47 protein-coding genes, 10 tRNA genes and 1 pseudogene (1 of these 58 cut by a window edge) are annotated in these 57,373 nt (G+C 63.8%); 10 read left to right on the forward strand and 48 right to left on the reverse strand.

Annotated features, from left to right (window positions below):
• From N430_RS18640 to N430_RS18690, 12 genes and pseudogenes are all read right to left on the reverse strand, one after another.
• Positions 1-110: pseudogene (locus tag N430_RS18640) on the reverse strand (IS110 family transposase); the annotation flags it as partial.
• 301 nt (positions 111-411) lie between these two features.
• On the reverse strand, positions 412-588 hold the full coding sequence (locus tag N430_RS29485; protein ID WP_165837364.1) for a hypothetical protein: 177 nt from the start codon (positions 586-588) through the stop codon (positions 412-414).
• Positions 589-711: 123 nt separating this feature from the next.
• On the reverse strand, positions 712-1,842 hold the full coding sequence (locus N430_RS18645) for a lactonase family protein (RefSeq protein ID WP_178083398.1): 1,131 nt from the start codon (positions 1,840-1,842) through the stop codon (positions 712-714).
• Positions 1,808-2,098: a DUF5629 family protein gene (locus N430_RS18650; protein WP_110638377.1), complete on the reverse strand. Its 291-nt coding sequence runs from the start codon at positions 2,096-2,098 to the stop codon at positions 1,808-1,810. The genes N430_RS18645 and N430_RS18650 overlap by 35 nt, the downstream gene beginning before the upstream one ends.
• A gap of 182 nt (positions 2,099-2,280) precedes the next feature.
• Positions 2,281-4,656, reverse strand: a complete 2,376-nt coding sequence (locus N430_RS18655; protein WP_110638386.1) for an RND family transporter — start codon at positions 4,654-4,656, stop codon at positions 2,281-2,283.
• Positions 4,657-4,676: 20 nt separating this feature from the next.
• Positions 4,677-5,717: a YCF48-related protein gene (locus tag N430_RS18660; protein WP_110638385.1), complete on the reverse strand. Its 1,041-nt coding sequence runs from the start codon at positions 5,715-5,717 to the stop codon at positions 4,677-4,679.
• A gap of 256 nt (positions 5,718-5,973) precedes the next feature.
• Complete coding sequence (gene pepN / locus N430_RS18665) at positions 5,974-8,631, reverse strand: aminopeptidase N (protein ID WP_110638376.1); 2,658 nt, start codon at positions 8,629-8,631, stop codon at positions 5,974-5,976.
• 13 nt (positions 8,632-8,644) lie between these two features.
• Positions 8,645-9,475 carry a DUF2797 domain-containing protein gene (locus N430_RS18670; protein ID WP_110638375.1) on the reverse strand — a complete coding sequence of 277 codons (831 nt, stop codon included), beginning with the start codon at positions 9,473-9,475 and terminating at the stop codon, positions 8,645-8,647.
• Positions 9,472-9,732 carry a YeaC family protein gene (locus tag N430_RS18675; protein ID WP_016485539.1) on the reverse strand — a complete coding sequence of 87 codons (261 nt, stop codon included), beginning with the start codon at positions 9,730-9,732 and terminating at the stop codon, positions 9,472-9,474. Before N430_RS18675 ends, N430_RS18670 begins: the two co-directional genes overlap by 4 nt.
• 13 nt (positions 9,733-9,745) lie before the next feature.
• Entirely contained in the window at positions 9,746-10,612 is an 867-nt protein-coding gene (locus N430_RS18680; protein ID WP_110638374.1) for a rhomboid family intramembrane serine protease, read from the reverse strand.
• Complete coding sequence (locus tag N430_RS18685) at positions 10,609-11,580, reverse strand: metallophosphoesterase (RefSeq protein ID WP_110638373.1); 972 nt, start codon at positions 11,578-11,580, stop codon at positions 10,609-10,611. The genes N430_RS18680 and N430_RS18685 overlap by 4 nt, the downstream gene beginning before the upstream one ends.
• Positions 11,580-12,470: an NAD(+) kinase gene (locus tag N430_RS18690; protein ID WP_103449750.1), complete on the reverse strand. Its 891-nt coding sequence runs from the start codon at positions 12,468-12,470 to the stop codon at positions 11,580-11,582. Before N430_RS18690 ends, N430_RS18685 begins: the two co-directional genes overlap by 1 nt.
• A 44-nt stretch (positions 12,471-12,514) precedes the next feature.
• On the opposite strand from N430_RS18690, the gene N430_RS18695 reads away from it, so the two are divergent.
• Positions 12,515-13,540, forward strand: a complete 1,026-nt coding sequence (locus N430_RS18695; RefSeq protein WP_110638372.1) for a DUF1853 family protein — start codon at positions 12,515-12,517, stop codon at positions 13,538-13,540.
• Positions 13,541-13,596: 56 nt separating this feature from the next.
• The gene (cybB, locus tag N430_RS18700) at positions 13,597-14,142 is read left to right on the forward strand and encodes a cytochrome b561 (RefSeq protein WP_110638371.1); all 546 of its coding nucleotides are present in this window, start codon (positions 13,597-13,599) and stop codon (positions 14,140-14,142) included.
• Here cybB and N430_RS18705 read toward each other — a convergent pair.
• Both N430_RS18705 and N430_RS18715 read right to left on the reverse strand, forming a co-directional pair.
• The gene (locus N430_RS18705) at positions 14,133-15,017 is read right to left on the reverse strand and encodes a 1-aminocyclopropane-1-carboxylate deaminase/D-cysteine desulfhydrase (RefSeq protein ID WP_110638370.1); all 885 of its coding nucleotides are present in this window, start codon (positions 15,015-15,017) and stop codon (positions 14,133-14,135) included. The two genes, cybB and N430_RS18705, sit on opposite strands and share 10 nt — an antisense overlap.
• 157 nt (positions 15,018-15,174) lie before the next feature.
• Positions 15,175-17,211, reverse strand: coding sequence for an NADPH-dependent 2,4-dienoyl-CoA reductase (locus tag N430_RS18715; protein WP_110638368.1), 2,037 nt, complete (start codon positions 17,209-17,211; stop codon positions 15,175-15,177).
• A 185-nt stretch (positions 17,212-17,396) separates the two neighbouring features.
• On the opposite strand from N430_RS18715, the gene N430_RS18720 reads away from it, so the two are divergent.
• Together N430_RS18720 and N430_RS18725 are read left to right on the forward strand one after the other, a co-directional pair.
• Positions 17,397-18,515 (forward strand): nitrilase-related carbon-nitrogen hydrolase, encoded by a 1,119-nt coding sequence (locus N430_RS18720; protein ID WP_110638367.1) that lies wholly within the window; start codon positions 17,397-17,399, stop codon positions 18,513-18,515.
• Positions 18,516-18,519: 4 nt separating this feature from the next.
• Positions 18,520-19,560, forward strand: a complete 1,041-nt coding sequence (locus N430_RS18725) for an AraC family transcriptional regulator (RefSeq protein WP_110638366.1) — start codon at positions 18,520-18,522, stop codon at positions 19,558-19,560.
• Between the two features lie 224 nt (positions 19,561-19,784).
• On the opposite strand, the gene N430_RS18730 is transcribed toward N430_RS18725, so the two are convergent.
• The 20 genes from N430_RS18730 to leuC form a co-directional block, all read right to left on the reverse strand.
• Positions 19,785-20,609, reverse strand: coding sequence for a DUF2242 domain-containing protein (locus N430_RS18730; protein WP_110638365.1), 825 nt, complete (start codon positions 20,607-20,609; stop codon positions 19,785-19,787).
• Between the two features lie 190 nt (positions 20,610-20,799).
• Positions 20,800-20,876: transfer RNA gene (locus tag N430_RS18735), tRNA-Asp, on the reverse strand.
• A 140-nt stretch (positions 20,877-21,016) separates the two neighbouring features.
• Positions 21,017-21,093, reverse strand: a tRNA-Asp gene (locus N430_RS18740).
• A 67-nt stretch (positions 21,094-21,160) separates the two neighbouring features.
• Positions 21,161-21,236: transfer RNA gene (locus N430_RS18745), tRNA-Val, on the reverse strand.
• Between the two features lie 148 nt (positions 21,237-21,384).
• Positions 21,385-22,155, reverse strand: coding sequence for an SDR family oxidoreductase (locus N430_RS18750; protein WP_165837365.1), 771 nt, complete (start codon positions 22,153-22,155; stop codon positions 21,385-21,387).
• Entirely contained in the window at positions 22,155-23,366 is a 1,212-nt protein-coding gene (locus N430_RS18755) for an O-succinylhomoserine sulfhydrylase (protein ID WP_110638364.1), read from the reverse strand. Before N430_RS18755 ends, N430_RS18750 begins: the two co-directional genes overlap by 1 nt.
• A gap of 15 nt (positions 23,367-23,381) precedes the next feature.
• Positions 23,382-24,887 (reverse strand): amidophosphoribosyltransferase, encoded by a 1,506-nt coding sequence (purF, locus tag N430_RS18760; protein WP_110638363.1) that lies wholly within the window; start codon positions 24,885-24,887, stop codon positions 23,382-23,384.
• Positions 24,888-24,929: 42 nt separating this feature from the next.
• On the reverse strand, positions 24,930-25,487 hold the full coding sequence (locus tag N430_RS18765; RefSeq protein WP_060508140.1) for a CvpA family protein: 558 nt from the start codon (positions 25,485-25,487) through the stop codon (positions 24,930-24,932).
• 133 nt (positions 25,488-25,620) lie between these two features.
• Entirely contained in the window at positions 25,621-26,283 is a 663-nt protein-coding gene (locus N430_RS18770) for an SPOR domain-containing protein (protein ID WP_103449738.1), read from the reverse strand.
• Positions 26,284-26,287: 4 nt separating this feature from the next.
• A complete protein-coding gene (gene folC / locus N430_RS18775; RefSeq protein ID WP_110638362.1) occupies positions 26,288-27,574 on the reverse strand; it encodes a bifunctional tetrahydrofolate synthase/dihydrofolate synthase in 1,287 nt (428 codons plus the stop codon).
• Positions 27,574-28,467, reverse strand: a complete 894-nt coding sequence (gene accD, locus N430_RS18780; RefSeq protein WP_110638361.1) for an acetyl-CoA carboxylase, carboxyltransferase subunit beta — start codon at positions 28,465-28,467, stop codon at positions 27,574-27,576. The genes folC and accD overlap by 1 nt, the downstream gene beginning before the upstream one ends.
• Positions 28,468-28,689: 222 nt before the next feature.
• Complete coding sequence (locus N430_RS18785) at positions 28,690-29,310, reverse strand: phosphoribosylanthranilate isomerase (protein WP_110638360.1); 621 nt, start codon at positions 29,308-29,310, stop codon at positions 28,690-28,692.
• Between the two features lie 60 nt (positions 29,311-29,370).
• Positions 29,371-30,225: a tRNA pseudouridine(38-40) synthase TruA gene (gene truA, locus N430_RS18790; RefSeq protein ID WP_027919148.1), complete on the reverse strand. Its 855-nt coding sequence runs from the start codon at positions 30,223-30,225 to the stop codon at positions 29,371-29,373.
• A 204-nt stretch (positions 30,226-30,429) separates the two neighbouring features.
• Complete coding sequence (locus tag N430_RS18795; RefSeq protein WP_110638359.1) at positions 30,430-33,147, reverse strand: FimV/HubP family polar landmark protein; 2,718 nt, start codon at positions 33,145-33,147, stop codon at positions 30,430-30,432.
• Positions 33,148-33,219: 72 nt separating this feature from the next.
• Positions 33,220-34,224, reverse strand: a complete 1,005-nt coding sequence (locus tag N430_RS18800; RefSeq protein ID WP_110638358.1) for an aspartate-semialdehyde dehydrogenase — start codon at positions 34,222-34,224, stop codon at positions 33,220-33,222.
• A gap of 223 nt (positions 34,225-34,447) precedes the next feature.
• Positions 34,448-35,560: an aspartate-semialdehyde dehydrogenase gene (asd, locus tag N430_RS18805; protein WP_110638357.1), complete on the reverse strand. Its 1,113-nt coding sequence runs from the start codon at positions 35,558-35,560 to the stop codon at positions 34,448-34,450.
• A 63-nt stretch (positions 35,561-35,623) separates the two neighbouring features.
• The gene (gene leuB / locus N430_RS18810; protein WP_110638356.1) at positions 35,624-36,706 is read right to left on the reverse strand and encodes a 3-isopropylmalate dehydrogenase; all 1,083 of its coding nucleotides are present in this window, start codon (positions 36,704-36,706) and stop codon (positions 35,624-35,626) included.
• Between the two features lie 54 nt (positions 36,707-36,760).
• Positions 36,761-37,525 (reverse strand): class I SAM-dependent methyltransferase, encoded by a 765-nt coding sequence (locus N430_RS18815; RefSeq protein WP_110638355.1) that lies wholly within the window; start codon positions 37,523-37,525, stop codon positions 36,761-36,763.
• A 145-nt stretch (positions 37,526-37,670) separates the two neighbouring features.
• A complete protein-coding gene (gene leuD, locus N430_RS18820; protein WP_110638354.1) occupies positions 37,671-38,315 on the reverse strand; it encodes a 3-isopropylmalate dehydratase small subunit in 645 nt (214 codons plus the stop codon).
• Positions 38,312-39,745 carry a 3-isopropylmalate dehydratase large subunit gene (gene leuC, locus N430_RS18825; protein WP_103449728.1) on the reverse strand — a complete coding sequence of 478 codons (1,434 nt, stop codon included), beginning with the start codon at positions 39,743-39,745 and terminating at the stop codon, positions 38,312-38,314. The genes leuD and leuC overlap by 4 nt, the downstream gene beginning before the upstream one ends.
• A gap of 131 nt (positions 39,746-39,876) precedes the next feature.
• On the opposite strand from leuC, the gene N430_RS18830 reads away from it, so the two are divergent.
• Both N430_RS18830 and N430_RS18835 read left to right on the forward strand, forming a co-directional pair.
• The gene (locus tag N430_RS18830) at positions 39,877-40,755 is read left to right on the forward strand and encodes a LysR family transcriptional regulator (protein ID WP_110638353.1); all 879 of its coding nucleotides are present in this window, start codon (positions 39,877-39,879) and stop codon (positions 40,753-40,755) included.
• Positions 40,756-40,816: 61 nt separating this feature from the next.
• Positions 40,817-44,113: a PAS domain S-box protein gene (locus N430_RS18835; RefSeq protein ID WP_110638352.1), complete on the forward strand. Its 3,297-nt coding sequence runs from the start codon at positions 40,817-40,819 to the stop codon at positions 44,111-44,113.
• A 49-nt stretch (positions 44,114-44,162) separates the two neighbouring features.
• Here N430_RS18835 and N430_RS18840 read toward each other — a convergent pair whose 3' ends face one another.
• From N430_RS18840 to gltX, 12 genes are all read right to left on the reverse strand, one after another.
• Positions 44,163-44,606, reverse strand: coding sequence for an Hsp20 family protein (locus tag N430_RS18840; protein WP_012313453.1), 444 nt, complete (start codon positions 44,604-44,606; stop codon positions 44,163-44,165).
• Positions 44,607-44,831: 225 nt separating this feature from the next.
• Positions 44,832-45,803 carry a tRNA-dihydrouridine synthase gene (locus tag N430_RS18850; RefSeq protein WP_110638350.1) on the reverse strand — a complete coding sequence of 324 codons (972 nt, stop codon included), beginning with the start codon at positions 45,801-45,803 and terminating at the stop codon, positions 44,832-44,834.
• A gap of 51 nt (positions 45,804-45,854) precedes the next feature.
• Positions 45,855-46,289, reverse strand: a complete 435-nt coding sequence (locus N430_RS18855; RefSeq protein ID WP_110638349.1) for a thioesterase family protein — start codon at positions 46,287-46,289, stop codon at positions 45,855-45,857.
• A gap of 43 nt (positions 46,290-46,332) precedes the next feature.
• Positions 46,333-47,160: an alpha/beta hydrolase gene (locus N430_RS18860; protein WP_110638348.1), complete on the reverse strand. Its 828-nt coding sequence runs from the start codon at positions 47,158-47,160 to the stop codon at positions 46,333-46,335.
• A gap of 24 nt (positions 47,161-47,184) precedes the next feature.
• The gene (locus tag N430_RS18865) at positions 47,185-47,724 is read right to left on the reverse strand and encodes a TetR/AcrR family transcriptional regulator (RefSeq protein WP_110638347.1); all 540 of its coding nucleotides are present in this window, start codon (positions 47,722-47,724) and stop codon (positions 47,185-47,187) included.
• A gap of 173 nt (positions 47,725-47,897) precedes the next feature.
• Positions 47,898-47,973 (reverse strand) — tRNA-Glu (locus tag N430_RS18870).
• 42 nt (positions 47,974-48,015) lie between these two features.
• A tRNA-Ala gene (locus tag N430_RS18875) sits at positions 48,016-48,091 on the reverse strand.
• A 62-nt stretch (positions 48,092-48,153) separates the two neighbouring features.
• A tRNA-Glu gene (locus N430_RS18880) sits at positions 48,154-48,229 on the reverse strand.
• Positions 48,230-48,272: 43 nt separating this feature from the next.
• Positions 48,273-48,348 (reverse strand) — tRNA-Ala (locus N430_RS18885).
• Positions 48,349-48,401: 53 nt separating this feature from the next.
• Positions 48,402-48,477, reverse strand: a tRNA-Glu gene (locus N430_RS18890).
• A 72-nt stretch (positions 48,478-48,549) separates the two neighbouring features.
• Positions 48,550-48,625: transfer RNA gene (locus tag N430_RS18895), tRNA-Ala, on the reverse strand.
• A 347-nt stretch (positions 48,626-48,972) separates the two neighbouring features.
• Positions 48,973-50,454, reverse strand: coding sequence for a glutamate--tRNA ligase (gene gltX, locus N430_RS18900; protein WP_110638346.1), 1,482 nt, complete (start codon positions 50,452-50,454; stop codon positions 48,973-48,975).
• Between the two features lie 142 nt (positions 50,455-50,596).
• On the opposite strand from gltX, the gene N430_RS18905 reads away from it, so the two are divergent.
• Entirely contained in the window at positions 50,597-51,652 is a 1,056-nt protein-coding gene (locus tag N430_RS18905) for an HlyD family secretion protein (protein ID WP_110638345.1), read from the forward strand.
• 49 nt (positions 51,653-51,701) lie between these two features.
• On the forward strand, positions 51,702-53,192 hold the full coding sequence (locus tag N430_RS18910) for an MDR family MFS transporter (protein WP_178083399.1): 1,491 nt from the start codon (positions 51,702-51,704) through the stop codon (positions 53,190-53,192).
• Between the two features lie 132 nt (positions 53,193-53,324).
• On the opposite strand, the gene uvrB is transcribed toward N430_RS18910, so the two are convergent.
• The gene (gene uvrB / locus N430_RS18915) at positions 53,325-55,340 is read right to left on the reverse strand and encodes an excinuclease ABC subunit UvrB (RefSeq protein ID WP_110638343.1); all 2,016 of its coding nucleotides are present in this window, start codon (positions 55,338-55,340) and stop codon (positions 53,325-53,327) included.
• A 287-nt stretch (positions 55,341-55,627) separates the two neighbouring features.
• Here uvrB and N430_RS18920 point away from each other — a divergent pair, with 287 nt between their 5' ends.
• Both N430_RS18920 and N430_RS18925 read left to right on the forward strand, forming a co-directional pair.
• Positions 55,628-56,824 (forward strand): amino acid aminotransferase, encoded by a 1,197-nt coding sequence (locus tag N430_RS18920; protein WP_110638342.1) that lies wholly within the window; start codon positions 55,628-55,630, stop codon positions 56,822-56,824.
• A 62-nt stretch (positions 56,825-56,886) separates the two neighbouring features.
• A tRNA-Asn gene (locus N430_RS18925) sits at positions 56,887-56,962 on the forward strand.
• Positions 56,963-57,085: 123 nt separating this feature from the next.
• On the opposite strand, the gene N430_RS18930 is transcribed toward N430_RS18925, so the two are convergent.
• A protein-coding gene (locus N430_RS18930; protein ID WP_110638341.1) for a cupin domain-containing protein crosses the window boundary here: on the reverse strand, positions 57,086-57,373 show its 3' portion. It continues 129 nt past the right edge of the window; only the last 288 of its 417 coding nucleotides appear in the window; the start codon falls outside the window, past its right edge; the stop codon is at positions 57,086-57,088.

The following is a 57,373-nucleotide window of genomic DNA, read 5'->3' on the forward strand; positions in this document are numbered from 1 at the left end:
TTCGAGGTGTTAGGGATGATGAAGGGTTTGGTATTCGGAGCGGCTTGAATCACCAATTCATCTTTGGCGGTGTCCACGCCAGCTTCGATTGGGGGTGCGGACGTTGCCATGAATAGCTGCTCCTTGTAGCGTAGTGTGACTTGAAGGGCACACCCTGGCGCAGGCTTGCTTCTATTGTCGCTTGCTCGCGAGGCATTCCTTATCGGCGCTTGGGTGCTGAAAGGAGGAGGGGTGATTTCTCCCACGGTCTGTACTGCGCGAACAGTCAGAAGCGAGTTATGACCCTCCTCCTCCCTTCAAGTCCTACCATACAAGCGGGTTTACCCGCGAAGAAGCCACCGCGGTGGATGGCACCGGCTTCGCCGGTGTTCGCGGGTAAACCCGCTCCCACAGGGTCCGAGTCAGGCCCGATCAGTGGCTGTGCTTGCCACTCAAGGCCGCATGAAAGTTGGCGCTCTGGCGCAGGTATTGCTCGGTGTAGCTGTGGGTGGCCGTGGCCTTGCTGCTGTCGGCATGGGCATGGGCCGGCAGCACGACGGAGGCGGAGATGGCGGATGCGGCAATCACGGGGAAGAGATTGAAGTTCATGGTGGCTGACCTCGACGTGTGTGGTTTGACGTTCAGCCGCTTGGGCCTTGGGTCAAACTTACGCCGCTGAGGTCGCCCGCAGAAATTCATTGCGCTGGTAAGGGTTATCACCGCTATCGATAGTCAATCGATGAACTTGAGATCCGAGGGCGCATCCTGCTTGAAGTTCTGCACCGTCTCGCCGAGCTTGCCGCTGCGCGGGTCGCGGCGCATGACCACGATCTGGTTGCTCTTCTGGTTGGCCACCAGCAGGAAGTTGTCGCTCGGGTCGAGGGCGAACTCCCGCGGGTGGTCGCCATCTACCGAGCGGCGCTGCAGGAAGGTCAGCTGGCCATCGTCCTTGCCCACGCTGAACACCACGATCTCGTTCGCCGTGCCGCGGTTGCTGACGTACAGGAAACGCCCGTCCGCCGACAGGTGCAGGCCACCCGAGGCCTTGGCGGCGGCATCCTGCTGCTCGGTCAGCGGCAGGCGCTGACGCTCCAGCAAGGCAGCGTCCTTGACGTCGAACATCACCACTTCACCGCTCATTTCCAGCGTCAGGTAGGCATGCCGGCCTTTGGCATCGAACAGCAGATGACGCGGCCCGCTGCCGGGCGGCAGGTCCACCGACGCGGGGATCGCCGGAGTCAGTGGGTGATCGGCGCTGGCACCGTCGTAGCGATAGATGAAGACCTTGTCGGCGCCCAGGTCGCAGGCATACACATGCAGGCCATCCGGTGACAGCACCAGCGAATGCACGTGGGCCCCGGCCTGGCGCTCGGGGTTGACGCCACTGGGCTTGTGCCGAAGCTGCTGCACCACGTCCTTGAGCTTGCCATCCTTCGCCACCGGGATCACCACCAGGCTGCCGCCCGGGTCGGGGGCGACGGCGTAGTTGGCGACGAACAGGTAGCGTTGGTCGCGGCTCAGGCTGGCATGGGTCGGCTCATCGCCACGGCTGGCCACCTGGTTCAGCGGCTTGATCTCGCCCTTGGCACTGACGCTGAAGCTGCTGACTTGGCCGTTCGGGGTTTCATTGACCGCGAACAACTGGCGCTGGTCGGCTGACAGCACCAGCCACGACGGGCTGACGCTCTTGACCACCTGTTGCGGCGTCGGGTCGATCTGCCCGGTCTTGCTGTCGAACGCGTAGCGGTAGATGCCCTGGCTCTGGCCATCGGTGTAGCTGCCCACCAGCAACGTGGCGGCGTGGGCGGTGATTGTCAGGCTCATCAGGCTAGCGGTCAGCAGGCTCGTCCAGATCCGGTTCATCGTCGTCTTCATCCGGGGCGCGAAAGGCACTCATACAGACTAGACGATGCTCGCCCTGGGCATCGGCGAGTTGCCATTCATCATTGGCACCGACGGCGGCAGCGATCTGCTCGGGGGTGAAGGACCAGCGACGTAGTTGGCGGCCGTCCATGCACTCGATGGTCAAGCCGGAATCGTCGCAGGTGAAATCGAAGGCGTGCAGGCCGTCGATCAGGAGCATGTCGCAGGATGCGAGGGCGGTGGCGAGGGGAGACATGGTAATACCGATCAAAAATGAGCCGGCAGTATAACCTTTGGGGCTGCTTTGCAGCCCTTTCGCGACACAAGGCCGCTCCCACAGGAGACCGCATGATTTCAAATGGATGCGATCCACTGTGGGAGCGGCCTTGCCGGGGCGCCGGACCGGTCGGAAAGGGCCGCAAGGCGGCCCCCTGCGATTCAATGGGCGAAAATGGAGCCCCCTTCCTTGCCCACCATCTTCTCCGGCTTGATCAGGAACCGTGCCAGCGCCGGCAGCAGCCACAGCGCGCCAAACATGTTCCATAGCAGCATGAAGGTCAGCATCAATCCCATGTCGGCCTGGAACTTGATCGCCGAGAAGATCCAGGTGCACACGCCGATCGCCAGGCACAGGCCGGTGAACAGCACCGCTTTACCGGTCGAGCGCAGGGTCTGGTAGTAAGCCTCCTGCAACGGCAGGCCGGCACGCAGGAAGCTTTCCAGGCGGCTGTAGATGTAGATGCCGTAGTCCACGCCGATGCCCACACCCAGGGCCACCACCGGCAAGGTGGCGACCTTGACGCCGATGCCCATGAACGCCATCAGCGCGTTGCCCAGCACCGAGGTCAGCACCAGCGGCAGAACGATGCACAGGGTCGCGGCGAACGAGCGGAAGGTGATCATGCACATCACGGCCACGCAGAGGTAGACCAGGATCAGGATGGTCAGCTCGGCCGACTTGATCACCTCGTTGGTGGCCGCCTCGATCCCGGCGTTGCCTGCCGCCAGCAGGAACTGCAGGCCCTCCTTGTCATGGCTGTCGGCAAACGCCTTGGCCACCGCGGTAACGCGCTCCAGGGTCTCGGCCTTGTGGTCGTTGAGGAACACCAGAACCGGCGCCAGCGAGCAGTCGGCGTTGTACAGGCCGTCGGCACGGGCGATGGAATTGTTGAGGATGTCCGGGTTGCGCGACAGCGTCTCCCACTTCAGGCTGCCCTCGTTCATGCCCTTGATCACCTGCTTGGACACGGTCACCAGGGAGATCGCCGACTGCACGCCGGGGGTGTTCTGCATGGTCCACATCAGCTCGTCGATCGGCGCCATGGTCGAGTGGATCGAGCAGCTTTCCGGCGGCGTCTTGACCATGATCACCAGCACGTCCGAACTGGTCGAGTAGTTGCTGATAATGAAGTTGTTGTCCTGGTTGTAGCGCGAGTCCGGGCGCAGTTCCGGCGCACCCTGGTCAAGGTCGCCGATCTTCAGGTTCTGGCTGTACCACAGTCCGCTGGCGAAGGCGATCAATGCCAGTGTGATCGACACTGGGGCCACCTTGGCGCTGGCGAAGTTCGACAGCAGGCGCCAGAACGGGTGCTCGCGGGTCGCGTCCTTCTTGCTGCGCTCGATGGCCTTCTTGCTGATGCCGACGTAGGAAATCGCCACCGGCAGCAGGATCAGGTTGGTGAACACGATCACCGCCACGCCGATGGACGCGCCGATGGCCAGCTCGCGGATCACGCCAATGTCGATGATCAACAGGGTGATGAAGCCCACGGCGTCGGCGAGGATGGCGATCATCCCCGGCAGGAACAGCTGGCGGAAGGTGCGCCGGGCGGCGGTCAAGGCATTGTCGGCGTCACTGGACTGCAAGGCGATGCCGTTGATCTTCTGCACGCCGTGGGAAATGCCGATGGCGAAGATCAGGAACGGTACCAGCATCGAGTACGGGTCCAGGCCGAAGCCCACTGCGTGAATCAGGCCCAGCTGCCAGACCACCGCCACAAGGGTGGTGATGAGCACGGCGATGGTGCTGCGGATGCACCAGGTGAACCAGTACAGCAGGACCCAGGTGATCACCAGGGCCACACCGAAGAACATCGCCACCATCACCAGGCCGTCGATCAGGTCGCCGACCTTCTTGGCGAAGCCGATGATGTGAATCTTCACGTTGGGGTTCTGCGCCTGGAACTTGTCGCGGATCTTCTCTTCCAGCTGGTGCGAGAACTGCTGGTAATCCAGCTTGACCTGCTTGCCGGGGTCCTGCGGGTCAGGGAAGCTTTCCAGCAGCGGAATGTCGACGATGCTGGACTTGAAGTTGTTGCCCACCAGGCGCCCGACCTGGCCGGACTTGAGCACGTTGTCGCGCAGGGTATCGAGGCTGTCCTGGGAGCCGTTGTAGGTGTTGGGGATGACCTCGCCACCGGAGAAGCCTTCCTCGGTGACCTCGCTCCAGCGCACGCTGGGGCTCCACAGCGACTTGAGGCCTGCTCGGTCGACCCCGGGGATGTAGAACACCTCGTCATGGATCTGCCGCAGCGTTTCCATGTAATCCTTGTCGAAGATGTCGCCATTGACCGCCTCGACCGAGATACGCACGGTATTGCCGAGGTTGGCCAGGTCGTTGCGGTGCTCCATCATCTGCTCGATGAACGGGTGCTGCAGCGGGATCATTTTCTCGAAGCTGGTCGAGGGGCGGATCTGCGTGGCCTGCCAGAACAGGAAGATGCTGACCAGCAGGCACAGGGCGATGACCACCGGCCGGTTATTGAAGATCAGGCGTTCGAGCAGCGTGGCCTTGTCCTGATGGTGCGGGTGCATGGTGATGCTCTCCCTGCTGGTCATGGACGCACCTCCTTGGCAGCCGGCTCTGCGCCTTCGGCGTTGGCCAGGTGCACGCCCCCCTGCCCCACCAGCAGCAGTCCGCCATTGGCCAGGCCACTGACACCGGCCAGGGCGATACGGTCGCTGCGGTTGTAGACGCTGAAGGTCTGGCCATCATCGGTGCTGCGCAGCACGCTGCCGCCATTGCCGACCAGCACCAGGCTGCCATCTTCGACAAGCGTAGCGCCTGCCAGGCCGAATTCGAGTTCGCCACGGGTGGCCTTGAGCTCGATTGGCTGCCAGCTGTCACCGAAGTCGCTGGAGCGGAACAGGTTGCCGCGCAGGCCGTAGGCCAGCAACGTATTCGCCTTGGCGGTACCGATCACGCCGAACAGCGAGCCCTCGTAGGGGCCCTGGACCTTGGCCCAGGTCTGGCCGTCGTCGCTGGAGCGGTACATGCCGCCCTGCTCGCCGACGATGAACAGCCCAGCGTCGCGCACCCGGGTGATGCCGTTGAGGTGGAGTTGGTCGGGGTTGTCCAGGCGTTCGGCGATGTCCTGCCAGTGCTGGCCGCCGTCGCGGGTTTCCAGCAGCGCGCCGTAGGCGCCCACGGCAAAACCGTGCTGGGCGTCGAGGAAGGTGACGTCCAGCAGCGGTGCTTCACGGGAAAGGTCTTCGAACTGCTTGCTCCAGGTGGCGCCACCGTCGCTGCTGGCGAGGATCTGCGCATCGTGGCCGACCGCCCAGCCACGTTTGTCGTCGAGGAAGAACACGGCGGTGAGCAGCTGCCGGGTCGGCACCCGGGCCTGGGTCCAGGTGCTGCCCTGGTCGTCGGAGAACAGAATGTGGCCACGATCCCCCACCACCACCAGGCGCTTGCCGGCATGGGCAGCGCCAATCAGCAGGCTCTGGCTGGCCTTGGCTGATTCGGTCGAGTATTCGTCGGCGGCAGCGGCCTGCGCGCTGTCGGCCCACATCCCCAGTGCCAGCGCCAGCATCGCGCCGGCCGCCAATGGCCAGGCACCACGCCTGGCCTGCGTCATCACCCGCTGCTTCATGACCATCCCCTGTTGTGTTCTTCTTGGTGGGTCTGTGCTGTGAAAAGCCTGTTTTAGAGGCTTGGGGGGATCGTATCGGGGAAGGTTGCGCGATTACAACGCGCGGGACGTTATGTTTTGTTAACCGCCAAAAAAGCTGGGGCCGCTTTGCGGCCCTTTCGCGACACAAGGCCGCTCCTACAAGGGAATGCGAGTCCCTGTAGGAGCGGCCTTGTGTCGCGAAAGGGCTGCACAGCAGCCCCAGGATCTACCAGGCTTACGCCAGGCTCTTGCTCACCACTTCATACACATCGCTGGACAGCGCGCCGGACGCGAGAATCCGCTCCAGCTCACCCTTCATCAGCACCTGCCGCGCATCGTCATACTTGCGCCAGCGGGTCAGCGGTGCCAGTTGGCGCGAAGCAATCTGCGGGTTCAGTGCATTCAGCTCGATCACCAGGTCCGCCAGGAAGCGATAGCCCGAACCGTCGGCGGCATGGAAGTTGACCAGGTTCTGCCCGGCAAAGGCACCGATCAGCGCACGCACCTTGTTCGGGTTCTTCAGGGTGAACGCCGGGTGCTGCATCAGCGCCTTGACCCGCGCCAGCCCGCCCGGCAGCGCGCTGGCGGCCTGCACGCTGAACCACTGGTCCATGACCAGCGGGTTGTCCTTGAAGTGCTCGGCGAAGGTCTCCAGGGCCTTGGCACGCTCGGCTTCGAACGGCGAGTTGACCAACACGGCCAGCGCGGTCAGGCGCTCGGTCATGTTGTCGCATTGCTCGAACTGCTCCAGGGTCGCTTCCAGCACCTGCGGCTTGCCGCTCTGCATCAGGTACGACAGGGCGATGTTCTGCAGGCTGCGGCGGGCGAAGTGTTCGGCGGCGGCCACGTAGGCGGTGTTGCGCGACACCTCGCGGTTGGCCTGGTAGCGCGCCCAAAGGGCGTCGAACAGCTGCTCGGCGATCTGCTGGCGGGCGAACTCGCGGGCGGCGTGGATGGCATCGACGTCGGCCACCTGGCTGATCTCGGTCAGGTAGGCCTCGCCTGGCAGCGAGAGCATCTCGGCGACCATGGCGGGGTCCAGCGACGCATTGCCCAGCACGGTACCGAGCGCGGTGATCAGGCGTTGGTCGAGTTTCAGCGCTTCGCCGCGCTGATGCTGGCCGATCAGCTCCTGCAGCACCTGCACCGACAGCTGCTGGCCGGCTTCCCAGCGGTTGAAGCCGTCGCTGTCATGCTGCATGAGGAACATCAGCTGGTCACGGTCGTACGGGAAGCTCAGCTTGACCGGGGCGCTGAAACCGCGCAGCAGCGACGGCAGCGGCTTGGCCGCGATGCACTGGAAGGTGAAGGTCTGCTCGGCCTCGGTCACCGACAGCACACGCGAGGTGCCCACGGCGGCAGCTTCGCCAGCCAGTTGCAGCGGCAGGTCGTTGCCTTCGGCATCGAGCAGGCCCAGTTCGACCGGGATCACGAACGGCAGCTTCTCGGCCTTGTCCGGGGTCTGCGGGCAGCTCTGGCGGAAGGTCAGGCTGTAGGTCTGCGCGGCGGCGTCATAGGCCTCGCTGACGTCCAGGCGCGGGGTGCCGGCCTGGCTGTACCAGCGCTTGAACTGCGTCAGTTCGACGCCGTTGGCGTCCTCCATGGCCTTGATGAAATCATCGGTGGTCACGGCCTGGCCATCGTGGCGTTCAAAGTACAGGTCGCTGCCCTTGCGGAAGCCGTCTGCACCCAGCAAGGTGTGCACCATGCGCACCACTTCGGCGCCCTTCTCGTACACGGTCAGGGTGTAGAAGTTGGAGATTTCGATGAAGCTGTCCGGGCGCACCGGGTGGGCCATCGGGCCGGCGTCTTCGGCGAACTGATGGGTGCGCAGGTAGGCGACGTCCTCGATGCGCTTGACCGTGCGCGAGTTCATGTCGGCGCTGAACTCGGCATCGCGGAACACCGTGAAGCCTTCTTTCAGCGACAGCTGGAACCAGTCGCGGCAGGTCACGCGGTTGCCCGACCAGTTGTGGAAATACTCGTGGGCGACCACACCCTCGACGCGCTGGTGGGCGGCATCGGTGGCGGTTTCGGCGCGGGCCAGCACACAGCTCGAGTTGAAGATATTCAGGCCCTTGTTTTCCATGGCGCCCATGTTGAAGTCGTTGACCGCGACAATCATGAAGATGTCCAGGTCGTACTCGCGGCCGTACACTTCTTCGTCCCAGCGCATGGACTTCTTCAGGCTGACCATGGCGTGGTCGCACTTGTCGATATTCTCGGGCTCGACGTAGATGCGCAGCGTCACATCGCGGCCAGACTGGCAGACGAATTTGTCTTCGACGCACCAGAGGTCACCGGCCACCAGCGCGAACAGGTACGCCGGTTTCTTGAACGGGTCTTCCCAGGTCGCCCAGTGGCGGCCATCTTCTGCCGGCCCGCTGCCGATCGGGTTGCCGTTGCTCAGCAGCACCGGATAGCGATGCTGCTCCGCGATCACCGTGGTGGTGAAGGTGCTCATCACGTCCGGGCGGTCGAGGTAGTAGGTGATCTTGCGGAAGCCCTCGGCCTCGCATTGGGTGCAGAACATCTTGCCGGACTTGTACAGGCCTTCCAGCGCGGTGTTGCTTTCCGGGTGGATCTTCACGCTGGTGTCGAGGGTGAAGCGCTCGGCCTTGGGATGGACCGTCAGGCTGTCGGCTTCGAGCTGGTAGTCGCTCGCCTGCAGTTCGACATCGTCCAGCGAGGCGCGCAGCAGCTCCAGCTGCTGGCCGTCCAGTTCCAGCGGCGGCAGGCCGGCACCGCGTGCCGGGTTGCGGCGCATGACCAGTTGCGCGTGGACCAGGGTGTGGTCCTCGAACAGTTCGAAGGTCAGGTGCGTCTCGTCGATCAGGTACTCGGGCGCCTGGTAATCCTTGAGGTAGATCACTTGCGGTTGTTCGGTACGCATGTGCAGGTCCTTTTTACTGGAGCACGGCCAACTGGTAGGCCGTGTACTTGCGAATATTGATCACGCCGGTGTCGAAGATCAGGTACTGGCCCTTGATGCCCAGCAGCGTGCCTTCGGCCACCGGGTCCTTGTCGAGGTTGAAGCTGACGATCTTTTTCGGGTACGCCTCGACCGGGTAGCGCATTTCCACCACTTCGGCGTCAGGCAGCGGCTGGATCGCCTGCAGGCCGAAGCGGCCCTGCAGCTCGCGCAGGCCGTCGGCGCAGGCGTCGAAAATCTGATCGCGGATGGCGGGCAGGTCGAGCACTTCGGCGTCGCCCTTGAGCAGCGTGCGCCAGTTGGTGCGGTCCGGTACCTGGCTGCGCAGGATGTCTTCGACCAGGCCCGATTGCTGGCGGGTGGCCACGCGCATGATCGGCAGCGCCTGGCTGGCACCCTGGTCGAGCCAGCGGGTGGGCAGCTGGGTGGCACGGGTGATGCCGACCTTGATCCCCGACGAGTTGGCCAGGTACACCACATGGTCGGTCATGCAGAACTGTTCGCCCCACGACGGTTCACGGCAGGTGCCGGCGTCGTAATGGCATTTCTCCGGGGCCATGATGCACACGTCGCACTGGGCCAGCTTGGTCATGCACGGGTAGCAGTAACCCTGGCTGAAGCTGGTCTTGGTGCGCTTGCCGCAATGGCTGCAGTGAATCGCGCCGAGGTATTCCAGGCGCAGGCGCTGGCCAATCAGCGGGTTTACTGGCACCTGGGTGTCATCCAGGCGGAAGCTGTATTGCACCACGGGTGCCTGCAGGCTTACCGCCATCTTGCTCAAAGAGCCACGAGCGAGTTCGATCAATGTACCGAGTCCGACTTGAACAGAATGTTGGCGATGGGTGCGGACTTCGACGCGCATTCCTGCGGGCCCATGTAGCCGGTGCGCTGTTCTTCGGGCAGGTTCTTCATCTCCCAGGCGATCACCGCCTGCAGCGACAGTTCTTTCTGCTCGGCGGTGAGCTTGCGCCCGTCCGACCATTTGCCGATTTCCACGGCCAGTTTCAGGCTCTCGTAGATTTCCGGGGTAATGTTTTCGATCATTTGCGCGAAAGTGGACATAGTGTCTCCTGATTCAAGCCGACAGTTTACGCCGGGCCAGCGCCCCGCCCAAGAGCCCGGTCAGGCATCCGATGAGCAGCCCGCCGACGTGGGCGGCATTGGCGATCTGGCCGAAGCCGAGCTGGCCGACCACGCCGGTCAGGCAGATCACCAGCCAGATCAGCATCATCACCAGCACGCCCTTGGGCAGGTTGAAGTGGGGGTTGGGTGCCAGCCACTGGTACAGCCAGACATGGCCGAGCAAACCGTAGAGCACGCCGGACAGGCCGCCGAACAGGCTCGGGCCACTGGTGTAGTGCTGGGCCAGGTTGGACACCAGGCTGAACAGCAGGGTCAGGCCCAGCAGCAGCCAGGGGCCCTGGCGCAGCTCGATGCGCTTGCCCAGCTCCCAGTACCACAGGCCGTTCATGGCCAGGTGCAGCACGCCAAAATGCAGCAGCATGGGCGATACCAGGCGCCACCACTGGCCTTCGGCCAGGCCCTGGGCCAGCGGGGTGAAATGCAGGTAATCACCCTGGACGCGGAAGTCGAGGAAAGTGAACCAGCTGATGGCGTTGAGGTTGTCGCCCAGGCTGGTAAGGCCGGCGACGATCAGGCACAGGACGAGGACGGTGGCGGTGACCTTGCAGGCTTTGGCCTGGTCGGCCAATGAGGGCTGTGTGGGGGCCATCGCGGATAAATCCGCTCCTACATCGGCGTTACCGTCGGGGAAGCGCTGGTACAGTTCGCGCACGTCGGCAACCAGGGTGTCGGGGGCCCAGAGCACTTGCTCCTCACCCTCCTCGCTGACCCGGTGCGGGACCTGCAGGCGCTGTAGCAGGTGGACGAAGCCGCTGAGGTCGACCGCCAGCGGCAGGCGCATCACTTCGATGATTTTCATTGGTTGGCCTGCAGGCGTTCGACGTCGACCCAGACGAACTTGTGCGGGTCGATGCGGGTTTCATCATCCAGCCGGTAGGCCGCCAGCTTGCCGTACAGCACCGCGCTGTAGTCCAGGCAGGCCAGGTTGGCGCGGATCGGCGCCGGGCGGCCGCTGCGCCAGTAGTGGCCGACGAACAGCAGCGGTTCGTCTTCGGCGTAGCGCAGCAGGGCATTCTTTTCGGTATGACTGAGTGGCGTGCGGGCAACCTCGTCGGGCAGCGCATCGGGCTGGAAGACGATGTCGCCGTAGGTCTGCGGGTCTTCTTCCCAGAACTTGGTGCGGAAGAAGGCACGGGTCAGGCCGTCGCCGCCGGTCAGGGTCAGGCCGTCCGGCAGACGCATGTCGGTGCCGCGCAGCAGGCGGTTGCACACGGTGGCGGCAAAGCTGCCGGACACCGCCGACGCCTGGATGAAGTGCTCATCGATGCGCCCGCCCGGGTACTGCTGGCGCAACGGTTCGATCAGCCGCGGGTCCCAGCAGGCATGCACCAGGCGGAAGCGCCCGGCGTCGACGAACAGTGGCATGTCGTAGAACCACTGCACGAAGTCGTGCCAGTCGCCGGGGTGGTGGGCGAACTGGGTCAGGGTTTCGTCGATCAGCCGGGCGTGGCGCGGGGTGTGTTCGCGCACGAACGACTTGCCGCTGCCAGGCAATGCCGGGGTGACCCAGCCCAGGGCGTTGTACTCGTGGTTGCCCATGATGCAGAACGCCTGGCCGGCCTCGACCATGTCATGCACGATGTGCAGCGCCTCGCGGATGCGCGGGCCACGGTCGACGATGTCGCCAAGGAACAGGGCCTGGCGCCGTGGGTGACGCCAGACGCCGCCGACCCGTTTGTAGCCGAGGGCGTCGAGCAGGCGTTCGAGGGTCAGTGCACAGCCGTGCACGTCACCGATGATGTCGAAACTGCGCGCCGGATCGAGCATCAGTCGTCCCTGCCTCCCAGGCGGCTGCCCCAGCCGAGTTTGGTGCGACACACCTCATAGTAGTTGTGGTCGAGCGGATGGATCAGGCGCAGCTTCTGCGGTTTCTTGCTCACCGTGATGGTGTCGCCCGGGGCGCAGGTGAAGTGGTTCTGGCCGTCGCAGGACACTTGCGGGTAGATCTGCAGGTCCTTGGACACAACGATCTTAAGCTCGCTGTTGCCGTCGACCACGATCGGCCGGCCCGACAGGGTATGCGGGTACATCGGCACGATGACGATGGCGTCGAGCTTGGGGTGCATGATCGGGCCGCCGGCCGACAGCGCGTAGGCGGTGGAGCCGGTCGGGGTGGCGACGATCAGGCCGTCGGCCTTCTGGCTGCAGACGAACTGGCCGTCGATGTAGATCTCGAACTCGATCATCCGCGTCGACTTGCCCGGGTGCAGGACCACATCGTTGAGCGCGTCGCCCTGGCCGATGGCTTCGTGATGGCGACGTACCTCGGCCTGCAGCAGGAAGCGGTTTTCCACCAGGTAGTGGCCGTCGAGCACCTCGGCGACTTTCTCCTCCAGTTCGTCCGGGCGGATGTCGGTCAGGAAGCCCAGGTTGCCGCGGTTGATGCCCAGCACGGGCACATTGTGCCGGGCCAGGGCGCGGGCGGCGCCAAGCAGGCTGCCGTCGCCACCGACCACGATGACCAGGTCGCAGACCTCCCCCAGCAGCTTGCGCGTCGAGGTTTGCAGACCGTGGCCGGGCAGCACTTCGGCGATGGTGTCCTCGAGGATCACGTGCAGGTGGCGCTCGAGGAGGAATTTTTTCAGTCGGCGAATGGTGTCGAGCACCTGCGAGCTGCCAAGGCGGCCGATGATACCGATATTGCGAAATTGCTCCATGGGGCTCCTGCGAGGCTCTGCGGCGGGGTGACGATATCGCGATTATGGGCGAAACGACCGGGCAGCGGCAAACCGGCTATGCTCGCAGCATGATGCCATTTGCCGAGCTCCATGAGCTGTCCCGCCGCTTGCGCCGCCCTGCCGTGCGCGACCTGGCCTGGACCCTGCTGTCGCCCGCGCTGCTGAGCGCCCCGCCCTGCCCCCAGCGCCATCCGCTGGCGGGCAGCGCCTGGGTGGGCGATCCGCAACGCTTGCAGGACTGGTTGCACGCACTGGATGCAGATGATCTGCCCTTGCGCGAGTGGTTGGCGAAGATCACCAGCCGGCGCTTGGGGCTGTACTACGAAGGTCTGTGGCAGTTCGCCCTGCAGCAGGCGCCCGGGGTCGAGCTGTTGGCGTCCAACCTGGCGATTCGTGCGGGCGGGCGAACCCTGGGCGAGCTGGACATTCTGCTGCGCGATAGCGAAGGCACCCATCATCTGGAGCTGGCCATCAAGCTGTACCTGGGGCCGACCGAGGACGACGGACGCGACCCGACGCACTGGCTCGGGCCTGGCTGCCACGACCGGCTCGGCAGCAAACTGGCACACCTGGCCGGGCACCAGCTGCCCATGTCGGCAGACGCGCAGAGTCGCGCAGCGCTGGCCGCCGTGGGGGTCGATCAGGTGCAGGCGCACGTGTGGCTGGGCGGTTATCTGTTCTATCCGTGTCCGGGGCACGCCGAACCGCCTGCGGGTGCCAATCCCCTGCATTTGCGCGGGCGCTGGCTACGCCGGCAGAACTGGGCAGCAACAGCAGACGAACGCTGGCAACCGTTGCCGCGACATGCCTGGCTGGCACCGGCGCGGGCAGAGCCAGATGACTGCTGGACCGTGCCGCAGTTCGAGGCCTGGCTGGCGCGGTTGGACGAGCATGCCCCCGCGCAGTTGCTGGTCAGACTGGAGCCGGATGGCGCAGGCGCGTGGCAGGAGGTCGAGCGCATGTTTCTGGTGGCTGACAGTTGGCCACATTTGCCAGACAACAGAATTTTCACAGATCCAGCGCAAAGATTTGTTTCAAATAGCCATTAGAGTGCTATCTGAGCGCCAGCAAGAGCGCTATTCCGACCTGATGACGAGGACCGATCATGGTTTCATCCACCCCCGCGCCCCATTACGCACGCCTGTCCATCGCTCTGCATTGGCTGATGCTGGTGCTGCTGGCCGCCGTATACGCCTGTATCGAATTTCGCGGCCTGTTCCCCAAGGACAGCGTCGAACGCAACCTGATGAAAGACCTGCACTTCATGCTCGGGCTGAGCGTGTTCGTGCTGGTCTGGCTGCGCCTGGCCGTGCGCCTGACCCGCCCTACCCCGCCGATCATGCCCAAGCCACCGGCGTGGCAGACCGGCCTTGCGCACCTGATGCACCTGGCGCTGTATCTGCTGATGATTGGCCTGCCCCTGGCCGGCTGGCTGATCCTCAGCGCCGCCGACAAGCCGGTGCCGTTCTTCGGCCTGGAGCTGCCGCACCTGATCGGCCCGGACCCGGACCAAGCCAAGTTCATCAAAGGCTGGCATGAGCGGGTGGCGACCTGGGGTTATTGGCTGATCGGACTGCACGCACTGGCCGGGCTGTACCACCACTACGTGCAGCGCGATAACACGCTGCTGCGCATGTTGCCCTACAAGTAACCACGACGGCCCTGCAGGCCGCCGGTGTGGACGAAGATCAGACGGGTACCGGGCGCGAACAGCCCGGCCCCGACCTGATCGCGCAGGGCCAGCAAGGCCTTGCCGGTATACAGGGCTTCCAGCGGCACGCCACTGTGCCGCTCGCTCTCGGCGATGAACGCTAGCAACTCATCATCGAATTTGCCGAAGCCGCCGCGGCAGGCGTCGTGCAACTGGTAGCCCTGTATGCCGGCCAGTTCGGTGACGGTTTCCGGCACGCCGTGATCCATTGGCACCGCCAGAGCAGCATGCACGGGGTGTTCTCCTGCCTCGGCAAGAACCAGGCCTGCCAATGTCGTACCGGTGCCAGCAGCCAGCCACCAGGCGTCGTAGCCCGACCATCCCAGCGCTGACAGCTGCGAACGGGCCTGCTCGACGATCAGCGCGCAACCTTCGGCACCCGCCGCCCCGCCACCGCCTTCGGGGATGCAATGCCAGCCTGGATAACGGGCCTGCCAAGGCTCCCAGAAACCCGGTTCATGGCGTGCCCGATAGCCGCCATAGCCCAGCCAGTGCACTTGCATACCCAAGGCTTGCAAGTCGCGCACTGTGGGGGTGTCTTGCGGGTGGCCGCGCAGCAGGCCAACGGTGGCAAAGCCGAAGCGCTTGCCGGCGGCGGCCAGGGCGTGGAGGTGGTTGGAATGGTTGCCGCCCAGGCTGATCAGGCCGGGGGCGCCTGCGGCATCGGCATGCTGCAGGTGATGGCGGAGCTTGAACCACTTGTTGCCACTGATCAGGGGGTCGATCAGGTCCAGGCGCAGGATCGCGGCTTCTACTTTGGCTTTTGCCAGCCAGGGTAGATTCAAGTGCTGTAGCGGGGCTTGAGGTAAATGCATGGAGCGGAGTTTATCAGTGAAATCCCTGGGGGCGCTTCGCACCCCTTTCGCGACACAAGGCCGCTCCCACAGGTCCAGCACAAGCCTCAAAGGCTGCGGTACTCCTGTGGGAGCGGCCTTGTGTCGCGAAAGGGCCGCAAAGCGGCCCCCGGCGATCTCAAAGTTCAGCGGCCAAACGAGAGCCTTGGTTGATCGCCCGCTTGGCATCCAGCTCGGCCGCCACATCGGCACCACCGATCAAATGCACCGACTGCCCCGCCGCGACCAGCCCTTCATGCAATTCACGCAACGGATCCTGCCCGGCGCAGATCACCACGTTGTCCACGGCCAGCACCTGCGGCTCTCCTTCGCCAATGCGAATGTGTAAACCAGCGTCATCGATCTGCAGGTATTCGACACTATTGAGCATCTGCACCTGCTTGTTCTTCAGCCCGGTACGGTGAATCCAGCCAGTGGTCTTGCCCAGCCCATCACCGACCTTGGATTTCTTGCGCTGCAACAGGTACACCTGCCGCGCCGGCGCATGCGGCTCGGCCGTGATCCCGGCAACGCCACCGCGTGCCTCCAGGTGGGTATCGATCCCCCATTCCTTCCAGAACGCCTCACGGTCCTGGCTGCAGGCCACGCCCTGGTGCACCAGGTACTCGGACACGTCGAAGCCGATGCCGCCCGCGCCAATCACCGCGACCGACTTGCCCACCGGCTTGCGCTCGAGCAGCACGTCCAGATAGCTGAGCACCTTGGCATGCTCGACACCAGGAATGGCTGGGGTACGCGGCGCAATACCGCTGGCCAGGATGATCTCGTCATAACCACCGCCGACCAGCGCCTGCACATCGACCCGGGTATTCAGGCGCAGATCGACGCCGGTGCTTTTCACCTTGTTGCGGAAATAGCGCAGGGTCTCGTAGAACTCTTCCTTGCCCGGTACCCGCTTGGCGACGTTGAACTGCCCGCCAATCTCGCTGGCGGCATCGAACAGCGTCACCTCATGGCCACGTTCGGCCGCCACGGTGGCCGCTGCCAGGCCCGCCGGGCCGGCACCGACCACGGCAATGCGCTTCACCGCACGCACTGGCAAGTAGTTGAGCTCAGTCTCGTGGCAGGCGCGCGGGTTGACCAGGCAACTGGTCAGCTTGCCACCGAAGGTGTGGTCCAGGCAGGCCTGGTTGCAACCGATGCAGGTGTTGATCTCGTCAGCGCGCCCTTCGGCCGCCTTGTTGACGAAGTCCGCGTCGGCGAGGAACGGCCGGGCCATGGAGACCATGTCGGCATCGCCCTCGGCCAGCACCGCTTCGGCCACGTCCGGGGTATTGATGCGGTTGGTGGTGATCAGCGGAATGCTCACCGCGCCGCGCAGCTTGGCGGTGACCTTGCTGAACGCCGCACGCGGCACCTTGGTGGCGATGGTCGGGATGCGCGCCTCATGCCAGCCGATGCCGGTGTTGATCAGCGTCGCACCGGCCTGCTCGACGGCCTTGGCCAGCAGCTCGATTTCGTCCCAGCTGCTGCCGCCCTCGACCAGGTCGAGCATCGACAGGCGGAAGATGATGATGAAGTTCGGCCCGACCGCATCGCGCACTCGGCTGACGATCTGCACCGCCAGGCGCATGCGGTTCTCGTAGCTGCCACCCCAACGATCGGTGCGGTGGTTGGTGTGGGCGGCGAGGAACTGGTTGATGAAGTAGCCTTCGGAGCCCATGATCTCGACGCCATCGTAGCCGGCACGCTGGGCCAGCACGGCGCAATTGACGAAGTCGGCAATCTGCTTCTCGATGCCCGCTTCGTCCAGCTCCTTGGGCTTGAACGGGTTGATCGGTGCCTGGATCGCGCTGGGCGCTACCTGGCGCGGGCTGTAGGCGTAACGCCCGGCATGCAGGATCTGCAGGCAGATCTTGCCCCCGGCTTCATGTACAGCCTGGGTGACGATGCGGTGCTTGTCAGCCTCTTCCTCGGTACTGAGCTTGGCAGCGCCGGAATACACGCCCCCTTCATCGTTCGGGGCGATACCGCCAGTGACCATCAGGCCGACGCCACCTCGGGCGCGCTCGGCAAAATACGCCGCCATGCGCTCGAAACCGCCCGGGCGCTCCTCGAGGCCGGTGTGCATCGAGCCCATCAGGGTGCGGTTGCGCAAGGTGGTGAAGCCCAGATCGAGCGGGGCCAGCAAATGCGGGTAGCGGTCGGCAGCCATGGTAGGTTCCCCAGGTGGCGTGATCACGGAGTGCGGGTACCTCTGCGGGCCCCGTCGTTTATCTGCCTGCGACATTAAACAGCCGTTTGAACGCGCTCAATGATCGAAACTGACAACTTATTGATCCTCCCGCGCAGCAGGACTACCCTAGGGAACCCTCGATTCCCAAGGCGCTGTACCGCTTGATGCGAAAACTCCTGGCAGGCGCTTTGGCGCTGGTAATGATCGCCGCTCTCTGCGGCTACGTTTTCTGGACCCAACAGCGCCCGGAAGGCCACTACCTCTCCGATCTGCGCATCGACCTGGCGCTCAACCATGGCGTGCCTGGCGAGCATGGCAACCTGCTCGGCATCGAACCGTTGCTGTTCCCCAGCGACTACCAGAACCTGCAACGCCTGCACCGCAAGCTTTCCGCCTACCTGGAACAGGCGCGCGCCCAGGGCCTGGTTGGCCCGCGCACGGTCGTGGTGCTGCCAGAACACATCGGCACCTGGCTGTGGGCGCGTGGCGAGAAGAATGAGCTGTACCAGGTCACCCGCAACCGCGACGCCGAGCAGTGGCTGGAACTGAGCAACCCCCTGCGCTATGGCCTGGCCATGCTGAGCGCCAATGGCGACGATCGGCGCGCCGATGCCCACCTGCGCATGAAGGCCCAGCAGATGGCCAGCGACTATCAGCAACTGTTCGGCGGCCTGGCCAAGGAGTTCGGCGTAACCCTGGTGGCGGGCTCGATCGTGCTGCCCGCCCCATACGTCGAACAAGGCGTGCTGCACATTGGACACGGGCCGCTGTTCAACAGCAGCCTGGTGTTCGCTGCAGACGGCTCGCCGCTTGGCCAGCCGCAACACCAGCAATACCCCGACAGCGAAACACGGCGCTACATCCACCACGGCCGGCATTTCCCGCTGCAGGTGCTACAGACCCCTGCCGGGCGCCTCGGCGTGCTGATCGGCAGCGACAGCTGGTACCCCGAGAACCAGCGTCAGTTGCAGCAACAGCAGGTCCAGTTGATCGCCAACCCTGTATTCCTCAGCGGCAAAGGCAGTTGGGATGAACCCTGGCGCGGCAATCGCCACCAGGACGCCGCTGCCGAGCTGCCCCTGCAACGCGGCGAAGTCAGCGAGCAGACCGCCTGGCAGCGCCTGACCGAGGCCGCTGGTGACAGCGTCAGCAGCATGAGCGTGTTCATGCGTGGGCAGTTCTGGGAACAGGGCAGCGACGGCCAGGGCTTTGCCCATCAGGCAGGCGAGTTGCTGGCGGGGCCTCCCAGCCACGGTGCGCGCCTGCTGAACCTGTGGCTGTAGGCACATGAGCCGCCCCCGCGTACGCCTGGGCGACCTTTCGGTGGGTTTCGTCCAGCCCCTGGCCGAAGCCCTGCGCGAGCAAGGTCATGATCCGGCTCCGCTGTTGCAGCAATACGGGCTCGATGCCGCCCGCCTGGCCGAAGCTGGCGCACGCCTGTCGATCCCGCGCTACATGCACCTGGGCCATGCGGCCATCGCCCTGTGTGGCGAGCCAGCGCTGGGCCTGCGCATGGGCCGCCTCAGCCGCCTGGCCCAGGCAGGGCTGGCCGGCGTCACGGCAGCCCAGGCCCCTACCCTGGGTGAGGCGGCACGTACGCTGCTGCGTTTCGAGCCACTCTACGCCGCCAACTACCGTGGCCATTCCAGCTATCAGGAAGACCCTCAAGGCGCGTGGCTGCGTTTCTACTCGATCAGTCCGTACAACGACTACAACCGTTTCGTGGTCGATTCGCTGCTGGCCGGCTGGCTGGCGCAGCTTGCCGCCCTGGCTGGCGCCCCCTTGCAGGCCGAGCGCCTGGAAGTCGAATTCGATGCACCCGGCTACGCCGCCGGGTATCAGCCCCTGTGCAGCACTCCCGTGCAATTCGGCGCCAGCGCCAACCGCTTGCGGCTGAGCCGCAGCACGCTCGAACAGGCCAACCCACAGCACTGCCCGAGCACCTTCGATCACCTGCTGCAGTTATGCGAAGCGGAAATGCTCCAGCGCACCCGCGTGCGCAGCCTGGGCGAGCGCATTACCCACCTGCTCGGGCCGTTGCTCAATGGCGGCCGGGAGCCTGACCTGGAAGAAGTGGCCTTGCACCTGCAACTGCCCACCTGGACGTTGCGGCGCAAACTGGCCGAAGAAGGTACACGCTTTCGTGACTTGCTCAACGACACACGACGCGACCTTGCCGAAGCCTACATCCGCGATACGGAGCTGGCTTTTGGCGAGATCGCCTATCTGTTGGGGTTTGCATCGGCAGAGGCCTTCCAGCGCGCATTCAAGCGCTGGACGGGCCTTACGCCGGGGGAGTTTCGCCGCAGCCAGCGGCGGGCAGGTTAAAGCTCTGTAGCGTCGTCTGCCGGTTCTGGCGGATCCAGTTCGTAAGCCTGAAACTCGAGCAGCTCTTCCTGATAGTCATCCATCGCCCTGCGTCCTCTTCTCATCTGTCTTCGTTGGTCATGTCTTCAACCTAAGCGGGCCAGGTGAAGGAATGATGACAAGCTCATGAGAGGTAAACGTAGCAGGTGTTCAGGAACTTATCGCCGCTCATCTGTAACAGCGAATTAAAGCGACGAAGGTTCCGCCTGCGCAGGCTGAGCGTCTTGCTGCACTTGAATCGGAGCGGCTTCCGCTGGCGGTGCCACCGGTTGCGAACTCTGGCTATCATCGACCACCGGTTTGGCCACGGCTTCACTGGCAGGTGCAACCGCCGCAGGTGCCGGAGCGGCGTCAACCAGGGGTGCAGCCGCTGGCGCTGCAACGGCCGGAGCCGCCGAGGCCTGCTCCGGCAAGCCCAGGTCAGGTGCTGGCTTTTCGGGCTTGGCCACAGGTGCTTCGACCTTGGCCTTGGCGACCTTCTTCGGCTTCGGCAGGAAACTTTCCACCAGGGCGAAGTAGCGGTCGTAGAACTGCGCCGCCGTCACCGTCTCGCTGGCGACCTTGACCATCGAGTCGTCGCTGGAGCCGATCGGCATCGATACCGAGCCGAGCACGCCGACACCCAGGCTGGCCGAGCTGTTGGACTTTTTCAGGCTGTAGCGGTCCTGCAGAGCGTTGGCAAACATGGTCGAACGCTTGTCGTCGTTGACGTCGGGCGCACAGGTCACGTTGAAGCTGATCTGCAGGTGGTTTTCGCTGTTCTGCTGGAAGCTCTTGTTGCCCATCACCTGGTTGGCGCCACTGCTGGTGATGATGTAGCCCTGGCTGAGCAACGCACGACGAGCCGCTTCGCAGGAGCCGGCATCGGTCACCGGGAAGCTGCGTGAGTAAGTCCCCGAGTCGTCGAAGTTCTCGTGCTCGTAGATGGCGGCTTTCTTCGAAGAGCAACCGGTCACGCCCGCCAGCACCAGGGCCAGCCCGAGCGCACCAAAGACGGATGATCTGGTCATTGCGAATTCCGGGTAAGTCAAAAAGAGGCCTATTGTGCATCACTGCAGGCAAGCACAGGAACCGTTGATCGGTGAAGAGTCTGTCAGGATCGTGTAAATCTGGGCGCCGGCAGGGCGCAGAAACGAAAAAAGCGACCCGAAGGTCGCTTTCTCGTTGCTTCAAGGCGTTCAAGGGGCCTTGAAGCGAAGATGGCGCAGCGGACGGGACTCGAACCCGCGACCCCCGGCGTGACAGGCCGGTATTCTAACCGACTGAACTACCGCTGCGTATCATTCAGGCTTTCGCCCGATTGAAACCTGGGTCTACCCTTCCGGCGCGATGGCCTCAGGGCAGGCACAAAAAAAGCGACGTGTAATCGCTTCATTTGTGTTTGCTTCAAGGTGTTCTAGGGACCTCGAAACGAAGATGGCGCAGCGGACGGGACTCGAACCCGCGACCCCCGGCGTGACAGGCCGGTATTCTAACCGACTGAACTACCGCTGCGCAGTGCGTTTCTCTCCGGCTATCAGCTTCATCAGAAGCGTCCAGCGCTAGAAACAATCTCAGGAAGTGGTGGGTGATGACGGGATCGAACCGCCGACCCTCTGCTTGTAAGGCAGATGCTCTCCCGGCTGAGCTAATCACCCTCGCGATGTTGCTTGTTGCGTTTGCTTCGCTGAGGCCGCGAAATTTACGCAGGTGCCGATGCTAAGTCAATAGCCCCGTTGAATTTTTTTCAAAAAAGGCAAAAACGGAAAAGGGATCTTTCGGTCCCCTTCCCTTACTGCAGCCTGCTCAGGTGTAGATCATCTTGCGGGTCATGCCGCCGTCGACCACAAACTCCTGGCCAGTGACGAACCCGGCCTGGCGCGACAGCAGCCAGGCGACCATGGCCGCCACATCCTCCACCGTCCCTACCCTGCCCGTCGGGTGCTGGGCATGGTCGGCTTCGGTCAAGGGCTCGGCACGGCGCTGGGACGGATCACGGGCATCGATCCAGCCCGGGCTCACCGCATTGACGCGGATCTCCGGGCCCAGGCTCATGGCCAGGGCATGGGTCAAGGCCACCAGGCCGCCCTTGCTCGCCGCGTAGGCCTCGGTGTCCGGTTCGGACTGCCGGGCACGGGTCGAGGTCAGGTTGACGATCGCACCGTTGTGCGCACGCAGGTACGGCGCACAATGCTTGGCCAGCAACATCGGGCCATTGAGGTTGACCGCCAGCACCCGATTCCACTGCGCCAGGCTCAGGCTTTCCAGGGTCTGGTTGTGCGGGTTGGCGATTGCCGCGTTGCACACCAGCGCATCCAGCCGCCCGAACTGGCCGAGCACTTCCGACACCCCGGCACTGACCTGGGCCTCGTCGGCCACGTCCATGGTGATGAACCAGGCATTTTCGCCCAGAGCCTTGGCCACCTTGGCGCCGCGCTGGCGGTCAAGGTCGCTGAGCACCACTTGCCAACCTTCGCAGATCAGCCAGGCGGCAATGCCCAGGCCGATGCCGCGGGCGGCACCGGTGACCAGGGCAACCCGACCGTTATGGCCGGGTACACCGCCGCGGATTTCCATCACAGCGCCGCCAGCCCACGGGCGAGGTCCGCCTGCAGGTCAGCCACGTCTTCCAGGCCCACGGCAACCCGGATCAGGCTGTCGCGGATACCTGCAGCCTCACGCTCCTGCGGCGTCAGGCGGCCGTGGGAAGTAGTGGCCGGGTGGGCGATGGTGGTCTTGCTGTCACCCAGGTTGGTGGTGATCGAGATCACCCGGGTCGCATCGATGAAGCGCCAGGCGCCCTCTTTGCCACCTTTGACCTCGAAACTGACCACCGCACCAAAGCCACTCATCTGGCGCTTGGCCAGTTCGTGCTGCGGGTGGCTCGGCAGGCCGGCGTAATGCACCTTCTCCACGCCCTCCTGCTGCTCCAGCCATTCGGCCAGGATCTGGGCGCTCTCGCAGTGCGCACGCATGCGCAGCTTGAGGGTTTCCAGGCCCTTGGTGAAGATCCAGGCGTTGAACGGGCTGAGGGTCGGCCCGGCAGTGCGCAGGAAGCCCACCACTTCCTTCATCTGCTCGGCACGGCCGGCGACCACGCCACCCATGCAACGGCCCTGGCCGTCGATGAACTTGGTGGCCGAGTGGAACACGATGTCGGCACCCAGCTTGAGCGGCTGCTGCAAGGCCGGGGTGCTGAAGCAGTTGTCCACTACCAGCATGGCACCACGGGCGTGGGCGATTTCGGCCAGCGCAGGAATATCGACCAACTCGGCCAGCGGGTTGGACGGAGACTCGACGATCAGCAGCTTGGTGTTGTCCTTGATGGCCTTTTCCCAGCCAGCGAGGTTGACCAGTGGCACGTAGTCCACCTGCACACCAAAGCGCTTGAAGTACTTCTCGAACAGGCTGATGGTCGAGCCGAACACGCTCTGCGACACCAGCACGTGGTCGCCGGCACTGCACAGCGACATGACCACGGCGAGGATCGCCGCCATGCCGGTGGAGGTGCCCACGGCCTGCTCGGCGCCTTCCATGGCCGCCAGGCGCTCTTCGAACGCACGCACGGACGGGTTGGTGTAGCGCGAGTAGACGTTGCCCGGTGTTTCACCGGCAAAGCGCGCAGCGGCATCGGCCGCCGTGCGGAATACATAGCTGGAGGTCAGGAACAGCGCTTCGCTGTGCTCGGCCTCCGGTGTACGGTTTTGACCGGCGCGCACCGCGAGGGTGTCGAAACCGACACCTTCGAGGTCACTGTCCAGTCGTCCGGCATCCCATTGATCCGTCATGCCGTCGCTCCCAAATCAGTTGTTGTAGAGGTCGATGATCGCGCTGACCGCCTGGTTCTTGACCTTGGCCAGGTCGTTACGGGCCTGCTCGATGCGGTCGAGGTAGGCTTCGTCGATGTCACCGGTGACGTATTCACCGTTGAACACCGCGCAATCGAAGTGATCGATCTTGATCTTGCCGCCACCGACCGAGTCGATCAGGTCCGGCAGGTCCTGGTAGACCAGCCAGTCGGCGCCGATCAACTCGGCCACCTGTTCGGTGGTACGGTTGTGGGCGATCAGTTCGTGAACACTCGGCATGTCGATGCCGTAGACGTTGGGGTAGCGCACCGCAGGGGCTGCGGAGCAGAAGTAGACGTTCTTGGCGCCGGCTTCGCGGGCCATCTGGATGATCTGCTTGCAGGTGGTGCCGCGCACGATCGAGTCGTCCACCAGCATCACGTTCTTGCCGCGGAATTCCAGCTCGATGGCGTTGAGTTTCTGGCGCACCGACTTCTTGCGTGCGGCCTGGCCGGGCATGATGAAGGTACGGCCGATGTAGCGGTTCTTGACGAAGCCTTCGCGGAACTTAACGCCCAGGCGGTTGGCCAGTTCCAGCGCGGCAGTACGGCTGGTGTCCGGGATCGGGATGACCACGTCGATATCGTGCTCAGGGCGCTCGCGCATGATCTTGTCGGCGAGCTTTTCGCCCATGCGCAGACGGGCCTTGTACACCGAGATACCGTCGATGATCGAGTCCGGGCGGGCCAGATAGACGTGCTCGAAGATGCACGGCTGCAGCTTCGGTGCATCGGCGCACTGCTTGGTGAACAGCTGGCCTTCTTCGGTGATGTACACCGCTTCGCCCGGCGCCAGGTCGCGGATCAGGGTGAAGCCGAGCACGTCGAGAGCGACGCTTTCCGAGGCGATCATGTATTCCACGCCTTCGTCGGTGTGACGCTGGCCGAATACCACCGGGCGGATGCCGTTCGGGTCACGGAAGCCGACGATGCCGTAGCCGGTGATCATCGCAACCACTGCGTAGCCGCCGACACAACGGCTGTGCACGTGGGAAACCGCGGCGAACACGTCTTCTTCGGTCGGCTGCAGCTTGCCACGCACGGCCAGTTCATGGGCGAACACGTTCAGCAGCACTTCCGAGTCGGAATTGGTGTTGACGTGGCGCAGGTCGGACTCGTAGATCTCCTTGGCCAGCTGCTCGACGTTGGTCAGGTTGCCGTTATGCGCCAGGGTGATGCCGTACGGCGAGTTGACGTAGAACGGCTGGGCTTCGGCCGAAGTCGAGCTGCCCGCGGTCGGGTAGCGCACGTGGCCGATGCCGATGCTGCCGACCAGGCGCTGCATGTGGCGCTGCTGGAAGACGTCACGCACCAGGCCATTATCCTTGCGCAGGAACAACCGGCCGTCGTGGCTGGTCACGATACCGGCAGCGTCCTGGCCGCGGTGCTGGAGGACCGTAAGCGCGTCATACAGCGCCTGATTGACGTTCGACTTACCGACGATACCGACGATGCCACACATGCGACGCAACCCCTACTTTGATGAAACTTGAACGAACAGCACTCAGGGCTTTGCCGGCCCGAGCAACTGCTCCTTGAATGGAAGATCAGCCGGAGCGCTGATCACCCCACTTGAAGACCACTGATGGGTGAAACCCAGGATCAGGTTTTTCGACCAGTCAGCGACCAATAGAAACTGTGGTATCAGGCGTGATTCCTGCCACCAGGTGTCTTGCTGCACCGGCCCCAGACTGAGCAGGCCGACCGCCACCACCACCAGCAAGCCCCCGCGCGCGGCACCAAAGGCCATGCCGAGGAAACGATCGGTGCCGGACAGACCGGTCACGCGGATCAGCTCGCCGATCAGGAAGTTGAGCATGGCCCCCACCAGCAGGGTGGCGACGAAAAGAATGGCGCAGCCGGCGATGGTGCGCATCGACGGCGTCTGGATATAGCTTTCAAGGTACACCGAAAGCGAACCACCGAACATCCAGGCAACCGCTCCTGCAACGATCCAGATGAGCAGGGACAAGGCTTCCTTGACGAAGCCGCGCTTGAGACTGATCAGTGTGGAGACGGCGATGATCGCAATGATCGCCCAATCAACCAGGGTAAAGGCCACGGTGCTGCCTGCAGACGTTTGAGGCGGCGCATTTTATCAGAGCAAAAGGCCGGGAGTAAGCGGAATGTCAGGTGGATCCCTGAGTCAGGTTTTCAGGCCTGCGCCGCCCCTTTGTAGGAGCGGCCGCGTACACTCAGCCTTTTTCGGGCTGGAATCGGGTCACGAAGCCATTGAGCTTCTGCTGGCGGTTGATAACGTCTTTCAGCTTGTCAGCCTCGGCGCGCTCGATCAACGGCCCGACATACACCCGGTTCATGCCACCCGCCGAGCGGATGTAGGCGTTGTAGCCTTGGCTGCGCAGGGTCTTCTGCAGGTTTTCGGCGCCGGCCCGGCTGGACAGGCTGGCCAGCTGGATCGACCAGCTCACCGGCAGGCCATTGACGTCGATCTTCGACGGTGCAGGCGCTGGCGCCGTTGCCACTGGCGCGGCCGGTTTGGCAGCGGGTGCCGGCGTTGGCACTGGCGTCTGCGGCTTGGGCTGGGCTTGCACCTGGGGCTGAGTCTGCGGCGACGGCGTGATCGGCTGGCTTGGCGTCCTCACCGGCGCCGTCGACTCGTTGACCACCACTGGCGGCTGCTCGGGCTCCTCTGGCAGCGGCTGTGGCTCAGGTACCGCCACCTGCTCGACCTTGACTTCCGGCAGGGTTGGCATGGCCGGCGCCTGCGGGGCGTCGACGCGCACCTGGCGCATTTCGTCCTGGCGGGTGAACAGCATCGGCAGGAAAATCACCGCCAGCGCCACCAGCACCAACGCACCCACCATGCGCTGCTTCATCCCTTTGTCCAGCACTGCCATCTAGTCACCCCTCCAGGGCCTGCCGCTCCAGCCAATCCAGGGCCTCGGCGACACAGAAAAACGAACCGAACAGCAGAATCTGATCATCCGCCGTCGCCTGCGCGCACTGCCCTTCAAGGGCGGCGTCGACGCTGGCGTAAGACTTCACCGCAGCGCCATGGTTCGTCAAGGCAGCGGCCAGTTCGGCAGCCGGACGGCTACGCGGAGTGTGCAGAGGCGCTACCGCCCAGTCGTCGACCAAGCCGTGCAGCGGCGCGATGACGCCCTGCAAGTCCTTGTCGGCGAGCAGGCCGAACACTGCCAGGCGCCGCCCTTTCAGAGGACGCGCAGCCAGACGCCGGGCCAGATACTCCGCAGCGTGCGGGTTATGCCCCACATCCAGAAGCAGCTCCACAGCCCTGCCCTGCCAGGCCAGCTGGCGACGATCGAGGCGACCGGTGATGCGGGTGTCGAGCAAGGCCTGACGGATCTGCCCGGCACCCCACGGCAAGCCCATCAGCAGATAGGCCTGCAGGGCCAGGGTGGCGTTCTCCATGGGCAGGTCGAGCAGCGGCAGACCGTGCAACGCTACCGGCGTGCCGTCTGCAGCGACCCCGCGCCAGTCCCAGCCACCCTCGTGGCTTGCCAGATCGAAGTCGCGCCCGCGCAGGAACAGTGGCGCCGCCAATTCGGCGGCCTTGTCCAGCAATGGCTGCGGCGGATCGAGGTCACCGCACAGCGCCGGCTTGCCCTGGCGGAAGATGCCAGCCTTCTCGAAGGCCACCAGCTCGCGGGTATCGCCCAGGTAGTCGACATGGTCAACGCCGATGCTGGTCACCAGCGCCAGGTCGGCATCCACCACGTTTACGGTGTCCAGGCGGCCACCGAGGCCCACTTCGAGCACCACGGCATCCAGCTGCGACTGATGGAACAACCAGAACGCCGCCAGCGTGCCCATCTCGAAGTAGGTCAGGGAAATCTCGCCCCGCGCCGCCTCAACGGCGGCGAAGGCTTCGCACAGGCGCTCATCGCTGGCTTCCTGGCCATCGATCAGCACCCGCTCGTTGTAACGCAACAGGTGGGGCGAGCTGTACACGCCCACCTTCAGCCCCTGGGCCCGCAACAACGACGCCACGAAGGCGCAGGTTGAGCCCTTGCCGTTGGTGCCGGTCACCGTGACCACCCGTGGCGCCAGCTTGCCCAGCGCCAGCCGGGCAAGCACCTTCTGCGACCGCTCCAGGCCCATGTCGATGGCCGAGGGGTGCAACTGCTCGAGGTAGGCGAGCCACTCGCCCAGGGATCGTTGTTTCATCACGCGACCGCAGCGACCTCTCGGGCCTGCTCCGGGGTCTCCTGGCCGGTCATCTGCGCCAGCAGGCGAGCCAGACGCGGGCGCAGGTCACCACGGGAGATGATCAGGTCGATGGCACCGTGCTCCAGCAGGAACTCGCTGCGCTGGAAGCCTTCCGGCAGTTTTTCGCGCACGGTCTGCTCGATTACGCGTGGGCCGGCGAAGCCGATCAGGGCCTTAGGCTCACCAACGATGACGTCACCGAGCATTGCCAGGCTGGCGGAAACACCGCCGTAGACCGGGTCGGTCAGTACCGAGATGAACGGGATGCCTTCTTCGCGCAGGCGCGCCAGCACGGCCGAGGTCTTGGCCATCTGCATCAGCGAGATCAGTGCTTCCTGCATGCGCGCACCACCGGAGGCGGAGAAGCAGACCATTGGGCAGCGGTTTTCCAGGGCGTAGTTGGCGGCACGTACGAAACGCTCACCGACGATGGCACCCATGGAACCACCCATGAACGAGAACTCGAAGGCGCTGACCACGATCGGCATGCCCATCAGGGTGCCGCTCATGGAGATCAGGGCGTCTTTTTCACCAGTCTGCTTCTGCGCACCGGTCAGGCGGTCCTTGTACTTCTTGCCGTCACGGAACTTCAGGCGGTCGACCGGCTCCAGCTCGGCGCCCAGTTCGGCGCGGCCTTCCGGGTCGAGGAAGATGTCGATGCGGGCACGTGCGCCGATGCGCATGTGGTGGTTGCACTTGGGGCAGACATCCAGGGTCTTTTCCAGCTCCGGACGATACAGCACGGCCTCGCAGGCTGGGCACTTGTGCCACAGGCCTTCCGGCACCGAGCTCTTCTTCACCTCGGAACGCATGATCGAAGGGATCAGTTTGTCGACTAACCAGTTGCTCATGCTTTCTTTCTCCAGTTTTGGCGGACGGGGACCGGACTGGCCGGCCATGCCCTGCCCTTGAGCTCAAATTCTTCTATGAAACGATGACGGCCCGGCCGCAGGGGCCGCCTGCGTACCGCGCCGTCTTCAATCTGTGTTGTGGCCACACGGCATGCCGCTGGCCGCCCCGCAGGGCTGCGAAACCTATGGACGATGGCGCGCCGCCAGCCGTCACATCTGCCGTCACGCCTGTTTCACCGCACGCATGAAGGCTTCGATCTTCGCCGCATCCTTGATGCCCTTGGCCTGCTCCACGCCGCCACTGACATCCACCGCATACGGCCGCACCTGGGCGATCGCCTGGCCGACGTTGTCGGCCGACAGCCCGCCCGCGAGAATGATCGGCTTGCTCAGCCGCGCCGGCACCAGCGACCAGTCGAAGGCCTCGCCGGTACCGCCAGGCACACCGGCCACGTAGGTATCGAGGAGAATGCCGCGGGCGCCGGCATAGTGCTGGCAGGCGGCTTCCAGGTCATCGCCCGGGCGCACGCGCAGGGCCTTGATCCAGGGCCGATGATAGCCCTCGCAATCGGCCGGGGTTTCGTCGCCGTGGAACTGTAGCAGGTCCAGCGGCACCACCTCGAGAATCTCGTTCAGCTCGCAACGCGAGGCGTTGACGAACAGCCCGACCGTGGTCACGAACGGTGGCAGCTCGGCAATGATCGCCCGTGCCTGACGCACGTCCACGGCACGCGGGCTCTTGGCATAGAAGACGAAACCGATGGCATCGGCCCCCGCCTCGGCGGCGGCCAGCGCGTCTTCGATGCGGGTGATCCCGCAGATCTTGCTGCGAACGTTGCTCATGGACAGCAAACCTTGAGTGAGTGGTGAAAGGCTCGATGGTAGCAAATGACGTCTGACGCGTCAGTCGGCCAGCGCTTCGTAACCGGTCAAAAAGTGTGGGCCGATGTAACGCTGTGGCAGCTGGAACTCTTCCGGGTACTCCACCTGCACCAGATACAGGCCGTAAGGGTGCGCAGTCACCCCGCCCTCACGGCGGTTGCGCCCCTCCAGCACTTCACGGGCCCACTCGACCGGGCGCTCGCCGGCACCAATGGTCATCAGCACCCCGGCGATATTGCGCACCATGTGGTGCAGGAACGCGGTGGCACGCACGTCCAGCACGATCATCTGGCCATGGCGGGTCACGCGCAGGTGATGGATGTGCTTGATCGGCGACTTGGCCTGGCACTGGCTGGCACGGAAGGCGCTGAAATCATGGGTGCCGAGCAGGTACTGGGCAGCCTGGGCCATGCGCTCGACGTCCAGCGGGCGGTGGTTCCAGGTCACTTCCTCGGCCAGGTGCGCGGGGCGGATCGGGTCGTTGTAGATCACGTAGCGGTAGCGCCGGGCGCAGGCCTTGAAGCGCGCATGGAAGTCCGCCGGCATCGGCCGCGACCAGACCACACTGATGTCGTGGGGCAGGTTGAAATTGGTGCCCAGAGTCCAGGCGCGCTCGTCACGCACGGCGCGGGTGTCGAAATGCACGATCTGCCCGCAGCCGTGCACGCCAGCATCGGTGCGCCCGGCGCAAATGACGCTGATCGGTTCGTCGGCCACCTTCGACAGCGCTTGCTCAAGCGCTTGCTGGACGCTTGGCACGCCGCTGGCCTGGCGCTGCCAGCCGCGGTAGCGCGAGCCTTTGTATTCCACACCCAGGGCAATGCGGGTGAAGCCTTCGGCGGCCGATTCGGTGGCGGCGGTGTCGATGATGTCCAAGAGCGTGAAACCTGTGGGTGATACGGAATGGCGGGGATTATAACGACAACGGCAGCCGTGTAGGGCTGTGGGAGCGGCCTTGCGTCGCGATTGGGCCGCAGAGCGGCCCCGGCGATATTGGTTGTGCCGCTGAAATCCTGGGGGCGCTTTGCACCCCTATCGCGACGCAAGGCCGCTCCCACAACGGCCAAGCCAGAGCCGATTTCAGACCAGGCGCGAGAGCATCTCTTCGGCTTCCAGACGCTGGCCATCATCACCATCCTTGACCACTTCGTCGAGGATGTCGCGGGCGCCCTGGTGGTCGCCCATGTCGATGTAGGCGCGCGCCAGGTCGAGCTTGGTCGCGACTTCGTCGGCACCGGAGAAGAAGTCGAAGTCGAGATCGTCCAGCGGCTCGGGCTCGGCTGCGGCGTCTTCGGCGGTGAAGTGCGGCTCCAGCGGTGGCGATTCCAGGCTCTGCGACAGCTTGTCGAGCTCGGCGTTGACGTCGCTCAGCTCCGAGGCAAAGCTCTTGGCTGCCGGCGAGTCGTCATCCAGCGACAACGACAGATCGAAGTCGTCCGGCAGTTCCAGCTCGGAAATCGGGTCGAATTCCGGGATGGCGTCGAAGGCAGCCAGTTCGGCGGCGACGTCTACCGGTTCGTCTTCCGCCGCAACCTGGGTAGCGGGAGCTGCCGCTTCGCCACTGCCCAGATCGAAATCGGCCAGGTCGAAATCAGCCAGGTCATCGACGCTCTGCGGCTCGGCCTGAGCCTGGGCCAGCAAGGCTTCGAAATCGTCATCGGCATCGGTTTCCGGCGCAACGGCTGCCGGTTCGGCTTTCACCTGCGCTTCGGCCAGTGGCGCGTCATCCAGCATCGGCGGCTCGAGCTGATCATCAACCGGCAGATCATCACCCAGGCTCAGGTCGAAGGCGCTGTCCAGGTCGTTATCATCGAGCACCGAAGTCTCGGTGAACGCCTCGGCGGCTGCTTCGAGCTCAGGTTCAGGTGCTGGCTCCGGCTCAGGTGCCGGCTCTGGCTCAACGACCGCCTGCGGTTCAGGCTCTGCTTCTGCTTGAGGCTCCTCCTGAAGCAACTCCTGGACATACTGCTCGTCCATTTCCGCAGCCAGTGCCGCAGCCCCCACGCCAACGGCGGCGGCAGCGAGCCCCAGCATGGCCGGGTAGCGCTCCTTGAGGCTGCTGACCTGCGCAGTGTTCACTTCACTGGCAGGCAACTTGCGCTCCTGCTCGACGAAGGCGCTGTGGTCGCCCTGGCGGGCGTAGACGTCCATCAGCTTGAGGCGCAGGGCGTCATTTTCCGGCTGCGCCGCAACCGCTGTTTCCAGCAGGTCGGCAGCGTGATTCAGGCGGCCACGCGACAGGCTCAGGTCGACTTCAGCCAGCAGTTCGGCATTCGGGTCTTGTACCGGCTCGGGCTCGACAAGCGTAGCCGCAGGCGCGGGAGCAGCCGGTTTTTCCGCAGCCACGGCAGCGGCAGCGGAAGCTGCCACCACGGCAGGCGAGAGGGTGACGCTCGGCGCAGACACTTCCAGCTCATCGAAGCTGCTCGGTGGCAAGTCGAGATCCGGGCTACGCTCGCCCTCCTCGGCCAGCGCGCGGGCCATGCGCAGGTGTTTTTCCGCTTCTTGCTGGGCCTTGCGCTTGCGCGCCAGCAGCAGCAACAGGAGCAACAGCACGAGGAACGCAGAGCCAGCGATCAGGCCCAGCATCACAGGGTTGGCCAGCATCTCGTCGATTGCGCCCGGCTGCGCAGGTGCAGCCTCATCGGCAGGGGCTGCAGCCGGGGCCGTGTCGACAGCGGCCGGGGCCGGTGCGACCACCGGCTCGGCCGGGGCTGCATCGACCGCTGCGGGCTGTGCAGGGGTTGGCTCACCCGGCAAGGTGGCCGCAGGCGGTGCTTCAGGAGCCGCGCCCTGGGCTTCCAGGCGCGCCAACTGGTCATTCTTCAGCTGGATCAGCTTCTGCAGCTTGTCCATCTGGCTCTGCAGATCGCTCACCCGGCTTTTCAGTTCGTCGTTGTCACGACGGCTGGTGTCCAGGCTCTCCTGGGCCACCGCCAGCTTGTCGTTGATGGCCTTGGCGCTGTTGCCGCCCGCCTGGTTACCAGGGCTGACCAGGCGCAGGTTGTCGCCTTGGGCGATACGATCGGGCGCTGCATCGGCGGCACCGCGGCGGGTGGCATCCAGCTGCCGCGCACGCGGCCCCAGGCGCCGGCCTTCACGCCAGGCTGCGTACTGCTCGGCCACTTCGCGATTGGCTTCACCCTGGGGAATGCTCTGGACCTGCTGCTGGTCGGGCAGGCGCAGGACCTGGCCAACCTTCAGCTGGTTGATGTTGTTGCCGATGAAGGCATCCGGGTTGAGCGCCTGGATGGCGATCATGGTCTGCTGCACCGAGCCACCGCCCTGGGTGTTGCGGGCGGCGATCTGCCACAGGGTGTCGCGGCGCTTGGTGGTGTAGCTGCCTGCGCTGCTGGTGGCCGGGTTGACATTGGCCGCAGCGGGCTGCTGGCCCTGGGCCTTGGCCTGGTCGAGCAACACGCTGTAGTCACGCAGCAGGCGGCCCTGGGGCCACATCACCTGAACAAGGAACTTGACCACAGTACCGGGCAGCGGCTGGCTGGAAGTAACCCGCAGCACGCTCTTGCCGTTGGGGTTGATCACCGGGGTAAAGGTCAGGTCTTCGAGGTAGCTCGGAAACTCCACCCCGGCCTTGCTGAACTCTTCCGGTGGCGCCAGGCTCGGCGCCACTTCGGCTGCGGTGAGGTCGCGCACGTCGAGCAGTTCGATCTCGGCGTCCAGAGGCTGGTTCTGTGCCGACTTCAACGTCAGTTCACCCAACCCCAGGGCATTCGCCATGCCCGACGTCAGCGCAGACGCTGCCGCCATGGCCAGAACCAGTTTGCGAATTCGAAGCATGACCTCTTCCCTTGTATGAATCATCCCAAAAACCTGCGTGCGGCGCGGGACAAAAGTGCTCGCCAGTATCTTTTACGCCATGTGTTTAATCAACAATTGGGCCACCTGCACGGCGTTCAAAGCAGCGCCCTTGCGCACGTTGTCGGTGGTCAACCAGAGGTTGAGCTGCTGGTTTTCGTCAATTCCATGGCGTACACGACCAACATAGACCACGTCTTGGCCGACTGCGTCACCGACCGGGGTCGGATAATCATCGTTTTCCACCAGTTCGACACTTTCGGCCTGTTCCAATGCCTGGTTGACCTGTGCCAGATCGACCGGGCGACCACTCTGCACCGCCACACTGAAGCTATCGCCGAAAAACACCGGGACTTGAATGCAGCTCACGGAAATCTTCAGCTCCGGCAGGCCCAGCAGCACGCGCAGTTCGCCAACCAGACGGCGTTCCACGGCAGTATGACCCTGCTCATCGACGGCACCGACCTGGGCCAGCACGTTGAAGGCCATCTGCCGATCGAAGAAACGCGGCTCCAGTGGACGGGCATTGAGCAGCTCGGCGGTCTGCCGGGCCAGTTCGCTGACCGCTTCGCGGCCTTGCGCGGACACCGCCAGGGCGGCCATGACCTGCACCCGTTCGATATCCAGCCGACCCTTGAGCGGTGCCAGGGCAACCGCCACGGCAACGGCTGCGCAGCTGGGGCTGGTAATGCGTGCTGGCAGGTTCAGTGTGGCAAGGCTGTCGCCATTGGCCTCCGGGACCACGGCCAGGGCATCCTCCAGGCCACCGGAAAGGTCGATGACCGTGCAGCCGGCCTGCTCGGCCTTGCTGGCGAAGCTGCGGCTGACGGCCGGGCTGGCGGCGAAGAAGGCCAGTTTGACCTGGGCGAAGTCGAAACTGTCGACCTCACGTACCTTGAGCTTCTTGCCGGCGAACATCACGCTGCTGCCCGCCGATTCCATGCTGGCCAGCAGGTGCAGGGTGCCGACCGGAAAGGCCAGTTCTTCGAGGATCTGCACGAGGGTTTCACCGACGCTGCCGGTGGCGCCGACGACGGCGATGTCCAGGGGGGTGGTCATGGTAGAGATCCTTTTGCTGAAACGGCGGGGGCGGCACTTTACTTGGATTGTAGGCGTTTGTCTGTGCTGGCCTCTTCGCGGGTAAACCCGCTCCCACAGGTACAGCGCTATCTTCAGGTTTTGTGATCTCCCTGTGGGAGCGGGTTTACCCGCGAAGAGGCCGGTGCAGGCATAAAAAAACCCGCGCTGTCGCCAGCGCGGGTTTTCGGTGCAGCAAAAGCGATCAACGCTCCAGCAGGATCCGCAGCATGCGGCGCAGCGGTTCGGCGGCGCCCCACAGCAGCTGGTCACCCACGGTGAACGCGCCCAGGTACTGGGAGCCCATGTTCAGCTTGCGCAGGCGGCCAACCGGGATGTTCAGGGTACCGGTCACCTTGGTCGGGCTCAGCTCTTGCATGCTGATCTCGCGCTGGTTCGGCACCAGTTTCACCCACGGGTTGTGCTGGCTGATCATGCCTTCGATATCGGCCAGTGGCACGTCCTTGTTCAGCTTGATGGTCAGCGCCTGGCTGTGGCAGCGCATGGCGCCGATGCGCACGCAGATGCCATCGACCGGGATCGGGCTCTTGAAACGGCCGAGGATCTTGTTGGTCTCGGCCTGGGCCTTCCACTCTTCACGGCTCTGCCCGTTCGGCAGCTCCTTGTCGATCCACGGGATCAGGCTGCCGGCCAGCGGCACGCCGAAGTTCTCGGTCGGGAACGCTTCGCCACGCATGGTCTCGGCCACCTTGCGGTCGATGTCGAGGATGGCGCTGGCCGGGTTGGCCAGGTCATCGGCAACAGCCGCATGGGTCGCGCCCATCTGCTTGATCAGCTCGCGCATGTTCTGTGCGCCAGCGCCCGAAGCCGCCTGGTAGGTCATGGCGCTCATCCACTCGACCAGGCCGGCTTCGAACAGGCCGCCCAGCCCCATCAGCATCAGGCTGACGGTGCAGTTGCCGCCGATGTAGTTCTTGGTACCGGCGTCGAGCTGCTGGTCGATGACCTTGCGGTTGACCGGATCGAGCACGATGACCGCGTCGTCCTGCATGCGCAGCGAAGAAGCGGCATCGATCCAGTAACCCTGCCAGCCGGCTTCACGCAGCTTGGGGAACACCTCGTTGGTGTAGTCGCCGCCCTGGCAGGTCAGGATCACGTCGAGGGTCTTGAGTTCTTCAATCGAATAAGCGTCCTTGAGCGGAGCAATATCCTTGCCCACGTTCGGGCCCTGGCCACCTACGTTGGACGTGGTGAAGAACACTGGCTCGATGAGGTCGAAATCCTGCTCCTCCAGCATCCGCTGCATGAGCACGGAACCGACCATACCGCGCCAACCGATCAGACCTACACGTTTCATCGCAACTACACCTTTGCTAAAAGTGGGCCGCCACCTCGAGTTTTTGGTGGCGGGCCAGAGAGATTACAGATTCCGCAGCGCTGCGACTACTGCGTCGCCCATTTCCTGCGTGCCTACTTTGTCGCAGCCGGCCGACCAGATGTCACCGGTACGCAGGCCCTGGTCCAGCACGACGCTGACGGCCTTCTCGATCGCTTCGGCTGCGGCGTGCTGGTTGAAGCTGTAACGCAGCATCATCGACACCGACAGGATGGTCGCCAGCGGGTTGGCGATGCCCTGCCCGGCGATATCCGGAGCCGAACCGTGGCAAGGCTCGTACATGCCCTTGTTGTTGGCGTCCAGGGAGGCCGAAGGCAGCATGCCGATGGAACCGGTGAGCATGGAAGCCTCATCCGACAGGATGTCACCGAACATGTTGTCGGTCACTACCACGTCGAACTGTTTCGGTGCGCGGACCAGCTGCATGGCAGCGTTGTCGACGTACATGTGGCTCAGTTCGACGTCCGGGTAATCCTTGGCCACGTCTTCGACCACTTCGCGCCACAGCTGGCTGGAAGCGAGGACGTTGGCCTTGTCCACCGAGCACAGCTTCTTGCCGCGCACGCGGGCCATGTCGAAGCCGACGCGCGCGATACGGCGCACTTCGCTTTCGCTGTACGGCAGGGTGTCGTAGGCCTGACGCTCGCCGCCTTCCAGCTCGCGCTGGCCACGTGGAGCACCGAAGTAGATGCCACCCGTCAGCTCACGGACGATGAGGATATCCAGGCCCGAGACGATTTCCGGCTTCAGCGAGGAAGCGTCGGCCAGTTGCGGGTAGAGGATGGCCGGGCGCAGGTTGGCGAACAGGCCCAGTTGCGAACGGATTTTCAGCAGGCCGCGTTCCGGGCGGATGTCACGCTCGATCTTGTCCCACTTAGGGCCACCCACGGCGCCCAGCAGCACGGCGTCGGCCTTGCGTGCACGCTCCAGGGTTTCATCGGCCAGCGGTACGCCGTGCTTGTCGATGGCGGCGCCGCCGATCACGTCGTGCTCGAGGCTGAAGCCGAGCTGGAACTTGTCGTTGGCCAGTTCCAGCACCTTGACCGCCTCGGCCATGATTTCCGGACCAATGCCATCACCTGGGAGAATCAGAATCTGCTTGCTCATGCTTTCCTCTATCCATTCACGCGGTGCGGCCAAACGGGCCCCACCGAAAAGTGCTTATCGCTCGACCCACAACACCAGCACATCGGTGCTGAACGAGCCATCGGCCTCGATCTGGTAATACTGCCGTACTTCTTCGCCCATGGCTTGCTGCAATTGGAGGATGGCAACGCGCATCGGCTCCGGGGTGCGCATGCGCTCGACCCAACTGCTGAACTCCAGGCGCAGCGGCTGGCGCGTGTGGCTGCGCACATGCAGGCCGGCTTCGCTGATCTGGCGCTGCCATTCGGCGGCGGAGTAGTCGCGTACGTGACTGGTGTCACGCAGCACTTCCACGGTCTGCAAGTAGGTGTCGAGCAACGGGCTGCCCGGCGACATCACGTCGATGAACGCGGCCGTGCCGCCCGGCTTGAGCACCCGGCGCACTTCGCGCAGGGCCACGCCAAGGTCGCTCCAGTGGTGCGCCGAATAGCGGCTGAAGACGAAATCGAACGAAGCGTCGGCGAACGGCAGGCGTTCGGCGGCACCGCATTCGGTGGTGATATTGCCCAGGCCGCGCTCACTGGCGGCACTGGCGACCACGTCGAGCATCGATTGCGAAAGGTCGTAGGCGACCACTTCGGCGACCAGCGGCGCGACGTGAAAACTGACATGACCGGCACCGCAACCCAGGTCCAGCACGCGGGCATTGCCCTGCCCCGCCAGTGCAGCCTGCAGCAGAGCGAATTCGCTGCCCTGGGCGTGCACGGCGCTGCTGAGGTAGGCGCTGGCCTGTTCGCCGAACTGGCGTTGGACCACATCGGTGTGGGTGGTGCTGGTCATGGCTAAATCCTTTTGGTTTTTTGTTGCCTGTTCTGGCCCTTTCGCGGCGGTTCGACGCCTTGACAAGCCCGCTCCTACAGGGATCACCTACCGCTGTGGGAGCGGGCTTGCCCGCGAAGAGGCCGGTACTGCCACCTACAAATAATCAGGCATCACGGAACAGCCAAGGCTGGCCGGCGCGGTGCTTGCCTTCGAATGCCTTGATCGCGTCGCTGTCCTGCAAGGTCAGGCCGATGTCGTCCAGGCCATTGAGCAGGCAGTGCTTGCGGAACGCGTCGATCTCGAAGTGCAGCACCTTGCCATCCGGACGGGTCACCGCTTGCGCCAGGAGGTCGATGGTCAGCTGGTAGCCCGGGTTGGCTTCAACCTGCTTGAACAACTCGTCGACTTCCTCGTCGCTGAGGATGATCGGCAGCAAGCCGTTCTTGAAGCTGTTGTTGAAGAAGATGTCGGCGAAGCTCGGTGCGATCACGCTGCGGAAGCCGTACTCGTCCAGCGCCCATGGCGCGTGCTCACGGCTCGAACCGCAGCCGAAGTTCTCCCGCGCCAACAGCACGCTGGCACCCTGGTAACGTGCGTGGTTGAGCACGAATTCCTGGTTCAGCGGGCGCTTGCTGTTGTCCTGGTACGGCTGGCCGACATCCAGGTAACGCCACTCGTCGAACAGGTTGGGGCCAAAGCCGGTGCGCTTGATCGACTTGAGAAACTGCTTGGGGATGATCTGGTCGGTGTCGACGTTGGCACGATCCAACGGCGCGACGAGACCGGTGTGCTGGGTAAAGGCTTTCATGCTGCGCTCCCTTGGATCAACTCGCGGACATCGATGAAGTGGCCGGTCACCGCGGCAGCGGCAGCCATGGCCGGGCTGACCAGGTGGGTACGGCCACCGGCACCCTGACGGCCTTCGAAGTTGCGGTTGGAAGTGGACGCGCAGTGCTCGCCGCTTTCCAGGCGGTCCGGGTTCATCGCCAGGCACATCGAGCAGCCAGGCTCACGCCATTCGAAACCAGCTTCGAGGAAGATCTTGTCCAGGCCTTCACGCTCGGCCTGGGCCTTGACCAGGCCCGAGCCCGGCACGACCAACGCCTGCTTGACCGTCGCAGCGACCTTGCGGCCCTTGGCGATCTCGGCGGCGGCGCGCAGGTCTTCGATGCGCGAGTTGGTGCACGAACCGATGAATACGCGGTCGAGCTTGATGTCAGTGATCGCCTGGTTGGCAGCGAGGCCCATGTACTTGAGGGCACGCTCGATCGAACCACGCTTGATCAGGTCTGGCTCGGCAGCCGGGTCCGGCACGCGCTGGTCAACGGCCAGTACCATTTCTGGCGAAGTGCCCCAGCTGACTTGCGGCTTGATTTGCGCGGCATCGAGCTCGACCACGGTGTCGAACACGGCATCGTCATCGGAAACCAGGTCTTTCCACGCCTCGACGGCACGTTTCCAGTCCTCGCCCTTGGGCGCGTACGGGCGGCCTTCGACGTAGGCAACGGTGGTGGCGTCGGTCGCTACCAGGCCCACACGGGCACCGGCTTCGATGGACATGTTGCAGATGGTCATGCGGCCTTCCATCGACAATTCGCGAATGGCGCTGCCCGCGAACTCCATGGCGTGGCCGTTACCACCGGCGGTGCCGATCTTGCCGATCACGGCAAGGACGATGTCTTTGGCGGTGACGCCGGCTGGCAACTGGCCTTCAACCCGCACCAGCATGTTCTTCATCTTCTTGGCGACCAGGCACTGGGTGGCGAGCACGTGCTCGACCTCGGAGGTGCCGATGCCATGGGCCAAGGCACCGAAAGCACCGTGGGTGGAGGTGTGCGAGTCGCCACAGACCACAGTCATGCCTGGCAAGGTTGCACCCTGCTCCGGGCTGATGACGTGGACGATGCCTTGGCGTTCGTCGTTCATCTTGAATTCGACGATGCCATATTCGTCACAGTTCTCATCGAGGGTCTGCACCTGCAGGCGCGACACCTGGTCGACGATGGCTTCGATGCCGCCTTTACGCTCTGGCGTGGTCGGCACGTTGTGGTCCGGGGTGGCGATGTTGGCATCGATGCGCCACGGCTTGCGGTTGGCCAGGCGCAGGCCTTCGAAGGCCTGGGGCGACGTCACTTCGTGAATGATATGGCGGTCGATGTAGATCAAGGACGAGCCGTCATCACGGCGCTTGACCTCATGGGCTTCCCAGAGTTTGTCGTAGAGCGTTTTGCCAGCCATCAGACTGTTCCTCATCAGCGTCTTTCTATGCCAAAGACCCCTTGGCTTGTACGGACGATGCTATGGGGTTAGATTGAATAACTCAAATTCATAATTTTTATGCTTTGGATAACCAAAAGGAATCCGAAATCGTGGACCTGGCCAACCTGAGCGCGTTCATTGCCATTGCCGAGACTGGCAGCTTCTCCGGCGCCGGCGAGCGCCTGTTCCTCACCCAGCCAGCGATCAGCAAACGCATCGCCGGCCTGGAACAGCAGCTGGACGTACGCCTGTTCGATCGCCTGGGCCGCGAAGTGACCCTGACCGAAGCAGGCCGTGCCCTGCTGCCCCGCGCCTATCAGATCCTCAACGTCCTCGATGATACCCGACGGGCGCTGACCAACCTTAACGGCGAGGTGAGCGGTCGCCTGACCCTGGCAACCAGCCACCATATCGGCCTGCACCGTCTGCCGCCGCTGTTGCGGGCATTCACCCGCCAGCACCCTGCTGTGGCGTTGGATATTCAGTTCATGGATTCGGAACAGGCCTACGACGAAATCCTCCATGGCCGCGCTGAAATTGCCGTCATCACCCTCGCTCCCGAACCTCATCACCTGGTCAAGGCCATTGCGGTCTGGGACGACGCCCTGGATTTCGTGGCAGCGCCCGAGCACCCACTGGCCAGCAACCAGGCAGTCAGCCTGGCCGATGTCGCCCGCCACCCGGCGGTGTTCCCTGGCGGCAACACCTTCACCCACCACATTGTCCAGCGCCTGTTCGAAAGCCAGGGCCTGACGCCGAACATCGCCATGAGCACCAACTACCTGGAAACCATCAAGATGATGGTGTCGATCGGCCTGGCGTGGAGCGTGCTGCCCCGGACCATGCTGGATGATCAGGTTGCACCTATCGCTTTGCCCGGCATACAGCTGTCGCGCCAGCTAGGCTACATTCTGCACACGGAGCGCACGCTATCGAACGCTGCAAGGGCCTTCATGGCCCTGCTCGACAGCCACGCAGGGTCCGCCTGACCGGTCGTCAGCTCGGCATTTCCAACTCATGGACGCGTCACACGCCAAAGGTCTGGTACCAATGCCCAAATCAGCAAATCGCTTTCCGCGCCTGCCGCGTATCCCTGCGGCCGACCCACAGGAATCGGAACAGGCCTGGCAGAATGCCCCGCAGTTGCTGGCGGCGCTCAATGGCGCACGCCTGGGGGCCTGGCTGTGGGATATCGACACCGGCCGGATCAGCTGGTCACGGGGCACCCAGGCGCTGTTCGGCTTCGACCCGCAACGCCCGCTGCCCAACGACATCGACTACCTCGACCTGCTGCCGGAAGAAGACCGTGCCCGCACCCGCCAACTGTTCCACGCGGTAGTCAATGGCGAGCCGGTGGAACAGGCCATGCGCCATCGCATCCGCTGGCCGGATGGCACCCTGCACTGGCTGGAAATCAACGGCAGCCTGACCCATGACCGCCATGGCCGGCGGCAGATGATCGGAGTGATCCGCGAAATCACCCGCCAGCGCGAACGGGAAACCGCGCTGATCAACTCGGAAAAGCGCTTCGCCACGCTGTTTCACCTGAGCCCCAACGCCATTCTGCTGAGCCGTCGCCAGGATGGCATGATCATCGAGGTCAACCAGCACTTCGAGGACATGTTCGGCTGGCCTGGTGGCCAGGTGATTGGCAAGACCAGCATCGAACTGGGCCTGTGGGTCAACCCTGAACAACGCCACCAGGTCATCGAGGCCACCCGCGCCAATCACGGCCCGGCGATCATGGAAGTGCAGTTCCGCGCCAGCACCGGCAAGCTCCACGACGGCATCCTGTGCACCCAGAGCATCGAGATGGAGGGCGTGACCTACCTGATCAGCACCTTCGTCGACACCACCGAGCGCAAACGTGCCGAACAGGCGCTCAAGGACAGCCAGGAACGCCTCGACCTGGCGTTGGACTCAGCGCAACTGGGCACCTGGGACTGGCACATCCCCAGCGGCATGCTCTATGGCTCGGCCCGCGCGGCGCAACTGCACGGGCTGGACCCGGTACCGTTCCATGAATCGTTCGATTCGTTCTTCGAAGGCGTGCCGGAACACGAACGCTCCAGCATGCGCCAGGCCTACCGCAGCCTGCGCGAAGGCCCGGCCGGCAATTACCAGATCACCTACCGCGTGCAGCTGGAAAACGGCACCTCGCGCTACATCGAAAGCCGTGCCCGCCTGTACCGCGACGACCAGGGCAACCCGTTGCGCATGGCCGGCACCTTGCTCGATATCACCGAGCAGGTGGAACGCGAACAGCGCCTGAGCGCCTCGGAAGAAAAATTCGCCAGCCTGTTCCAGGTCAGCCCCGACCCGATCTGCGTGACCCGCCAGGACACCGGCCAGTTCATCGAGATCAACCCGGCCTTCACCCAGACCTTCGGCTGGAGCGCCGAACAGGTGATCGGCCGCACCGCCGAAGAGATCGGCCTGTGGGCCGAGTCGATCGAACGTGCCCAACGCATTGAACGGGTGATCCGCGAACAGGCGCTGAGCAATGTGGCGGTGGTGGTCAACCACCGCAATGGCGCGCCGCTGACCTGTGTCATCGCCAGCCGCCTGATCAGCGTCGATGACCAGCCCTGCAGCGTCACCACCCTGCGCGACATCACCCAGCAGCAACGCGCCGAGGCGGCACTCAAAGCCAGCGAAGAAAAGTTTGCCAAGGCCTTCCACTCCAGCCCCGACGCCATCACCATCACCGAACGCCGCAGTGGCCGTTACCTGGAGGTCAACGACGGCTTCTGCCGGCTGACCGGCTACAGCGCCGACGAAGTGATAGGCCGCAGCGTCTACGAAATCGGTATCTGGGCCGACGACAAGCAGCGCAGCGCCCTGCTCGGCGAGCTCAAGGAGCGCGGCCGGGTGCACCATCGGGAGATGCTCGGGCGCAACAAGCGCGGCGACATTCTTACCGTGGAGGTGTCGGTGGAGCCGATCAGCCTCAACGAGGCCGACTGCCTGTTGCTGACTGCCCGCGATGTCAGCCAGCTGAAGAACGCCCAGGCGCAGATCCGTCACCTCGCCTACCACGACCCGCTGACCAACCTGCCCAACCGCGCCCTGCTGATGGACCGCCTGAGCCAGCAGATCGCCCTGCTGCGCCGCCACAACCTGCGCGGCGCGCTGCTGTTCCTCGACCTCGACCATTTCAAGCATATCAACGACTCGCTCGGGCACCCGGTGGGCGACACCGTGCTGAAGATCATCACCGCACGCCTGGAGGCCAGCGTACGCCTGGAAGATACCGTGGCGCGCCTGGGTGGCGATGAATTCGTGGTGCTGCTCAGCGGCCTGGAAGGCAGCCGCGAGGCCGTGGAAGGCAAGGTCCGCGAACTGGCCGACACCCTGCGCGAACTGCTGGCCGAACCGATGTCGCTGGACGGCCAGCGCCTGCAGGTGACACCGAGCATCGGCGTGGCACTGATCCCCGACCACGGCACCACGCCGGCCGACCTGCTCAAGCGCGCCGACATCGCCCTGTACCGGGCCAAGGACTCCGGGCGCAATACCACCGAACTGTTCCACACCACCATGCAGAAGGCCGCCAGCGAGCGCCTGCGCATGGAAAGCGACCTGCGCCTGGCCCTGGCTCGCGGCGAGCTGGCCTTGCATTTCCAGCCTCAGGTCGATGCCCGCGACAACCGCATCGTCGGTGCCGAAGTGCTGCTGCGCTGGCACCATCCACAACTGGGCCAGCAACCCCCCGCGCAGTTCATTCAAGTACTGGAAGAAAGCGGCCTGATTCTCGAAGTTGGCAGCTGGATCCTCGACGAAGCCTGCGACGCTTGCGCCCACATGCTCGAAGACGGCCTGATCGACGCCAATGACTTCAGCCTGTGCGTGAACATCAGCCCGCGGCAGTTCCGCCAGAACGATTTCGTCCAGCGGGTGCTGCGCAGCCTGGACGACTACCGCTTGCCACGGCAAATGCTGAAACTGGAGATCACCGAAGGCATCGTCATCCAGAACCTGGAAGACACCATCAGCAAGATGCGTGAACTCAAGCGCTACGGCGTGAGCTTTGCCATGGATGACTTCGGCACGGGCTATTCCTCGTTGACCTACCTCAAGCGCTTGCCGGTGGATGCGCTGAAGATCGACCAGACGTTCGTCCGCGACGCGCCGGAAGACCCCAACGATGCCGAGATTGTCCGCGCCATCGTGGCCATGGCCCGCAGCCTGGACCTGGCGGTGATTGCCGAGGGGGTGGAACTGACCGAGCAACTGGCGTTTCTCGAACGCCTGGGCTGCCACCTGTACCAGGGCTACCTGCACAGCCGGCCACTGCCGCTGCCGGAATTCAGGCAGATGCTGCTGGAAGCACCGGCGGATTACTGAAAACGCAAAAAGGGCACCCGAAGGTGCCCTTTCTTTCATGCCGCCTAACTCAGTTCAGAGCTGGCTTGTCGCCATTGATCGGGATGCGTTTGGCCTTGGCCTCTTCCGGCACGATGCGCAGCAGGTCGATGCTGAGCAGGCCGTTGGCCAGGCCCGCCGACTTGACCTCGATATGGTCAGCCAGGCGGAACGACAGCTTGAAGGCGCGCTGGGCAATACCCTGATGCAGGTAGGTCACTTCAGCGGCGCCGTTTTCGCGCTTGCCACCGATGACGGTCAGGACGCCCTTTTCGACTTGCAGGTCGAGGTCCTGCTCCTGGAAACCGGCTGCGGCAACCACGATGCGATAGTGGTCATCGCCATGTTTTTCCACGTTGTAGGGAGGATAGCTGCTACCCGCCTCATTGCGTGCCGCGGACTCGAACAGGTCGTTGAAACGGTCGAAGCCAACGGAATGGCGGAACAGTGGAGCGAGAGAGAAAGCGGTAGTCATGGTCATGAACTCCTGAGATTCAGCAAGTAAAGTCACTACGCGACCCGACTTCGGCATCGCGTACTCAAGAGATATGGCCAGCGGGAAAGCTTTCAAGGGGACCGCTGAAAAAATCTGGAATCAGTGTCAGGTTTTTCGCGGGCATGCCCGCTCCCACAGGTACGGCACCGCCCTCAAGTCCTGCGCTATCCCTGTGGGAGCGGGCGCGCCCGCGAATAGGCCAGATCAGGCAACACAAGCCTCGAAGGAGATCGCATCAACCCCAAGCAACCGGCTGATGCGCGCACAATCATCCTCACGCCGCAACTCGGCAAACAGCACCACCGCCTCGGGATAACTGCGGGTCAGCATCGCCAGCCACTGCTTCATCCGCCCCGGCGCATAGCGCGGCGACAGCTTGGCCTGAGCCTGGCGCCAGAACTCGCGCAGCAGCGGCAGCAAGTCATCCCAGCTCATCGGCTGGTATTCCTGCCCGTCGCGCGCGGCAGCGATCTGCAAGGCCAGGTCCGGCCGCGACACCAGCCCGCGCCCCAGCATGATGTCTTCGGCACCGCTGACCTCACGGCAACGCCGCCAGTCGTCGACGGTCCAGATCTCACCATTGGCGAATACCGGCACCTTGACCACATCCTGCACCCGGGCCACCCACTCCCAGTGGGCAGGCGGCTTGTAGCCTTCAACCTTGGTCCGCGCATGCACCACCAGGTGCGCCGAGCCGCCCTCGGCCAAGGCTGTGGCGCAGTCCAGCGCCCCATCCGGGCTGTCGAAGCCCAGGCGCATCTTGGACGTGACCGGGATATGCGCCGGCACCGCACGACGCACTTCACGAACGATGGCATGCAACAGCTCCGGCTCCTTGAGCAGCACCGCGCCGCCACGCGACTTGTTCACGGTCTTGGCCGGGCAGCCGAAGTTCAGGTCGATGACCGGCGCACCCAGCTCACAGGCCAGCGCGGCGTTTTCCGCCAGGCATACCGGGTCCGAGCCCAGCAACTGCACGCGCATCGGCACACCAGCGGCGGTGCGCGCACCCTGGCGCAGCTCAGGGGCGAGCTTGTCGAACGAGGACGCTGGCAGCAGGCGGTCGCACACGCGGATGAACTCGGTGACGCACCAATCGATGCCGCCCACTCGGGTCAGGACGTCGCGCAGGATGTTGTCGACCAGCCCCTCCATGGGGGCCAGGGCAATTTGCATGTCTGGGTCTCGGCGGAAAAAGGCGGCAGTCTAGCAAAAAATGCCGCCGCCTCAGCTGCCGATCAGCGCCGGGCCGTAACCGTCGAGAAACTCCGCCGGCATGCGCTTGGGCTTGCCGCTGGACAGTTCGATGCAGGCGAAGGTGGTCTGCGCACGCAGCAAGGTCACGCCATCGCGTGGGCGCTTGAGCTGGAAGCGCCGGGTCATGCGCAGGCGCTGGTCCCAGTCGATGATCCAGGTGGCCAGTTGCAACTCATCATCCTCGTAGCCTGCGGCGAGGTAGTCGATTTCGTGACGCACCACCGCCATGGCCCGGTCCAGGCGCCGGTATTCGGCCAGGTCCAGCCCCAGGCGCTGGGAGTGGCGCCAGGCGCAGCGCTCCAGCCAGGTGACGTAGACCGCGTTGTTGGCGTGGCCGAGGCCGTCGATGTCCTCGCTGCCGACGCGCAGGTCGATGATGAATGGCGTTTCCAGGTCCCAGCTCATGCCCGCTCCCACTATCAGTGAACGGGCCGAGTGTAACGGATGTTCAAGCGCTCTGCCGCGATGGTTCACGGGCCAGCAGTTCCAATACCGCCTCGCCCAGGCGCGGGTCAGCCAGCACGCGCTGGTGCCCGCCCTCCTCCAGCAGCATCAGCCGGCTGTCGAACCAAGCTTTGTGGATGACCTGCGCTTCACCGGCAGGCACCAGCGCGTCATCAGCGGCATGCACCACTAGCCCCGGCAGCTCCAGCTGGTAGCCACTGACATCGAGACGAGCGATCTGCATGCCGACATCCTGCTCGACCTGGCGAATGAACGCCGCCCTGGCTCGCGCCGGCAAACCCAGATGATGGGCAAATCCCCGCAGCACACCGAGCAGCTGCGCTGGCGCAGCAATGCTCACCGCAGCCTCGGCACGCAAACCCATCTGCAGCGCCAACAACACACTGGCGCCGCCCATGGAATGACCGATCACGGCACGCAGCGGCGGCAGCTCGGCGGCCGCTTCCAGCAGCGCCCGGGCAAACAGCACCACATGGGCTTGCTGACCAGGCGAGCGGCCATGGGCCGGGCCTTCCAGCGACACCACCGTGTGCCCCGCCTGCACCAGGGTTTCGATCAGCGCCGCGAACTGGGTTGGGCGCCCTTCCCAGCCATGCATCAGCAACACCGTCGGCCCCTTGCCCCAACGCAAGGCCGACAGGCCGAAGCGCAAGGTGATGCGCTCGGCACTGGCCAGCAACGGCAGCTCCCACTGCCGGGGCGGCAGGTTACGCGGGGTCATGAAGGCACGGCGCATCTTGCCGGCAATGTGTTCGGGGGCCAGCCGGCCCAGGGTGCCATTTACGCCACGAATCCAGCTCAGGGTAGTCATCGCCTTGCTCCAGGATCAGGGGTATCAGAGAACTGCCGACTTGGCGGCACGCAGGATGCGATCGGACAACTCACCCGGGCCCAAGGCCCGCGCCAGGGCCAGGCCACCAATCATCAGCGCAAGGTCAGCCAAAGCCTTGTCGGCGTCTTCCGGGCGGTCGACCATGGCCGCCGTCATCAGCTCGATATGCTCGGCCAGCACCTCACGGAAGGCTTCGGGCAGGCGCTGCATCTCGCCGAGCGAGTTGGGCAGCGGGCAGGCATGCACTTCGGCGTCACGGTGCTTGCGCGACAGGTAGAAAGCACTCACCAGGGCCCGACGCCCTTCCCCATCCAGGTTCGGGTCGACCTGGGCAAGCAAGGCACGGCGCTCGCTCAACAACTGGCGGAAGGCCTCGAGCATGAGCTCGTCCTTGCTCTCGAAGTGCGCATAGAAACCACCAACGGTCAGGCCTGCCGCGCCCATCACCTGGCTGACGCTCGGCTCGGCCGGGCCATGCTGGATCAATGCGCTGCGGGCCGCTTCGAGAATGCGTTCGCGGGTCTTGCTCTTCTTGTCGCTCATTCGGCGGCTCACCGTGAGAAATATGATGATCGAAATATTATTCTCATCATATTTTTTGGCAAGCAGAATTTTCCACCACTTGTCGGCGCCGGGATTTTTGGGAAGGGAGAAAAACAAAAGGCCCATTCAATAAGCGAATGAGCCTTTAAAGTCCCGCAAAACGCGGGTAAAAATGGCGTCCCCTAGGGGACTCGAACCCCTGTTACCGCCGTGAAAGGGCGGTGTCCTAGGCCACTAGACGAAGGGGACGTAACCTTCGCGAAGGTCCGATAAATCGAACCCTGGCAGAATTGGTGGAGCTAAGCGGGATCGAACCGCTGACCTCCTGCATGCCATGCAGGCGCTCTCCCAGCTGAGCTATAGCCCCGAAACAAAGACCCATTCAATATGCGAACGAGCCTTTTAAGTCCCGCAAAACGCGGGTAAAAGTGGCGTCCCCTAGGGGACTCGAACCCCTGTTACCGCCGTGAAAGGGCGGTGTCCTAGGCCACTAGACGAAGGGGACGTAACCTTCGTGCCGATCCGCTTTCGCGAACCGAGGCAAAAATTGGTGGAGCTAAGCGGGATCGAACCGCTGACCTCCTGCATGCCATGCAGGCGCTCTCCCAGCTGAGCTATAGCCCCGGATTTCTAGCCTCTCGGCCCAGCGACATCGTGAAACATCGCTTGTGCAAAACTGGCGTCCCCTAGGGGACTCGAACCCCTGTTACCGCCGTGAAAGGGCGGTGTCCTAGGCCACTAGACGAAGGGGACGAACCTTCTTACCTTCAAGACCCGGTTGCTGGACCCGGTCTTGCTCGACAGCCTTGGCTGCCAAGCGGAATTTGGTGGAGCTAAGCGGGATCGAACCGCTGACCTCCTGCATGCCATGCAGGCGCTCTCCCAGCTGAGCTATAGCCCCACAATGTCGCTCTGAACAGAAGCGCTGGCTGGGTGCCTGGCGTTTCGTTTTCGTTCATCGCTGTGGACGGGGCGCATATTAAGATCGGATTGCAGGGCTGTCAAACTAAATTTTGAAAATATTCAAAATTTTTTTCACAGATAACAATCACTTACCGCCCTGCCCCGCCAAAACCTGAGCATCAAGGGCCCTGGGATCAACTTGTGGGAGCGGCCTTGTGTCGCGAAAGGACCGCAACGCGGCCCCGGCGATATTTGCGTTGAAGCTGAAATCGTGGGACCGCGTTGCGGTCCTTTCGCGACACAAGGCCGCTCCCACAGGGTTTGGCTGCGGCCCTCAGAAGGCTATCAGGCGATGTTGGCCAGCAGCTTTTCCCATTCCTTGTTTTCTTTCTTCGACACACCACCGAGCAGGTCCAGGGCCTGGCGCAGGCGGTAGCGGGTCAGGTCAGGGCCGAGGATTTCCATGGCGTCGAGCACCGACACCGAGCTGGCCTGGCCGGTAATGGCGGCGAACATCAGCGGCATCGCATCACGCAGCTTCAGTTCCAGCGCTTCGACCACGGCCTGGATGCAGCCGGTGATGCGCTCTTTCTCCCACTGACGCAGGCTTTCCAGTTTCCACAGGATCAGCTGCATCACCTGGCGCACCTGGTCGGCGGACAGCTTCTTGCTTTCGAACAGCTTGGCATCGAGCTTGAGCGCGCCTTCGAAGAAGAAACCACCCAGCGGGGCGACCTGGCTGAAGGTCTCGACCCGGCCTTGTACATGCGGGGCGATCTTCATCATGTAGTCGCTGTTGAACGCCCACTTCTGTAGGCGCGCAGCGAATTCTTCCACCGGCAGCTCACGCAGCCATTGGCCGTTAAGCCAGGACAGCTTCTCGATGTCGAAGATCGGGCCACCCAGGGAAATGCGCGACAGGTCGAAGTGCTCGACCATCTCGGCCAGGGAGAACTTCTCGCGCTCGTCCGGCATCGACCAGCCCATGCGGCCCAGGTAGTTGAGCATGGCCTCGGGCATGAAGCCCATGCGCTCGTAGAAGGTCACCGACGTCGGGTTCTTGCGCTTGGACAGCTTGGATTTGTCCGGGTTACGCAGCAGCGGCATGTAGCACAGCTTCGGCTGTTCCCAACCGAAGTACTCGTACAGCTTGATCAGCTTCGGTGCCGACGGCAGCCACTCTTCGCCGCGCAGGACGTGGGTGATGCCCATCAGGTGGTCATCGACCACGTTGGCCAGGAAGTAAGTCGGCAGGCCGTCGTTCTTCATCAGCACCTGCATGTCCATGCGGTCCCATGGGATTTCGACGTCGCCACGGAGCATGTCCGGCACCACGCAGATGCCTTCGCTCGGCACCTTCATGCGGATCACGTGCGGCTCGCCAGCGGCCAGGCGGCGCTGCACTTCTTCGGCGCTCAGCAGCAGGGCGCGGCCGTCGTAGCGCGGGGTTTCACCACGGGCCATCTGCTCGGCGCGCATCTGCTCCAGCTCTTCGGCGGTGCAGAAGCAGTAGAAGGCGTGGCCGGCATCGACCAGCTCCTTGGCGTATTTGGCGTAGATCTCGCCACGCTCGCTCTGCCGGTACGGGCCGTGCGGGCCACCAACATCCGGGCCTTCGTTCCATTCGATGCCGAGCCAGCGCAAGGCGTCGAAGATCTGCTGTTCCGACTCGCGCGTGGAGCGCAGCTGGTCGGTGTCTTCGATACGCAGGATGAACTCACCGCCGTGCTGCTTGGCAAAGCAGTAGTTGAACAGGGCGATGTAGGCGGTGCCGACATGGGGGTCGCCAGTGGGCGATGGCGCGATACGCGTGCGAACGGTGGTCATGAGAGTCTCGAACGAAAGATGAAACAAAGGCGGGATGTTAGCAGGGAGCGGGCACCGGGCTCCAGCAATGGCGCGAACGACACTTGTCGGCTGGCCATCTGCCGCTGTTAAATTTAATTACATTTCTGGAACGATAGTCCTCATGCCTGCCCAACTCAAACGCCGCCTGGCGATCTTCTTCACCCTGGTGGCCATCATTGCCCTCGCCTTCCTGGCCGAGTGGTATTTCAAAGGCCGCTTCTTTGAGAGCACCGACAACGCCTACGTGCAGGGCGAAATCACCCGCATATCCAGCCAGCTCGGCGCACGCATCGACGAGGTTCGGGTCGACGACAACCAGCACGTCAACAAGGGTGACGTGCTGGTGCGCCTGGAGGCCGCCGACTTCGAGCTGGCCGTGGAGCGCGCCCGCGCCGCCCTGGCCACCCGCGAGGCCGAATATGCCCAGGCCCAGAGCCGCCTGACCCAGCAAGGCAGCCTGATCGCCTCCAGCCAGGCCCAGATGGCGGCCAACCAGGCCACCTACGACCGCTCGCGCCTGGACCTGAGCCGTGCGGAAAAGCTGCGCAAGCCTGGTTTCGTCTCCGAGGAACGGGTGACCACCCTGTCGGCCGACAGCCACGTGGCCGGCTCTCAGGTCGACAAGGCCCGCGCCGACTTGCAAAGCCAGCGCCAGCAGATCAATGCCCTGAATGCCGACCTCAAGCGTCTCGACGCGCAGATCGCCAATGCCCGTGCCGACCTGGCCCAGGCCGAACTGAACCTGACCCGCTGCGAGATCCGCGCACCGCTCAGCGGCACCATTGGCCAGCGCAATGCCCGCAATGGCCAGGTGGTTCAGGCCGGCGCCTACCTGTTGTCGATCGTGCCGGATGAAAACATCTGGGTGCAGGCCAACTTCAAGGAAACCCAGATCGGCAAGATGCAGCCCGGCCAGCGCGCCGAGCTGCTGTTCGACAGCTACCCCGACACGCCGATCGAAGGCCGCGTGGAGAGCCTGTTCGCCGCTTCCGGCGCGCAGTTCAGCCTGCTGCCGCCGGACAATGCCACCGGCAACTTCACCAAGGTGGTGCAGCGTATTCCGGTGAAACTGACCTTCGCCGCCGACAACCCGCTGCATGGGCGCATTCGCCCGGGCATGTCGGTCACCGCCACCGTCGACCTGCGCCGCGAAGACGAAGGCCACGATGGCCGGTGATCAACTGCTCCGCCCGACTGGGGAGCCAAGCCGGCGCGACTGGATCGCGGTGATGAGCGTGATGCTCGGTGCCTTCATGGCGGTGCTGGACATCCAGATCACCAACTCTTCGCTCAAGGACATCCAGGGCGCGCTGTCGGCGACCCTGGAGGAAGGCTCGTGGATTTCCACCTCGTACCTGGTGGCGGAGATCATCATGATTCCGCTGACCGCCTGGCTGGTGCAGCTGCTGTCGGCGCGGCGCCTGGCGGTGTGGGTGTCTGGCGGCTTCCTGCTGTCCTCGCTGCTGTGCTCGATGGCCTGGAACCTCGAGAGCATGATCCTGTTTCGTGCACTGCAGGGCTTCACCGGCGGTGCACTGATCCCGCTGGCGTTCACCCTGACCCTGATCAAGTTGCCCGAGCACCACCGTGCCAAAGGCATGGCCATGTTCGCCATGACCGCCACTTTCGCCCCCTCGATCGGCCCGACCCTTGGCGGCTGGCTGACCGAGAACTGGGGCTGGGAATACATTTTCTACATCAACATCCCGCCCGGGCTGGTGATGATCGCCGGCCTGCTCTACGGGCTGGAGAAGAAGGAAGCCCACTGGGAGCTGCTGAAAAGCACCGACTATGCCGGCATCGTCACCCTCGGCGTCGGCTTGGGCTGCCTGCAGGTCTTCCTTGAGGAGGGCCACCGCAAGGACTGGCTGGAGTCCAACCTGATCGTCGGGCTGGCGACTGTTGCCCTGATCAGCCTGATCACCTTCGTCATCCTGCAGCTTTCCAAGCCGCACCCCTTGATCAACCTGCGCATCCTCGGCAACCGCAATTTCGGCCTGTCGAGCATTGCCAGCCTGGGCATGGGCGTGGGGCTTTATGGGTCGATCTACTTGCTGCCGCTGTACCTGGCACAAATCCAGGGCTACAACGCCCTGCAGATCGGCGAGGTGATCATGTGGATGGGCATTCCGCAGCTGTTCCTGATTCCGCTGGTGCCACAGCTGATGAAGGTGATACCGCCCAAGCTGTTGTGCGCCCTCGGCTTCTGCCTGTTCGGTGCCGCCAGCTTCGGTTCGGGGGTGCTGAACCCGGACTTTGCCGGGCCGCAGTTCAATCACATCCAGATCATCCGAGCCCTCGGCCAGCCGATGATCATGGTGACCATTTCGCTGATTGCTACTGCCTATATCCAACCTCAGGATGCCGGGTCGGCTTCAAGTCTGTTCAACATCCTGCGTAACCTGGGCGGTGCGATTGGCATTGCCTTGCTGGCGACCTTGCTGGATGCGCGGACCAAGGTGTATTTCGATTACCTGAGGGAATCGGTGGTGCCGAGCAACCCACAGGTCGCCGAACGCTTGGCACAGCTGGCGGAGCGACTGGGCAATGACAATGCGGCATTGGGCAAGTTGAGCGAGATTGCCCACCAGCAGGCGCTGATCATGGCCTACAACGATGCGTTCCACTTTGTCGGGATCGGGCTGGCGGTGAGCATGGTGGCGGTGCTGTTGACCCGGAAGCTGCCGGAAGGGCTGAAGGCCGGGGAAGCTCACTGAGTTTTGCGTTGTTTTTACTGGCCTCTTCGCGGGCAAGCCCGCTCCCACAGGTACTGCGCAGCTCTCAAATACTGCGCGAATCCTGTGGGAGCGGGCTTGCCCGCGAAGAGGCCGGAACAGGCAGTCAAGTAATCAGCTGGTGATCAGCCGCTCGCGCAGCTGGGTAATCTCGTCACGCAGCTGCGCAGCAGCCTCGAACTCCAGGTCCCGGGCAAACTGCATCATCTTCTCTTCCAGCTGCTTGATGCGCTTGGTGATCTCGCCCGGCGTACGCAGCTCGGCCTCGTAACGGGCGCTCTCCTCTGCCGCCTTGGCCATGCCCTTGCGCTTCTTGCTGCGCGCGCCGGGCACGGTGGCGCCTTCCATGATGTCGGTAATGTCCTTGACCACACCCTTGGGCACAATGCCGTTGGCCTGGTTGAAGGCGATCTGCTTCTCGCGGCGCCGCTCGGTCTCGTCGATGGCACGCTGCATGGAACCAGTGATGTTGTCGGCATACAGGATCGCCCGGCCATTGAGGTTCCGCGCGGCGCGGCCGATGGTCTGAATCAGCGAGCGCTCGGAGCGCAGGAAGCCTTCCTTGTCGGCATCGAGAATCGCCACCAGCGACACCTCGGGCATGTCCAGGCCCTCGCGCAGCAGGTTGATACCCACCAGCACATCGAAGGTGCCCAGGCGCAGGTCGCGGATGATCTCGACGCGCTCAACCGTATCAATGTCCGAGTGCAGGTAGCGTACCCGCACGTCGTGGTCAGCCAGGTAGTCGGTAAGGTCTTCGGCCATGCGCTTGGTCAGCGTGGTGGCCAGTACACGATCGCCCTGAGCGACGCGCTTGCGTATCTCCGACAGCAGGTCGTCGACCTGGGTCAGCGCCGGGCGCACTTCAACCTGTGGGTCGACCAGGCCGGTCGGGCGCACCACCTGCTCGACCACGCGGCCTGCGTGCTCGGCTTCGTAGGGGCCTGGGGTGGCGGAGACGAAGATGGTCTGCGGGCTGACATCCTCCCACTCGTCGAAGCGCATCGGCCGGTTGTCCAGCGCCGACGGCAGGCGGAAGCCGTATTCGACCAGGGTCTCCTTACGCGAGCGGTCACCCTTGTACATGGCGCCGACCTGCGGAACGCTGACGTGGGACTCGTCGATTACCAGCAGCGCATCGGCCGGCAGGTAGTCATAGAGCGTGGGCGGCGGCGCACCGGCCGGGCGCCCGGAGAGGTAGCGCGAGTAGTTCTCGATACCGTTGCAGTAACCCAGCTCGAGGATCATCTCCAGATCGAAGCGTGTGCGCTGCTCCAGGCGCTGGGCCTCGACCAGCTTGTTGGCCTTGTGCAGGTATTCGAGCCGCTCCTTCAGCTCTTCCTTGATGCCCTCCACCGCCTCCAGCAGGGTTTCCCGCGGGGTCACGTAGTGGCTCTTGGGGTAGAACGTGAAGCGTGGCAGCTTGCGGAAGACCTCGCCGGTCAGCGGGTCGAAGGCGGCGATATTCTCGACCTCGTCGTCGAATAGCTCGATGCGGATAGCTTCGAGGTCGGATTCGGCCGGGAAGATGTCGATCACGTCGCCACGCACACGGAAGGTGGCACGGGCAAAGTCCATCTCGTTGCGGGTGTACTGCAGGTCGGCCAGCCGGCGCAGCAGCGCGCGCTGGTCGAGCTTGTCGCCGCGGTCGACGTGCAGGACCATCTTCAGATAGGTCTCGGGGCTGCCCAGACCGTAGATGCACGATACGGTGGTGACGATGATCGCATCGCGCCGTTCCAGCAGCGCCTTGGTCGCCGACAGGCGCATCTGTTCGATGTGGTCGTTGATCGAGGCATCCTTCTCGATGAAGGTGTCAGACGACGGCACGTAGGCCTCTGGCTGGTAGTAGTCGTAATAGGAAACGAAATACTCCACCGCGTTGTTCGGGAAGAACGCCTTGAACTCGCCATACAGCTGCGCCGCCAGGGTCTTGTTCGGCGCCAGTACCAGGGTTGGCCGCTGCACCTGCTGGATGACGTTGGCGATGCTGAAGGTCTTGCCCGAACCGGTCACCCCGAGCAGGGTCTGGTGCGACAGGCCCGCGTCGATGCCCTCGACCATCTGGCGAATGGCCTCGGGCTGGTCGCCGGCCGGCTGGAAACGGGTGACGAGCTGGAACTCGGACATGACGGACCTCGCGGTAACGCAGCAACTGTAAATTTAGCCAGTAGTCTATACCCAAATGCGCCCGCCAGGGACCGCAATCAAGGCCAAGCTGTGAGCACGCATTACGGTGGACCCGGCAAATCGACCAATGGTCGAAAAATATTTGCGCAAATAACCGGAAAAGCTGCGCCAAGCTGTCGCAGTGACCGGTCGGTATCACTATACTGACTCCCCGTTTGTGCACCGCTTCAGTGCATTCGGCTGGAGCGTGTACGCCCTATCACTCTCCAATCAGAGCCGAAGTAACAATGAGCCTGTTTTCCGCTGTCGAGCTGGCACCCCGCGACCCTATCCTGGGCCTCAACGAAGCATTCAACGCCGACCCACGTACCGACAAGGTCAACCTGGGCGTAGGCGTCTACTGCAATGAGGAAGGCCGCATTCCGCTGCTGCGCGCCGTGATCGAAGCCGAGACCCAGCGTGCCGCCCAGCACGCCTCGCGCGGCTACCTGCCGATCGATGGTATCGCCACCTACGACCAGGCCGTGCAGAAACTGCTGTTCGGTGCCGAATCGCCACTGCTGGCCGCTGGCCGTGTGGTCACCGTGCAGGCCGTTGGCGGCACTGGCGCTCTGAAGATCGGTGCCGACTTCCTCAAGCGCATTTCGCCGAATGCCGTGGTTGCCATCAGCGACCCGAGCTGGGAAAACCACCGTGCGCTGTTCGAAAGCGCTGGTTTCCCGGTGCAGAACTACCGTTACTACGACGCACCGAGCAACGACGTCAACCGTACCGGCATGCTCGAAGACCTCAACGCCCTGCCGTCCGGCTCGATCGTGGTGCTGCACGCCTGCTGCCACAACCCGACCGGCGTCGACCTGACCCTGGACGACTGGAAAAACGTCCTGGAAGTGGTCAAGGCCAAGGGCCACGTGCCATTCCTCGACATGGCCTACCAGGGCTTCGGTGACGGCATCGGCGAAGACGCCTTCGCCGTGCGCCTGTTCGCCGAGTCGGGCATGGAGTTCTTCGTTTCCAGCTCGTTCTCCAAGTCGTTCTCGCTGTACGGCGAGCGCGTCGGCGCACTGTCGATCGTCACCGCCTCGAAAGACGAAAGCACCCGCGTGCTGTCGCAGGTCAAGCGTGTGATCCGCACCACCTACTCCAACCCGCCGACCCACGGCGCGACCATCGTCGCTACCGTGCTCAACAGCGCCGAACTGCGCCAGATGTGGGAAGCGGAGCTTGGCGAGATGCGCGAGCGCATCCACGGCATGCGCAAGCAGATGGTATCGCTGCTGGCCGAATACGGCGCCAACCGCGACTTCAGCTTCGTCGGCCGCCAGGTGGGCATGTTCTCGTACTCGGGCCTGACCGTTGAGCAGGTTGCCCGCCTGAAGAACGACTTCGGCATCTACGCCCTGGACACCGGCCGCATCGCCGTCGCCGCACTGAACCAGAGCAACATCCACGTGGTCACCAAGGCCATCGTTGAAGTGCTGTAACTGATTGATTTGTCAGGGGGAGGCTTGACTTCCCCCGGGCAATCGGTAAGATACGCGCAGATTCCGCGATAGCTCAGTCGGTAGAGCAAATGACTGTTAATCATTGGGTCCCTGGTTCGAGTCCAGGTCGCGGAGCCAAATACTGAGAAAGCCCCCGAATGCGCAAGCATCGGGGGCTTTTTCGTTGCCTGGCGAAAGCGTTGCAGCGCTCGATTTGACAGGCGCTGAAGATCTACAGCCAGGCACCTCAAGGTCCACACATCACTTTCCGAGCGGCTCAGTTACCGGCTTTTCTTCATCCACCAGGCTCCACACCAGCAATTTGGCAGGCCGGGTTTTGCTGGCATTGCGCGATACGCTGTGCACGGTGCCGGGCGCTTCGTACCAGTATTCACCGGCCTTATAGGTCTTTTCCTGCCCGTCGTTGAGCTTCGATACCACCGCCCCTTCCAGCACATAGGCCATTACCGCCCCCGGATGCTGGTGGGCAGCCGAAGCTTGCCCGGGGGCATAGCTGACCGTGAGCATGACGGCGCTCTTGCCTGGGGC

Source organism: Pseudomonas sp. CC120222-01a, from assembly GCF_003097235.1.
GTDB lineage: Bacteria > Pseudomonadota > Gammaproteobacteria > Pseudomonadales > Pseudomonadaceae > Aquipseudomonas.

Coding starts and splice junctions, on each gene's coding strand:
- N430_RS18850 (WP_110638350.1), bottom strand. CDS start 45,803: ATGCAAATTGCCCTGGCCCCCATGGAGGGGCTGGTCGACAACATCCTG.
- N430_RS18865 (WP_110638347.1), bottom strand. CDS start 47,724: ATGAGCGACAAGAAGAGCAAGACCCGCGAACGCATTCTCGAAGCGGCC.
- N430_RS18840 (WP_012313453.1), bottom strand. CDS start 44,606: ATGACTACCGCTTTCTCTCTCGCTCCACTGTTCCGCCATTCCGTTGGC.
- N430_RS18860 (WP_110638348.1), bottom strand. CDS start 47,160: ATGACTACCCTGAGCTGGATTCGTGGCGTAAATGGCACCCTGGGCCGG.
- N430_RS18690 (WP_103449750.1), bottom strand. CDS start 12,470: ATGGAGCAATTTCGCAATATCGGTATCATCGGCCGCCTTGGCAGCTCG.
- N430_RS18905 (WP_110638345.1), top strand. CDS start 50,597: ATGCCTGCCCAACTCAAACGCCGCCTGGCGATCTTCTTCACCCTGGTG.
- uvrB (WP_110638343.1), bottom strand. CDS start 55,340: ATGTCCGAGTTCCAGCTCGTCACCCGTTTCCAGCCGGCCGGCGACCAG.
- N430_RS18675 (WP_016485539.1), bottom strand. CDS start 9,732: ATGTCCACTTTCGCGCAAATGATCGAAAACATTACCCCGGAAATCTAC.
- N430_RS18800 (WP_110638358.1), bottom strand. CDS start 34,224: ATGACCACCCCCCTGGACATCGCCGTCGTCGGCGCCACCGGCAGCGTC.
- N430_RS18645 (WP_178083398.1), bottom strand. CDS start 1,842: ATGAACCGGATCTGGACGAGCCTGCTGACCGCTAGCCTGATGAGCCTG.
- N430_RS18705 (WP_110638370.1), bottom strand. CDS start 15,017: ATGCATTTACCTCAAGCCCCGCTACAGCACTTGAATCTACCCTGGCTG.
- asd (WP_110638357.1), bottom strand. CDS start 35,560: ATGAAACGTGTAGGTCTGATCGGTTGGCGCGGTATGGTCGGTTCCGTG.
- leuB (WP_110638356.1), bottom strand. CDS start 36,706: ATGAGCAAGCAGATTCTGATTCTCCCAGGTGATGGCATTGGTCCGGAA.
- N430_RS18695 (WP_110638372.1), top strand. CDS start 12,515: ATGGGCGAAACGACCGGGCAGCGGCAAACCGGCTATGCTCGCAGCATG.
- N430_RS18855 (WP_110638349.1), bottom strand. CDS start 46,289: ATGAGCTGGGACCTGGAAACGCCATTCATCATCGACCTGCGCGTCGGC.
- N430_RS18680 (WP_110638374.1), bottom strand. CDS start 10,612: ATGAAAATCATCGAAGTGATGCGCCTGCCGCTGGCGGTCGACCTCAGC.
- leuC (WP_103449728.1), bottom strand. CDS start 39,745: ATGGCTGGCAAAACGCTCTACGACAAACTCTGGGAAGCCCATGAGGTC.
- N430_RS18785 (WP_110638360.1), bottom strand. CDS start 29,310: ATGAGCAACGTTCGCAGCAAGATCTGCGGGATCACCCGCATCGAAGAC.
- purF (WP_110638363.1), bottom strand. CDS start 24,887: ATGTGTGGCATCGTCGGTATCGTCGGTAAGTCGAACGTCAATCAGGCG.
- N430_RS18770 (WP_103449738.1), bottom strand. CDS start 26,283: ATGGCAGTGCTGGACAAAGGGATGAAGCAGCGCATGGTGGGTGCGTTG.
- cybB (WP_110638371.1), top strand. CDS start 13,597: ATGGTTTCATCCACCCCCGCGCCCCATTACGCACGCCTGTCCATCGCT.
- N430_RS18750 (WP_165837365.1), bottom strand. CDS start 22,155: ATGGAAATCCGCGGCGGTGTACCCGGCCATAACGGTCGGGTTGCCCTG.
- gltX (WP_110638346.1), bottom strand. CDS start 50,454: ATGACCACCGTTCGCACGCGTATCGCGCCATCGCCCACTGGCGACCCC.
- N430_RS18685 (WP_110638373.1), bottom strand. CDS start 11,580: ATGCTCGATCCGGCGCGCAGTTTCGACATCATCGGTGACGTGCACGGC.
- N430_RS18730 (WP_110638365.1), bottom strand. CDS start 20,609: ATGACCAGATCATCCGTCTTTGGTGCGCTCGGGCTGGCCCTGGTGCTG.
- N430_RS18660 (WP_110638385.1), bottom strand. CDS start 5,717: ATGAAGCAGCGGGTGATGACGCAGGCCAGGCGTGGTGCCTGGCCATTG.
- N430_RS18655 (WP_110638386.1), bottom strand. CDS start 4,656: ATGCACCCGCACCATCAGGACAAGGCCACGCTGCTCGAACGCCTGATC.
- N430_RS18725 (WP_110638366.1), top strand. CDS start 18,520: ATGAGCCGCCCCCGCGTACGCCTGGGCGACCTTTCGGTGGGTTTCGTC.
- pepN (WP_110638376.1), bottom strand. CDS start 8,631: ATGCGTACCGAACAACCGCAAGTGATCTACCTCAAGGATTACCAGGCG.
- N430_RS18815 (WP_110638355.1), bottom strand. CDS start 37,525: ATGACCAGCACCACCCACACCGATGTGGTCCAACGCCAGTTCGGCGAA.
- N430_RS29485 (WP_165837364.1), bottom strand. CDS start 588: ATGAACTTCAATCTCTTCCCCGTGATTGCCGCATCCGCCATCTCCGCC.
- N430_RS18715 (WP_110638368.1), bottom strand. CDS start 17,211: ATGGCTGCCGACCGCTACCCGCATTTGCTGGCCCCGCTCGATCTGGGC.
- N430_RS18755 (WP_110638364.1), bottom strand. CDS start 23,366: ATGACGGATCAATGGGATGCCGGACGACTGGACAGTGACCTCGAAGGT.
- N430_RS18920 (WP_110638342.1), top strand. CDS start 55,628: ATGAGCCTGTTTTCCGCTGTCGAGCTGGCACCCCGCGACCCTATCCTG.
- folC (WP_110638362.1), bottom strand. CDS start 27,574: ATGAAACAACGATCCCTGGGCGAGTGGCTCGCCTACCTCGAGCAGTTG.
- N430_RS18720 (WP_110638367.1), top strand. CDS start 17,397: ATGCGAAAACTCCTGGCAGGCGCTTTGGCGCTGGTAATGATCGCCGCT.
- leuD (WP_110638354.1), bottom strand. CDS start 38,315: ATGAAAGCCTTTACCCAGCACACCGGTCTCGTCGCGCCGTTGGATCGT.
- N430_RS18795 (WP_110638359.1), bottom strand. CDS start 33,147: ATGCTTCGAATTCGCAAACTGGTTCTGGCCATGGCGGCAGCGTCTGCG.
- N430_RS18650 (WP_110638377.1), bottom strand. CDS start 2,098: ATGTCTCCCCTCGCCACCGCCCTCGCATCCTGCGACATGCTCCTGATC.
- accD (WP_110638361.1), bottom strand. CDS start 28,467: ATGAGCAACTGGTTAGTCGACAAACTGATCCCTTCGATCATGCGTTCC.
- N430_RS18835 (WP_110638352.1), top strand. CDS start 40,817: ATGCCCAAATCAGCAAATCGCTTTCCGCGCCTGCCGCGTATCCCTGCG.